The organism is Nitrospirillum guanabarense (assembly GCF_034653355.1).
In the GTDB taxonomy this organism is placed as follows: domain Bacteria; phylum Pseudomonadota; class Alphaproteobacteria; order Azospirillales; family Azospirillaceae; genus Nitrospirillum.
Genome location: NZ_JAYEER010000003.1, coordinates 285743 through 343413, shown reverse-complemented (window position 1 = coordinate 343413; position 57671 = coordinate 285743). Strand labels below are relative to the sequence as shown.

44 protein-coding genes and 1 pseudogene (2 of these 45 running past the window's edge) are annotated in these 57671 nt (G+C 67.9%); 24 read left to right on the top strand and 21 right to left on the bottom strand.

Translation table 11 applies throughout. The annotated features are described in order from the left end of the window. The 3 genes from tcuC to UAA55_RS10855 form a co-directional block, all read left to right on the top strand. Nucleotides 1-569 carry the 3' end of an MFS transporter gene (gene tcuC / locus UAA55_RS10865; RefSeq protein WP_322952734.1) on the top strand. It extends 733 nt beyond the left edge of the window, so 569 of the gene's 1302 nt are visible here — the last part of the coding sequence; its start codon lies off the left edge, out of view; the stop codon is at nt 567-569. A gap of 191 nt (nt 570-760) precedes the next feature. Then, the gene (locus UAA55_RS10860; protein WP_322952733.1) at nt 761-1540 is read left to right on the top strand and encodes a hypothetical protein; all 780 of its coding nucleotides are present in this window, start codon (nt 761-763) and stop codon (nt 1538-1540) included. A 682-nt stretch (nt 1541-2222) separates the two neighbouring features. After that, on the top strand, nt 2223-4934 hold the full coding sequence (locus UAA55_RS10855; protein ID WP_322952732.1) for a glycoside hydrolase family 38 N-terminal domain-containing protein: 2712 nt from the start codon (nt 2223-2225) through the stop codon (nt 4932-4934). Between the two features lie 27 nt (nt 4935-4961). Here UAA55_RS10855 and UAA55_RS10850 read toward each other — a convergent pair whose 3' ends face one another. From UAA55_RS10850 to UAA55_RS10835, 4 genes are all read right to left on the bottom strand, one after another. Then, the gene (locus UAA55_RS10850) at nt 4962-6353 is read right to left on the bottom strand and encodes a sensor histidine kinase (protein WP_322952730.1); all 1392 of its coding nucleotides are present in this window, start codon (nt 6351-6353) and stop codon (nt 4962-4964) included. Between the two features lie 26 nt (nt 6354-6379). Further along, complete coding sequence (locus UAA55_RS10845) at nt 6380-7054, bottom strand: response regulator transcription factor (RefSeq protein WP_322952729.1); 675 nt, start codon at nt 7052-7054, stop codon at nt 6380-6382. A gap of 106 nt (nt 7055-7160) precedes the next feature. Further along, entirely contained in the window at nt 7161-8657 is a 1497-nt protein-coding gene (locus tag UAA55_RS10840; protein ID WP_322952728.1) for a Do family serine endopeptidase, read from the bottom strand. A gap of 127 nt (nt 8658-8784) precedes the next feature. Beyond that, nucleotides 8785-9609, bottom strand: coding sequence for a DUF2076 domain-containing protein (locus UAA55_RS10835; RefSeq protein ID WP_322952726.1), 825 nt, complete (start codon nt 9607-9609; stop codon nt 8785-8787). A 226-nt stretch (nt 9610-9835) separates the two neighbouring features. On the opposite strand from UAA55_RS10835, the gene UAA55_RS10830 reads away from it, so the two are divergent. From UAA55_RS10830 to UAA55_RS10805, 6 genes are all read left to right on the top strand, one after another. After that, nucleotides 9836-10924: an RluA family pseudouridine synthase gene (locus UAA55_RS10830; protein WP_322952723.1), complete on the top strand. Its 1089-nt coding sequence runs from the start codon at nt 9836-9838 to the stop codon at nt 10922-10924. A gap of 500 nt (nt 10925-11424) precedes the next feature. Continuing rightward, nucleotides 11425-12465 carry a glycosyltransferase family 2 protein gene (locus UAA55_RS10825; protein ID WP_322952721.1) on the top strand — a complete coding sequence of 347 codons (1041 nt, stop codon included), beginning with the start codon at nt 11425-11427 and terminating at the stop codon, nt 12463-12465. A gap of 5 nt (nt 12466-12470) precedes the next feature. Continuing rightward, nucleotides 12471-14228 (top strand): hypothetical protein, encoded by a 1758-nt coding sequence (locus tag UAA55_RS10820; protein ID WP_322952719.1) that lies wholly within the window; start codon nt 12471-12473, stop codon nt 14226-14228. 34 nt (nt 14229-14262) lie between these two features. Then, nucleotides 14263-14781, top strand: coding sequence for a molybdopterin-guanine dinucleotide biosynthesis protein B (mobB, locus tag UAA55_RS10815; protein WP_322952718.1), 519 nt, complete (start codon nt 14263-14265; stop codon nt 14779-14781). A 14-nt stretch (nt 14782-14795) separates the two neighbouring features. Further along, nucleotides 14796-16031, top strand: a complete 1236-nt coding sequence (locus UAA55_RS10810; RefSeq protein WP_322952717.1) for a molybdopterin molybdotransferase MoeA — start codon at nt 14796-14798, stop codon at nt 16029-16031. 78 nt (nt 16032-16109) lie between these two features. Next, nucleotides 16110-17207, top strand: a complete 1098-nt coding sequence (locus tag UAA55_RS10805; protein WP_322952716.1) for an alpha/beta hydrolase — start codon at nt 16110-16112, stop codon at nt 17205-17207. 229 nt (nt 17208-17436) lie between these two features. On the opposite strand, the gene UAA55_RS10800 is transcribed toward UAA55_RS10805, so the two are convergent. The 8 genes from UAA55_RS10800 to UAA55_RS10765 form a co-directional block, all read right to left on the bottom strand. Then, nucleotides 17437-17775, bottom strand: coding sequence for a protealysin inhibitor emfourin (locus UAA55_RS10800; RefSeq protein ID WP_322952714.1), 339 nt, complete (start codon nt 17773-17775; stop codon nt 17437-17439). Nucleotides 17776-17789: 14 nt separating this feature from the next. Beyond that, nucleotides 17790-18833: a M4 family metallopeptidase gene (locus UAA55_RS10795; RefSeq protein WP_322952713.1), complete on the bottom strand. Its 1044-nt coding sequence runs from the start codon at nt 18831-18833 to the stop codon at nt 17790-17792. A 71-nt stretch (nt 18834-18904) separates the two neighbouring features. Further along, a complete protein-coding gene (gene mobA, locus UAA55_RS10790) occupies nt 18905-19570 on the bottom strand; it encodes a molybdenum cofactor guanylyltransferase MobA (protein WP_322952712.1) in 666 nt (221 codons plus the stop codon). A gap of 76 nt (nt 19571-19646) precedes the next feature. Continuing rightward, entirely contained in the window at nt 19647-20222 is a 576-nt protein-coding gene (locus UAA55_RS10785; RefSeq protein WP_322952710.1) for a YbhB/YbcL family Raf kinase inhibitor-like protein, read from the bottom strand. Nucleotides 20223-20224: 2 nt separating this feature from the next. After that, the gene (gene hexR, locus UAA55_RS10780) at nt 20225-21067 is read right to left on the bottom strand and encodes a transcriptional regulator HexR (RefSeq protein ID WP_322952709.1); all 843 of its coding nucleotides are present in this window, start codon (nt 21065-21067) and stop codon (nt 20225-20227) included. Between the two features lie 158 nt (nt 21068-21225). Beyond that, nucleotides 21226-22347: a HupE/UreJ family protein gene (locus UAA55_RS10775; protein WP_322952707.1), complete on the bottom strand. Its 1122-nt coding sequence runs from the start codon at nt 22345-22347 to the stop codon at nt 21226-21228. Then, on the bottom strand, nt 22344-23180 hold the full coding sequence (locus tag UAA55_RS10770; protein WP_322952705.1) for a DUF4198 domain-containing protein: 837 nt from the start codon (nt 23178-23180) through the stop codon (nt 22344-22346). The genes UAA55_RS10775 and UAA55_RS10770 overlap by 4 nt, the downstream gene beginning before the upstream one ends. Further along, nucleotides 23180-24370 (bottom strand): hypothetical protein, encoded by a 1191-nt coding sequence (locus tag UAA55_RS10765; RefSeq protein WP_322952703.1) that lies wholly within the window; start codon nt 24368-24370, stop codon nt 23180-23182. Before UAA55_RS10765 ends, UAA55_RS10770 begins: the two co-directional genes overlap by 1 nt. Before the next feature lie 281 nt (nt 24371-24651). Between UAA55_RS10765 and UAA55_RS10760 the strand changes: the two genes are divergently transcribed. From UAA55_RS10760 to UAA55_RS10735, 5 genes are all read left to right on the top strand, one after another. After that, entirely contained in the window at nt 24652-27204 is a 2553-nt protein-coding gene (locus UAA55_RS10760) for a hypothetical protein (RefSeq protein WP_322952700.1), read from the top strand. A 336-nt stretch (nt 27205-27540) separates the two neighbouring features. Continuing rightward, nucleotides 27541-29274, top strand: a complete 1734-nt coding sequence (locus tag UAA55_RS10750; protein WP_322952698.1) for a GMC family oxidoreductase — start codon at nt 27541-27543, stop codon at nt 29272-29274. Between the two features lie 19 nt (nt 29275-29293). Next, nucleotides 29294-32269 carry a hypothetical protein gene (locus tag UAA55_RS10745; protein ID WP_322952696.1) on the top strand — a complete coding sequence of 992 codons (2976 nt, stop codon included), beginning with the start codon at nt 29294-29296 and terminating at the stop codon, nt 32267-32269. 121 nt (nt 32270-32390) lie between these two features. Beyond that, the gene (locus UAA55_RS10740; protein WP_322952695.1) at nt 32391-33734 is read left to right on the top strand and encodes an NRAMP family divalent metal transporter; all 1344 of its coding nucleotides are present in this window, start codon (nt 32391-32393) and stop codon (nt 33732-33734) included. Between the two features lie 192 nt (nt 33735-33926). After that, a complete protein-coding gene (locus tag UAA55_RS10735) occupies nt 33927-35114 on the top strand; it encodes a hypothetical protein (RefSeq protein ID WP_322952693.1) in 1188 nt (395 codons plus the stop codon). A gap of 156 nt (nt 35115-35270) precedes the next feature. Here UAA55_RS10735 and UAA55_RS10730 read toward each other — a convergent pair. From UAA55_RS10730 to cysG, 5 genes and pseudogenes are all read right to left on the bottom strand, one after another. Further along, nucleotides 35271-35834, bottom strand: a pseudogene (locus UAA55_RS10730) (phosphoadenylyl-sulfate reductase); the annotation flags it as partial. A gap of 2 nt (nt 35835-35836) precedes the next feature. Further along, on the bottom strand, nt 35837-36349 hold the full coding sequence (locus UAA55_RS10725; protein WP_322952690.1) for a DUF934 domain-containing protein: 513 nt from the start codon (nt 36347-36349) through the stop codon (nt 35837-35839). Then, complete coding sequence (locus UAA55_RS10720; protein WP_416235180.1) at nt 36336-38087, bottom strand: nitrite/sulfite reductase; 1752 nt, start codon at nt 38085-38087, stop codon at nt 36336-36338. The genes UAA55_RS10725 and UAA55_RS10720 overlap by 14 nt, the downstream gene beginning before the upstream one ends. A 25-nt stretch (nt 38088-38112) precedes the next feature. Beyond that, a complete protein-coding gene (locus UAA55_RS10715; RefSeq protein ID WP_322952688.1) occupies nt 38113-38415 on the bottom strand; it encodes a DUF2849 domain-containing protein in 303 nt (100 codons plus the stop codon). A 13-nt stretch (nt 38416-38428) separates the two neighbouring features. Beyond that, on the bottom strand, nt 38429-39901 hold the full coding sequence (gene cysG, locus UAA55_RS10710) for a siroheme synthase CysG (RefSeq protein WP_322952686.1): 1473 nt from the start codon (nt 39899-39901) through the stop codon (nt 38429-38431). A gap of 523 nt (nt 39902-40424) precedes the next feature. Here cysG and UAA55_RS10705 point away from each other — a divergent pair. The 7 genes from UAA55_RS10705 (at nt 40425) to dnaE (ending at nt 50376) form a co-directional block, all read left to right on the top strand. Continuing rightward, the gene (locus UAA55_RS10705; RefSeq protein WP_322952684.1) at nt 40425-41432 is read left to right on the top strand and encodes a sulfate ABC transporter substrate-binding protein; all 1008 of its coding nucleotides are present in this window, start codon (nt 40425-40427) and stop codon (nt 41430-41432) included. A gap of 249 nt (nt 41433-41681) precedes the next feature. Continuing rightward, nucleotides 41682-42542 carry a DUF4386 domain-containing protein gene (locus UAA55_RS10700; RefSeq protein WP_322952682.1) on the top strand — a complete coding sequence of 287 codons (861 nt, stop codon included), beginning with the start codon at nt 41682-41684 and terminating at the stop codon, nt 42540-42542. A 204-nt stretch (nt 42543-42746) separates the two neighbouring features. Beyond that, nucleotides 42747-43280, top strand: a complete 534-nt coding sequence (locus UAA55_RS10695) for a DUF2059 domain-containing protein (protein ID WP_322952681.1) — start codon at nt 42747-42749, stop codon at nt 43278-43280. A gap of 124 nt (nt 43281-43404) precedes the next feature. Continuing rightward, complete coding sequence (locus UAA55_RS10690) at nt 43405-43923, top strand: DUF2059 domain-containing protein (protein WP_322952680.1); 519 nt, start codon at nt 43405-43407, stop codon at nt 43921-43923. A gap of 398 nt (nt 43924-44321) precedes the next feature. Next, nucleotides 44322-44885: an alkyl hydroperoxide reductase subunit C gene (ahpC, locus tag UAA55_RS10685; RefSeq protein WP_145608432.1), complete on the top strand. Its 564-nt coding sequence runs from the start codon at nt 44322-44324 to the stop codon at nt 44883-44885. 259 nt (nt 44886-45144) lie between these two features. Further along, a complete protein-coding gene (gene ahpF / locus UAA55_RS10680; RefSeq protein WP_322952679.1) occupies nt 45145-46707 on the top strand; it encodes an alkyl hydroperoxide reductase subunit F in 1563 nt (520 codons plus the stop codon). A gap of 174 nt (nt 46708-46881) precedes the next feature. Then, nucleotides 46882-50376, top strand: a complete 3495-nt coding sequence (gene dnaE / locus UAA55_RS10675) for a DNA polymerase III subunit alpha (RefSeq protein ID WP_322952677.1) — start codon at nt 46882-46884, stop codon at nt 50374-50376. A 67-nt stretch (nt 50377-50443) separates the two neighbouring features. On the opposite strand, the gene UAA55_RS10670 is transcribed toward dnaE, so the two are convergent. Then, nucleotides 50444-51025 (bottom strand): hypothetical protein, encoded by a 582-nt coding sequence (locus UAA55_RS10670; protein ID WP_322952675.1) that lies wholly within the window; start codon nt 51023-51025, stop codon nt 50444-50446. Nucleotides 51026-51403: 378 nt separating this feature from the next. On the opposite strand from UAA55_RS10670, the gene UAA55_RS10665 reads away from it, so the two are divergent. Continuing rightward, the gene (locus tag UAA55_RS10665) at nt 51404-52723 is read left to right on the top strand and encodes an acetyl-CoA hydrolase/transferase family protein (RefSeq protein WP_322952674.1); all 1320 of its coding nucleotides are present in this window, start codon (nt 51404-51406) and stop codon (nt 52721-52723) included. Nucleotides 52724-52726: 3 nt separating this feature from the next. Here the strand turns inward: UAA55_RS10665 and UAA55_RS10660 are convergent, their stop codons facing one another. Together UAA55_RS10660 and UAA55_RS10655 are read right to left on the bottom strand one after the other, a co-directional pair. Next, a complete protein-coding gene (locus UAA55_RS10660) occupies nt 52727-53257 on the bottom strand; it encodes a MarR family winged helix-turn-helix transcriptional regulator (protein WP_322952673.1) in 531 nt (176 codons plus the stop codon). Between the two features lie 204 nt (nt 53258-53461). Further along, nucleotides 53462-54409, bottom strand: a complete 948-nt coding sequence (locus UAA55_RS10655) for an MlaA family lipoprotein (RefSeq protein ID WP_322952671.1) — start codon at nt 54407-54409, stop codon at nt 53462-53464. 448 nt (nt 54410-54857) lie between these two features. On the opposite strand from UAA55_RS10655, the gene UAA55_RS10650 reads away from it, so the two are divergent. Then, nucleotides 54858-55559 carry an EF-hand domain-containing protein gene (locus tag UAA55_RS10650; RefSeq protein WP_322952669.1) on the top strand — a complete coding sequence of 234 codons (702 nt, stop codon included), beginning with the start codon at nt 54858-54860 and terminating at the stop codon, nt 55557-55559. 112 nt (nt 55560-55671) lie between these two features. Further along, the gene (locus UAA55_RS10645) at nt 55672-56178 is read left to right on the top strand and encodes a TIGR00645 family protein (protein ID WP_322952668.1); all 507 of its coding nucleotides are present in this window, start codon (nt 55672-55674) and stop codon (nt 56176-56178) included. 10 nt (nt 56179-56188) lie between these two features. Here the strand turns inward: UAA55_RS10645 and UAA55_RS10640 are convergent, their stop codons facing one another. Then, nucleotides 56189-57671, bottom strand: partial view of a tetratricopeptide repeat protein gene (locus UAA55_RS10640; protein WP_322952666.1) — the 3' portion only. It continues 428 nt past the right edge of the window; only the last 1483 of its 1911 coding nucleotides appear in the window; the start codon falls outside the window, past its right edge; the stop codon is at nt 56189-56191.

Sequence of the window (57671 nt, the reverse complement as noted above, 5' to 3'; positions counted from 1 at the left end):
TGCTGACCGGCGTGGGATTGGTGCTGATGACCACCGTGTCCTTCTACTTCATCACCGCCTACACCCCCACTTTCGGCCGTGACGCCCTGCATCTCAGCGATATGGACAGCCTGCTGGTGACCCTGGCCGTGGGCGCCAGCAACTTGGCTTGGCTGCCCCTGTCGGGGGCCCTGTCCGACCGGGTGGGGCGCCGGCCCATCCTGGTGGCCTGCACCGTGCTGGCGCTGGCTACCGCCTACCCGGCCCTGAGCTGGCTGGCCGACGCGCCCAGCTTCGGTCGCCTGCTGGGGGTGGAGCTGTGGCTGTCCTTCCTCTACGCCAGCTACAACGGCGCCATGGTGGTCTACCTGACCGAGATCGTGCCCGCCACCGTGCGCACGGCGGGCTTCTCCCTGGCCTACAGCCTGGCCACGGCCGCCGGCGGCTTCACCCCGTTCGTCAGCACCTACCTGGTTAAGCACGGCGGCAACGCCGCCATGCCCGGCCTGTGGCTGTCCGCGGCCGCCCTGTGCGGTCTGATCGCCGTGCCGGTGAGCGTGAGGTTCGCCAAGCGGCATGCGGAGGGGTGATGCCTGAGAATAAAAACGTTTCCGGATCTGTCCATGGTAGCCATTTTTTCGGCGAGGCACTTTTTGGAGGCAGACGGTAAGGTGATGGTTATGTATTTACAATTTTAAATTGATAATATGTTTGACTTTCTTGCAAAAGTAGAATTACACTTGGGCGCTAATTGCGTATTTAACGAAATGAGGTGGTCATCTTGTCGATTTTGGACTCTCTCTTTAATATAAAAACCCTTCTAACCATATCTGCGGGTGCTCTTATATCGATAAAATCTCTGAGAATATATTTCCAGAAAAAAGAAGGTGATATTAATGTTAATGGAGATAGAAACTCCATAAATATAAATAATTTTGAAGAAAAAGTAAAAAGAGAATACAATACCCTATGGAGTGTTTTCTCAATTATTTTACTTTTTTCCTATCCAATTTTTCCTATGTGGGCAAATAGTATTTTGTATGGCCTGGCATTTATTGCGATATTAATGGCGATATTGGGCTTTCCGTCGCTGATTCGACGCCAGGGGTTTGATGGAATTTGGGGGATGTTCTATATTATAGGCGCTGTTGTCGCTGGATGGATGGTCGTTCACGCAGTGCCGTATTTGGATTATAACGCGAATAGGTCGGCCGGCCTATATGGTTACGTTGGTGAAAGTCTGCCGGTTATGATCGCTCCTTTACAATATGGAGAGACTATTATTAATCGTGCTGATATTTATTCGGGGCGAATTCAAGAATTTATCATTTCTGTTGCGCCCATCATTGGATATTCTTTTCTTATTTTATCATCATGCTATCTTGGTTTTGGCCCCTTGGGGCGGAGGAGCTTTGATGGAGCTTTTAAATATTTTATGATCTATTCGACGATTTCCGTGATTGGCGCTTTGATGGCCTGCGACGTTATTAAATACATATTGCAAAGAGATTTCTCAATGATGTTGAGGATTGTGCAGTACATATTGTCTTTTCCTCGGTGATTGCTTTTTCTCTTGGCGCCATTTCCATCATTATTATTGGGATGATTGGCGTGCCAGCCACACGGTATGCCGGTCGCAGTCCGGGTCCTTCGCGCGCTACTCAGCGACATCGAAGCCGTGGGTGTCCGGCAGTGTGCGGCACTCTGCCGGATCCAGACTGGCGTGGTATAGCGGTTCGCTGGCGTTGGCCCATGGCCACGCCGTGTTGAGGGCCGCTGGTGAACATCAGGGCGGCGCCCGGCAGAGCGTGGCGCTAGAAGGTGGCGAACATGGCGCGCTGGTCGTCGAAATCCAGGTGGAAGAAGCTGTTCCAGGCCAGGTGCTGGCGTAGCGCCCAGATCCAGCGTAGGACCTGGCGGCGCCAGAGCGAGGAAGCGGTCCAGCCAAAGGCCTTCCATGTCAGGGCGGTGGAGCTTGGCGGCCCGGCGATCAGCCTCCCACACCAAGCCGTGGCGCCGGTGCAGGGTGATGATGCGGTCGGCGTCGCTCATGATCTCGTTCCGGGAAACGGGGTAGCGTTTATTGGGTACGTCGGCCGGGCAGGGTGCGGTTCGGTGCGGCGGCGCGGGATATCCTGAAGGTAGAGCTGCAATAAATTAACAGAATATCGACCCTGGGTTGTGATCTGCTGATCAGGATCAGGCGCCCCGGAGAGGGCGCCGTTTTGGCGGTGGAGGCCCCCATGTCGATTTCGCCCTACACCCTGTATCTCGACCAGTCCGCCCACCTGGATTGGGACTGGCTTTACACCTTCGAGCAGAACTTCTGGTACTACAAGTATGGGCAGGGGGTGAAAGCCATCCTGGACCAGGCCATCGCCAACGTGTCCGCCCCCACGGTCGATGACGTCACCTATTATTACACCATCTGCGAGATGGGGTATTTCAAGCGCTACATCGACGTTTCGCCGGACCAGGTCAGCGCCCTGCAGCAGGTGCTGGAGAGCGGCGACACCTTCCAGGTGCTGGGCGGGGGCATCACCTCGCCGGATTGCCTGGTCTGCGCGGGCGAAGCCTTCCTGCGCAACTACCTCGTGGGCCACGTGTGGCTGTCGCAGGCGCTGCCCTTCATCACGCCAAAGCCGCACTGCTGGATCCCGGACAATTTCGGCCAGGATCCGGAACTGCCCGTGCTGACCCAGGCGCTGGGTTTCACCGGTATCGGCTTCTCCCGCCTGCCGGGAAGCAACAGCACCTGCCCGGTGCCCGACCCGACCCAATCGCCCGCCGGCCAGGACTGGCCGGCCACCCATTTCGACTTCACCTGGCAGGCCTCGGACGGGTCGACCGCCATCACGCATTGGATGCCCGACAGTTACGCCTTCGGCAACCAATTGGGCAGTCCCGCTGAGGCCACCCAAATCTCGCTGTTCACCAACGCCTACCTGCCGACCCAGGACAGCGACCCGGTGCAGTACGGTGCCGCGGCCACCCCTTATCTCTACATCCCCATCGACAACGATTTCAGCATGCCGCTGACGGGGCTGCAGGCGGCCGTCACCCAGTGGAACGACAACAAGGTGTTCGGCGGTGGCGCCCAGGCGACCAACACGCAGGTGACGCTGGGGACCTTCGACACCTTCATCACCCAGCTGCGGCAGAACCAGGCCGACTATCCCCTGCCCCTGCTGGCGCCGTACAATGGCACACCGTACTGGACCGGCTATTACGCCAGCCGCATGGCGCTGAAGACGCTGCACAACCGGGCGCTGCGCGCGCTGGTGGCGGCCGAGGTGTTCGGGCTGCTGACCCGGCCCAACGACACCACCTACAACAATGCCCTGCCCACCGGTTTCTGGGATGATCTGGCGGAGGCCTGGATGGCCTTCCTGCCCAGCACGCATCATGACTATGTCTGCGGTACCGCCAACGATGCCGTTTACGCCACCGAGCAGTTGCCCCTGCTGCGCGGCGTGGCGGGCACGGCCGCCGGTCTGCGTGCCTCGGCCCTGAACGCCCTGGCCTCCATGATGGCGCCCAGCGAGGATAAATATCCCGTGCTGGTGGCCAATTCCCTGGGTTTCGCCCGCACGGGCCTGGTCGCCATATCCGACGTGGCCGTGCCCGGCCTGGACCAGGTCACCTTTGACGGCAAGCAGAGCGCGGCCCAGATCTCCTCGGAGGGGGAGATGCTGTTCATCGCCACGGTCGACAGCCTGGGCTATGACGCCAGCGGCAGCCTGTCCGCCGGCGTCTCCGGCGGGGCTGGGACGAAGGGCACGCCCCCCGTCAGCATCACCCCGGCCACCGGCGGCGGCGGTTACGTGCTGCAGAACGATTATCTGATCGCCACCATCTCGCCCGCCGCCAACTGGGGTGTGGAATCGCTGGTCGACCAGTCGACCAGCACCGACATCCTCACGGGCACCGGCAACGACATGACCTTCTATGTCGACCAGGGCGGGCTCTACCAGTTCGGCAACGAATATGTCGACGGGTCCTACTCCTTCCACCCCGATACGGGCGTCACCGCCACCACCACCGGCGCCTGCTTGGGTGCCGTGGTGCTGGAGACGGGGCCCGTGCGGGTCAGGCTGCGCACCGTCGTGGCGTACGCGGTGAATGGGACGACGGTTCGCTACACCCGCGACTATGAGCTGGTGGCGGGAGAGCCGTTCCTGCGCATGGTGACCACAGGCCAGGTGCCGTCCGGCTATTCCGTCATGGCCCGCTTCCCGTTGTCGTCGGCGGTGACCGGCCTGGTGCACGGCACGCCCTATCACTGGACCACGCAACAGCCCCTGCGCACCGGTGCCGGCCAGCCCTTCTGGGGGCCGCCCACCTTCCAGGCCACCCACAACTTCGTGCTGCCCCAGGACCAGGGCGGCGCCACCCTGGCGGCCCTCTACCATGGTGGCATTCCGGCCTGGGCCTATGACGCGGACGGCGCGCTGATCGGCTGCCTGATGCGCAACACGCCCACCAGCGGCGGCCACGGTGCCAGCGGGACGGATACCGGACCCCACACCCTGGCGTACGCCCTGCGTGTACCGGGAGGGCTGGGCACGCCGGACGGCGGCGCGCCCCTGCAGGAGGCGCTGTCCTACAACACGCCGCTGCGGGGCGCCTTGCTGCCCAGCCAGGCGGGCGTCACCAACGGCCTGCCCCAGCAGGACAGCATCGCCGCCGTCGCCAGCGGCACCGCCATCCTGACCGCCGCCAAACCCGGCAGCTTCGCCGCCAATTCGGACAGCGTCGTGCTGCGGCTCTATTCGCCGGCCAATCAGGCCCAGGATGTGACCGTCACGCTGGGTGCCGGCCTGGCGCCGTCGCAGGCGGTGGCGGTCACGGCGGCGGAGGGGCCATGGCCAGGGCCGGACCAGGGGGTGAGCCTCAGCGGGGGGACCGTCACCCTGACGATGACCAACGCCCTGGCCACCCTGCAGCTCACCTGAGGTCGCCGGTTTTCCGGGTGGGACACCTCACCCCACCGGCAGCAGCAACTGGGCCTTCAGCCCCGGGCCATTGTCCTCCAGCACCAGGGTGCCGCCGTGGCGCTGGGCCACCGCGTCCACCAGGCTCAGGCCCAGGCCGCTGCCCGGGCGGGCCTGGTCGCGGTCCAGGCGGAAGAAGCGCTCGCGCACCCGCTCGCGGTCCTCCGCCGGGATGCCGGGGCCGTTGTCGGCCACGGTCACCTTCACGCGGGATGGGCCGTCGGCGGCGACGGTCAGGCTGACATGGCCGCCCTCGGGCGTATATTTCAGGGCGTTGTCCAGCAGATTGGCCAGGGCCTGGCCCAGCAGCTGGCGGTTGCCCTGGACCGTGGCGGCCGGGCCGGTCGCCTCCACCGCCATGGTGAAGGTGATGCCCTGGTCCTCCGCCACCGCGTCGTACAGCTCACCGGTGCTGAGCGCCAGGGCGTCCAGCGGTACGGGGGCGATGGGCAGGTTGCCGCCCGACTCCACCTCGGCGATGGCCAGCAGGGCGCGGAAGGTGGCCAGCAGGTGGTCCACCTCCTCGATCGCGGCCTCCAGCACCTCGCGCGGGTTCTCCACCGTGTCGTGCATCAGGGCCAGTTCCAGGCGCGTGCGCAGGCGGGTGAGGGGCGTGCGCAGGTCGTGGGCGATGCCTTGGCTGACATGGCGGATGCCGGCCACCAGCGCCTCGATGCGGTCCAGCATGGCGTTCAGCGTCTGGGCCAGCTGGTCGAACTCGTCACCGCTGCCCGTCAGGGGCACGCGGCTGACCAGCATGCCCTCGCGGATGGCTTCCGCCGTGCGGGTCACGCCATCCAGGCGCCGCAGCCAGACGCGGCTCATGGCCAGGCCGCCCACCAGGCCCAGCACCAGGGCCAAGCCCATGCTCCAGCCGATGACGCGCTCCAGCCGCTCGCGCAGCACCCGCACCTCGCCCAGGTCGCGGCCCACCAGCACGCGATAGCCGCCGGGCAGGACCGCGATCAGGGCGCGCACGTCGCCCGGCCGCACCTGGCCGCTGCTGGGATCCTTCACCGGCAGGTTGGCCCAGCCGGCCTCATCCACGCCCTTGGGCCAGAACTGGTTGCCGGCCAGGGTGGCGCCCGAGCCCGCCGACAGGATGTAGATGGAGGAGGCGTTGCCCATGCCGCGCTCGTTCACCGCCTCCGCCAGGCTGGCCATGCCGCCGGTGCGGTAGCGGTCGGCCAGGGCCTGCATGTCCTCGCGGATGCCGGTGTCGGCCTGGCCCGCCAGGAATCCCGCCGTGGACCAGTAGATCAGCCACAGCACCAGCAGGACGGAGCCGATGAACAGCCCGAGATAAATCAGGGCGAAGCGGAAGGTGGTGGTGCGCAGCAGCCGGCCCAGATGGCGGTGCCGGTCGGACGGCAGATCCATGCCCGCCGCTTCCGCGGCCGGACGTTTCACGGACGTAAGCAATACCCGGCCCCCCGCACGGTCTGGATCAGGGGCTGGTCGAAGCCCTTGTCCACCTTCTGGCGCAGGCGCGCGATGTGCACGTCGATGACGTTGGTCTGCGGGTCGAAGTGATAGTCCCACACCTGCTCCAGCAGCATGGTGCGGGTCACTACGCTGCCGGCGTTGCGCATCAGGCATTCCAGCAGCTGGAACTCGCGCGGCAGCAGGTCGATGACCTTGCCGCCCCGCTTTACCGTGCGGGCCAGCAAATCCATCTCCAGGTCGCTCACCACCAGCTTGGTGGCCTGGGTCTGCGGAGCGGCCCGGCGGCGTCCCAGGCTTTCCAGCCGGGCCAGCAACTCGGAAAAGGCGTAGGGCTTGGTCAGGTAGTCGTCGCCCCCCGCGCGCAGGCCGGTCACCCTGTCCTCCACGCTGCCCAGGGCGCTCAGCACCAGCACGGGCGTGTCGTTGCCGGCGGCGCGCAGCAGGCTGACCAGGGACAGGCCGTCGCGGCCGGGCAGCATGCGGTCCACCACCAGGGCGTCATAATGCTCCGCCCCCGCCAGGTACAGCCCCTGGGTGCCGTCGGGCGCGTGGTCCACGGCGTGCCCCGCCTCCTTCAGGCCTTTCAGCATGTAGGCGGCGGCCTGGGCGTCGTCCTCGATGACTAGGATCTTCATGGGGCAACCTGGGTTGGGGAGGGCACCAGACAAAGGGCCGGGCGGTGGAGTTCCGCCCGGCCCCGTCAGGTCTTCAATCGCCGGAATTCACTATCCCGGAGAGGCATCAGCCCTTGGGCGTCACGGGCAGGGGCAGGAACATCTGCTGGTCACCGCGGCGGACCAGCAGCAGGACGGACTTGCGGCCGTCCTTCTTGGCCTTTTCCACCTGGCTGTTCACGTCCGCCGGCGCCTTCACGCTCTCGTTGTTCACGCTGGCGATGATGTCGCCGGGGCGCAGGCCCAGCTCGTCCTTGCCGGGATCGACGATGACGACGCCCTGGGCGTCGTTGTCCAGGCCCATGCGCTCGCGCGTGCGGTCGTCCAGCTTGCCCAGCTTCAGGCCGGCCACGGAGGCGTTGTCACCCTTGCCGTCCGGCGAGGTGGAGCCGCCGGGGCCGTTGTCCTTGTCGCCGCTGTTGGGCGCCTCGCCCAGCTTCACGGAGACGGTGACGGCCTTGCCGCCGCGCAGCACGCCCAGGTCCACGGTCTTGCCCGGGTCGATGCCGGCCACGTTGCGGGCCAGGTCGCGCTGGTTGTCGATGGACTTGCCGTTGATGCTCTGCACGACGTCGCCCTGCTTCAGGCCGCCCTTCTCCGCCGGGCTCTTGGGCGACACGGCGTTGATGATAGCGCCCTTCGGCTCCTTCAGGCCCAAGCTGTCGGCGATCTCCGGCGTCACGGCCTGCAGGGTCACGCCGAGATAGCCGCGCTGCACATGGCCGGTGGTCTTCAGCTTCTCGATCACCGGCTTGGCAACGTTGGACGGAATGGCGAAGCCGATGCCGACCGAGCCGCCGGTGGGCGAGAAGATGGCGGTGTTGATGCCGATGACCTCGCCATTGGCGTTGAAGGTCGGGCCGCCGGAATTGCCCTTGTTGATCGAGGCGTCGATCTGCAGGAAGTCATTCAGGTTGGCGGCGTCGATGTCACGGCCGCGGGCCGAGACGATGCCGGCGGTGACGGTGCCGCCCAGGCCGAAGGGGTTGCCCACGGCGATCACCCAGTCACCCGGGCGCATCTTGTCGCTGTCGCCGAAGGCCAGGGCCTGCAGCGGCTTCTTGGGCTCGACCTTCAGCAGCGCCAGGTCCGACCGCTCGTCCTGGCCCACGATCTTGGCCGGCACGTCGTCGGTCTGGTCCTGGAAGTGCACCTTCACCTCGTCCGCGCCCTCGATGACGTGGCGGTTGGTGACGATGTAGCCGCTGGGGTCGATGACGAAGCCCGAGCCCAGGGCCGATTCGATGCGAGGGCGGCCATTGCCGCCGCGGCCGCCGGGCAGCGCCTCGTCCGGCAGGCCGAAGTGGCGCATCATCTCCTGCAGTTCCTGCGGCACCTGCGGCGTCGTCACCTTGTGCGCGGCGGTGATGGTCACTACCGCCGGCGTCACCTTCTCCACCAGGTCGGCGAAGCTGGGCAGCGACGCCGGGCTGGCGGCGTGGGCGGTGATGGCGGCCGGCGGCGCCACCAGGGCGGTGCCGGTCATCAGGCCGATGGCCAGCGCGGTGACGGCCAGACGGGGAAAGCGCTTCTTGGCGGTGCGAACGGTGGGCAGGGAGGTCATGGTCTCAAGCTCGCTTTCACGAAGATATTTCTTGGTCTTTGGGCGTCCGGAACCCGCCCGGCAGGGGCCGGGTTCCGCGGGATCAGGTCAGGCAATTGCGGCCGGATTGCGGATTGGCCGGTGAAATTCAGGTGTCGATGGAGCCATCGTCGAAACCACCATCGTCGGCGGTATCGTAGCTGGCGTCCTGGTAGCCGCTGTTGTCGTCGCGATAGGCGTCGTCGCGGTAGTTGGCGTCCTGGCGGCCGCTGTCGTACCGGTCGCCGTTCTCGTTCACGCCATTCTCGTTCACGATGGTCTCGTTGACGGTGGTGTTGTTGATCACCGTCTCCTCCACCCGGTCGCCGCCATAACCGGCACCCCCAAAACCGGCGCCCCAGGGGGAACCACCGCCGAAGCCGCCGCCATGGCCGCCCCGGAACAGCGACTCCACCGCGTCGGCCGCCAGCACGCCGCCGGCCACGCCGGCCATGGTCTCGAACATGCCGCGCATGAAGCTGCGGGGCTGGGCGTAGGCGGGTGGCGCGCCGTAGGTGGGCTGGCCGTATGCCGGCTGCGGCGGGGCGTAGGCCTGGCCGTAGGGCGGCTGGGGCTGCTGCTGCGCCGGATAGGAGGACTGCCCCCAGGGGCCGGACGGCTGACTGGCGGGCTGCCCCTGGGGCTGCCCCAGGGGCTGGTTGAACGACTGGCCGCTGGACTGGCCGGTGAAGGGCGGCGGGCCGCCTTGCGACCGGCCGGCGGCGTTCTGCTGCAAATCGGCCAGGCGGCGCTGCGCGTCCACCAGGGCCTCCTGCTGGGCCAGCAGGGCCTGGGCCATGATGTAGGGCAGGGCGGGCTGGCGCGACAGCGCCTCGCCCACCAGGCGGTCCGATTCAGGGTCGCGGGGCATGCCGTCCAGTCGGGACACACGCGCCAGCAGGGCTGTCAAATCTTCGCGGTCCTTCGGGGTCATGATGGTTCCTCGACTGCTTTCCTTTGTTACCGTCTTTAACACGGTGGCCCAACTAACATGGGGCGATCATCGCCCGCCGCAACGAGGATGATCATGGTCGGGACAGACTTTCCAGCCCGTGGCAGCAGGATTAAGTTTTTTTCATGCGGCGGCGGGCCTAAAGCGATAGGAACGCGCGGTCCTTTTGACTTGTCGAGGGTGCCTCCTTGGGGCACGCCATCCACCCATGGCCATCATGCTTCCCCTGGCGCCACCCGCCTATACGCCTGACGAGATGCGCGCCCGCGTCCTGTACCAGGACGCCGACGTGCTGGTCGTGGACAAGCCCTACGGCCTGCCGGTGCATTACGGCACCAAGTCCACGGACCATCTGGAACGCTACCTGCCCTGGCTGGTGGCCGAGGGCGCGCCGGCGCCGCGCCTGGCCCACCGGCTGGACAAGGACACCACCGGCTGCCTGGTGCTGGGCCTGAACGAGACGGCGTCCACCCGCCTGGGCAAGCTGTTCCTGGCGGGCCGCGTGGGCAAGCGCTATTGGGCGGTGGTCAAGGGCCGTCCGCGGACGGCGGAAGGTCGCATCGAACTGCCGCTGGTCAAGCGCCAGGTGCCGGGATGCTCCCGCATGATGGTGGACCAGGAGGAGGGCAAGCACGCCCTGACCGAGTGGCGGGTCATGGCCAGCGGGCCCGATTCGGACGGCCAGATCCTGTCCTGGCTGGAGCTGACGCCGCGCACCGGACGCATGCACCAGCTGCGCGTCCATTGCGAGGCCATGGGCTGGCCCATGCTGGGCGATCCCATTTACGGCCGTGACTGGCGGGTGGAGGGGGGCGCGATCCGGCGCCGTCCACCCCGCTGCACCTGCACGCCCGCTGGGTGGCCCTGCCCTGGGGGGCCCCGTCGGAACCGCCGCTGGCGGCCACGGCCCCCTTGTCGCCGCATCTGGCCGCCACCTTCCAGCGCCTGGGTTTCATCGCCGAAAACAGCTGACCCGAGCGACGACGGGTTGTCACGCGGGCGGCGTATAAGGACTGTCGCCAGCCACGCCAGGCGCGCAAAAAGAGAAAAGGTCGGTGGCATGACACCACCGACCCAGGAGGCTTGGAAGGAATTCAAGACAGGACGGCAACAGACCGTCTTGGCTTGGGTAGATCCACTACGCGACCGGACAGGCCAGGACGCCGGTTCGGCCACCGCAGGTACGGGGAACGTCCGCCGGGCAGGGTGTCTAGAACCCCAGCCCGGGGTACTCGCCGGCGCCGTTCCCACCCTCTCGGTTGGGGCAGAAGGGGGCGGGAAGTCACTCGCGGTCTAGGACGAGTGGGCGCCGGTGCCACCAGCCAAGGAGACGGCGCCACGGGCGGGGGGTTGGGGCTCCCGTCCGGGGCTGTCGCCGTCTCCATCGGCTGGCGACGAGGGGACAGTGCCACGCCAAGCTGACCGCATCCTGACAAAGATGCCGGGCATAACGATTCCTGGATCCCGTCACATTTTTGCCCATCGGGGGTGGCATAAGCCACCGCTGTGATCATGGCTGCGGCGTTCCCGCCTTCCCACCCCCGTCCCGTTTCAACCCAGGCCGGCCGCCGCGATTCCGGCGCTCTGCCGCCTGTAGACGGGCCGTTAACCTTCCCGGGGTATGGTTGGGGGCGTTGGGAACGCTTTAAGACGCCCACCACTTGGGCTTTTGCGGGCCGTTTGGTCCTGTTTCTGTCCGGAACCCTTCCGCATCGCCGCGGATGATGCGATAGAGTTTCGTGAGGCGGACGCCGCTGCATGATCACGTTGTCAGAACCTGAGTCAGATACCGCTCCCATGTTGACCTCCCTCTCGGCCGCGTCCGGCTCCAAAGCGCAGCAGGCGGCGGCACCCGCGGGCAAGCGCCTGTCCATCGTCATCCCCATGCATAATGAGGAAGGCAACCTGGCCGCCCTGTTCCAGCGCCTGATCCCGGTGCTGGAGGGCATCGGCCTGCCGTTCGAGATCATCTGCGTGGATGACGGCTCACGCGACGGCACCTTCGCCGCCCTCACCGTCCACCAGGCCAGCGAGCCCCGGCTGAAGTGCCTGCGCCTGTCGCGGAATTTCGGGAAGGAGGCGGCCATGTCCGCCGGCCTGCGCCACGCCAGCGGCGACGCCGTGGTGCTGATGGATGGCGACCTGCAGCACCCGCCTGAGACCATCGCCATTTTCGTCGAGCAGTGGCGCCAGGGCATGCAGATGGTCTATGGCGTGCGCGCCAGCCGCCTGACCGACCCGTGGATGCGCCGCTTCCTGACCAAGGTCTACTACCGCCTGCTGGACAACATGTCCGAGGTGACGCTGCCGCGCGGCGCCGGCGACTTCCGCCTGCTGGACCGCAGCGTGGTCGACGCCCTGAACGCCATGCCCGAACGCAACCGCTTCATGAAGGGCCTGTTCAGCTGGGTGGGCTTCCGCCAGGTGGCCGTGCCGTTCGAGGTGGCGCAACGCCACGCCGGCGCCTCCACCTTCAATTTCTGGCGCCTGCTGCGCTTCGGCCTGGACGGCGTCGCCTCCTTCAGCAACGTGCCGCTGCGCGTCTGGTCCTGGCTGGGCATCGCCCTGTCGGTGCCGTCCTTTTTCTATGGCCTGGTCATCATCACCAAGACGCTGATGTTCGGCGTGGACACCCCCGGCTACGCCTCGCTCATGGTGGCCGTCCTGTTCCTGGGTGGCGTGCAGCTGATCGGCCTGGGCGTGCTGGGTGACTATCTCGGGCGGGTCTTCACCGAGGTGAAGGGCCGGCCCATGTATCTGGTTAACGAGAAGGTGGGCTTCGATGACGCGCCGGCCCCCGGTGGGGTGATCGCCAGCGGCGCCGGGGGGCATCCCTGACCTCCATGCCCCTCTTCCGTTCCCCTGACGCGCCGGCCGCCGCCCGTCCGCACACCGCCCCCGCGGCGCCGTCCGTTGGCGTCGGGGCCATCGGGGCCGGCCGCATGGTTCCGGCCGGTGCGCGGCTGGGCGCCCCCCTGTGGCGCCGGCTGTCGCCGTGGGATGTCGTCTTCTGGCTGGTCATGGCGGCGGCGGTCACGGCGGTGTCGTGCACCTTCCCCGATTTCGGCATCACCTTTGATGAGCCGCTGCATGTGGAATACGGGCAGCGGGCGCTGGAATGGTATGCCTCGCTGGGCAAGGACCGCGCGGTCCTCGAATTCCAGAACCTCTACCTTTACGGCGCCCTGTTCGACACGGTCGAGGCGCTGTTCGAAAACCTGCTGCCGCTGGACGTCTACGCCACCCGCCGCCTGATCGGCGGGCTGACGGGCTTGCTGGGGGTGCTGGCGGTGCGCCGCATCGCCAAGGATGTCGCGGGTGAGGAGACGGGGGCGCGCGCCGGGCTGATCTCCGGCCTGTGCCTGCTGCTGATCCCCGACTGGTGGGGCCATTCCTTCGCCAACCCCAAGGATGTGCCCTTCGCCGTCGCCGCCGCCTGGACGCTATCCTGGCTGGTGCGGGTGGGACGCAGCCTGGACACCGATCCCAAGGGGCCGTCGCTGGGGGCCGTCGCCATGCTGGGCCTGTGCTTCGGCATGGCGCTGGGCATCCGCGTGGGCGGCGTGCTGCTGGCCGGGCCCATCATGCTGACGCTGCTGGCCCATGTGGCCAAGGGGGTGCTGGCGGGCGACGGCGCGCGCCAGACCGGCGCCACCGCCTGGCACCTGGTGCGCCGGATGTGGATCGCCGTTCCCATCGCTTATGTCGTCATGGTGGCGGCCTGGCCCTGGGCCCAGGTGAACCCCCTGCGCCACCCCCTGGAAGCCTTGGCCGAGTTCTCCAAGTTCCCCATGGATTTCACCTTCACCTTCGCCGGGGTGCAGGTGCGCACCACCAACCTGCCCTGGTGGTACCTGCCCGTGGGCTTCGGCGTGAAGCTGCCGGAGGTGGAACTGCTGGGCTTGGCGGCGATCGCGGCCTTCGGCGCGATGGCCGCCCTGCGCCGGCCCTTCCCGGTGGGCGTGCGTCTGGAAGGCGTGGCGCTGACCACGGCCGTGCTGCTGCCGCCGGCCGCCGTGGTGGCGACGGACGCCGTGCTGTACGACGGCATCCGCCACATGCTGTTCCTGATGCCGCCCCTGGCCACGGCCGCCGGTCTGGGCCTGAACGGCCTGCTGACGCGCCTGCCGCTGCGCTGGCCGCGCAATTTGTGGCTGAACCCCTTCATGGCGGCGCTGCTGGTGGCCTGCGCGGCCGTGCAGGTCGGGTTCATGGCCCATCTGCACCCCTACGAGACCATCTGGTTCAACCGCTTCGTCGGCGGCGTGCGTGGCGCGGGCCCCAAGTTCGAGCTGGACTACTGGGGCAGCTCCCTGTCCGAGGCGGCCAAGCGCCTGACCGACACCATGGTGAAGCTGGAAGGCCCGCAGGCCTTGACCCAGCCCTACCGCATCCGCGTTTGCGGCCCGCCCACCTCGGTGTTCCACTACCTGCCGCCGGCCTGGAAGCCGACGCGCCGCAACACCGGCCCGGTGGATTTCTACCTTGCCTTCACCCGCTGGGCCTGCAAGGAAATCCCGGCGGGCCAGGACATCGTGCGCATCGAGCGCGATGGCGAGGTGCTGGCCTACGTGCGTGATTTGCGGGAGCCGCCGCAGTAAGGCGCGGCCTCCCGACCTGGGAGAGGATCGCCAGATGAAGCTGTTCGGCCTTGCGGGGTGGAGCGGTTCGGGCAAGACCACCTTGCTGGTCCAGCTGGTCCCGGAGTTGACGGGGCGCGGCTATGGCGTCTCCACCCTGAAGCACGCCCATCACGATTTCGATGTGGACCAGCCGGGCAAGGATAGCCACCGCCACCGCACCGCCGGCGCCACCGAGGTGCTGGTGGCCTCCGCCAACCGCTGGGCCCTGATGCATGAGCTGCGCGGGGCGCGTGAGCCGACCTTGGCCGACCTGGTGGCCAAGCTGTCGCCGGTGGACCTGGTGCTGGTCGAGGGCTTCAAGCGCGACCCCATACCCAAGCTGGAGATCTGGCGGGCGGAAAACGGCGAGGCGCCGCTGTTCCCCGACGATCCCGCCATCGTGGCGCTGGCGGCGGACGACCCGCTGCCGGTGGCGCTGCCGGCGCGGCTGCGGCGCTTCCCCCTGGGCGCCGTGGCGGACATCGCCACCTTCATCCTGGCCCATGTCGGCCTGCCGCCGCACGCCCCCTGAGAAACGGCCATCCCATGCCAGCCGCCGCCGACTGCTACCCCGACACCTTGCTCAGCGTTGACCAGGCGCGCGACCGCCTGCTGCGGACGCTCGTCCCTGTCGCGGCGGTGGAAACGGTGGCCCTGGATGCCGCCGACGGCCGCGTCCTGGCCCGGGACGTGGTGGCGGCGATCAGCCTGCCGCCCTTCGCCCAGGCCGCGATGGACGGCTATGCCCTGGACCACCGCGATGTCGCCGGGGCGGCGAGCCCCGTCCGTCTGCCCCTGTCGGGCCGGGTGGCGGCGGGCGCCGCGCCCGGCCCCCTGCTGCCCGGCACCGCCGTGCGCATCTTCACCGGCGCGCCGCTGCCGCAGGGGGCGGACACGGTGCTGATGCAGGAAGAGGCCGTCCTGGATGGCGACGTGCTGCTGGCCCCGTCCGGCCTCATCCCGGGCCGCCATTGCCGCGCGGTGGGGGAGGATATGGCGGCCGGCACTATGGCCCTGCCGGCCGGGCGGCGCCTGTCGCCGGCGGCGGTGGCGCTGGCCGCCGCCTTGGGGGAGCGGGCGCTGGCGGTGCGGACACCCCTGACCGTGGCCCTGCTGTCCACGGGCGATGAGGTGCGGCCCGCCGGTGAGCCCCTGGCCCCCGGCGCCATCCACGACGCCAACGGCCCCCTGCTGACGGCCCTGCTGCGCCGCCTGGGGTGCCGCGTGGTGCCGGCCGGCATCGTCGGCGATGACCGGGATGCCTTGACGACCGCCCTGTCCAGCCTCAAGGCCGACATGATCCTCAGCAGCGGCGGCGTTTCGGCCGGCGAGGAGGATCATGTGAAGGCGGCGGTGGCGGCCCTGGGCGGCATCGACTTCTGGCGCCTGGCCCTGAAGCCGGGCAAGCCGCTGGCCTTCGGCCGAGTGGGTGCCACGCCCTTCCTGGGACTGCCCGGCAACCCCTTCGCCGCCTTCGCCGCCTTCCTGGCGCTGGGGCGGCCCTTGGTGCAGCGCCTGTCGGGGGAGACCGTCGCCGACCCGCCCCGGGTCACCGTGCGCTGTGGTTTCAGCCACGGCCGGGCCCCGGGCAAGCGCGAGTATCTGCGCGTGCTGCTGCGGCAGGAGGGCGCCGAGACCGTGGCCCACCTGGCCGGTGCCGGCGGCAGCGCCGCCCTGTCCTCACTCGCCCTGGCCGACGCCGTGGCGGAGGTGGAGGAGGGGCGCGACAGCCTACGCCCCGGCGATGCGCTGACCGTCATTGCCCTGCATGGGCTGTTCTGACCGCGCCGCTTGAGTAAGCGCTATGGTATCGATGTCATTTCCCGTATCCTGGATCAAAACAAGGCCCAGGGAGGGAATATGACCAGGACGACGTCCATTTACGGTATCGCGCGCGCCGGCCTTATGGCGGCGCTGCTGTTCACCGCGGCCGCCCAGGCGGCCGAGACCCCGACGGCACCCGTGGGGGCGGACGGCGGCGTCACCCTGCCGCTGGCGCCGGGCAGCCTGGTCCTGCCCTTCTCCTCCTACGCCTCGCCGGAGGCGCGGACCTGGTTCAAGCACTATGCCGAGGTGCATGCGCCGCCCATCACCGACGTGCCGGCCAGCCGCGCCTTCTATGACCGCATGAACAGTGACCGGGCCGACCGGCTGCGGGCGCTCTACCCCGTCACCGTGACCGATCAGGCGATGGGCGGTGTGCCCACCCAGGTGGTGGCGCCGGCCAAGGGGCCGGTGGCGGTCGACCGGGTGCTGATCAACCTGCACGGCGGCGCCTTCCTTTGGGGGGCGGGGGCCGGCGGACTGGTGGAGGCGGTGCCGGTGGCGGCCCTGTCCCGGATCAAGGTGGTGACGGTGGACTACCGCCAGGGGCCGGAACACCGCTTCCCCACCGCCAGCGAGGATGTGGCCGCCGTCTACAAGGAACTGCTGAAAACCTACGAGCCGCAGAACATCGGCATCTACGGCTGTTCCGCCGGCGGCATCCTGACGGCGGAGGCGGTGGCCTGGTTCCAGACCCACGGCCTGCCCCGGCCAGGCGCCATCGGCATCTTCTGTGCCGGCCTGCTGGACGGCGGCGGCGATTCCCAGGCCTGGTCGGCCCTCTACGGCGGCCAGCTGCCCGGCCCCGGTCTGCGCCTGGTCGACCTGCCCTATTTCCAGGGCGCCGATGCCCAGGACCCGCTGGTGCTGCCCGGCGTGTCGCCGGAGGTCCTGGCCAAGTTCCCGCCCACCCTGCTGATCACCGGCACGCGCGATTTCATGATGAGCGACACGGTGCACAGCCAGGATCTGCTGGAACGGGCCGGCGTGCGGGCGGAACTGCACGTCTGGGACGGCATGGTCCATTCCTTCTTCTCCGACCCGGAATCGCCGGAGGCGCGTGCCGCCTACGACGTCATGGCCCGCTTCTTCACGCGTGAACTGGGCCGGCCGCAAGCCGCGGGAGTCAGGTGACCAGGGCCAGCAGGGCCAGCAGCAGGAACAGCGTCTTGCGCAGCATCGCGGGGGTGCCTTTCGTGCGGCTTGGCCTGCGTCGTGCACCCTATGGAAAAGTGGACTGGCCCTGTCCACCACCCTTGGTGATGGCGCCGAGCATGCCGGTGAATGGCGGCGGCGGCAACCTACCGCGTGCGCGCCACCCTGTTGGTTGCCTGTGACAATTCGGTGGCTCGGGGGGCGCTGGCTACGGCTTATGCCGCAGCACCCAACCCGCCAGTTCGTCCAGCGGCGCCGGGTGGCCGTCGCCGTCGCGGAAGCGTACGGTGGCGCTGCGGCCGGGCCAGGTCACGGTCAGCTGGGTTTCCAGGGCGTCGGGGTGGCCCGGGCCCGGGAAGGCGGCCGGCTGGTCCGCGATGTCGGCCGCCCGCACCAAGCGCAGCAGGGCCTGGCGCTCCCCTTCGTCCAGCCCCGCCACCTCAAGGCTGATCTTGGGCCGGCGCAGGGGGAAGGCGATGCCGCCTTGGCGCTGGCATTCCACGAGGACGGGCAATGGGGGCGCGACGGGCGGCGGGTCTGTGCTCATGGCGGCAGCATGGGTCAAAGGCCCACGGCCGTCCAGGCGTCGTCCACCGCCTTGGCGGCGGCGGTCCCGTGCTTTTGCGCCACCTCGCGCGTGGCGGCCGCCGCGTCCTTGAACTCCGACCACAGCTGCAGCCGGGTGGTCAGCGTCTCGTACCAGATCAGGCCCGCCACCTCCCACGCCTTGCCGCCGATGGCGGTGGCGGCCAGGTAGAAAGCGTGGTTGGGGATGCCGGAATTGATATGGACGCCGTAATTGTCGTCGGACCCGCTGTAATAGTCCTTCATGGTGGCCGGTTGCGGATCCTTGCCCAGGGTGGGGTCGTCATAGGCCGTGCCCGGCGCCTTCATCGATCGCAGGGCCGTGCGGTTGGTGCCGGCCTTGGGGATCAGCAGACCCTCGCCGATCAGCCAGTCGGCGGTGTCCGCCGTGTCCCCCGCCGCGTGTTGCTTGATCAGCGATCCGAAGACGTCGGAGAAGGATTCGTTCAGGGCGCCCGACTGGCTGGAATAGGTCAGGCCGGCGGTGAACTGGGTGACGCCGTGGGTCAGCTCATGCCCGATGACGTCCAGGCATTTGGTGAAGCGGTCGAAGATCTCGCCGTCCCCATCGCCATAGACCATCTGCTGGCCGTTCCAGAAGGCGTTATCGTAGTCTGTGCTGTAATGCACCGTGGAATCCAGGCGCATGCCCTTGTCGTCCACGGAGTTGCGCTTCATCACATCGAAATAGAAATCGTAGGTCGTGCCAGCGTAGTCATAGGCCTCGTTCACCGCCACGTCCTTGCCCGCCGCCTGGCCTTCCGACCGGACCAGCGTGCCCGGCAAGTCGCCGCCATGCTTGGCATCGTAGACGGTGCGTTGCTTGGTGCCCGTGCCCAATCCCGCGAAGGCGAACTGGTTCATGCTGGCGCGCATGCCGCGCAACTGACCCTGGTGATAGAGGTTGTGCAAGGCCCGCTTGCGCAGGATCGGGTCGCTGGCGTTGGTCGCCACATGCTCCATCATGTGCGGCGGGATGATGAAACAGACGTGTGGGGGGCAGCCGGCGTGCTGGCACATGGGGGCGGGCCTTTCAGCGCGGGATCAGGGCCTCCAGCGTGGCACCGCTCCCGGAAGGCCGGAATAGCCGCCTAGGACATATCTCCGCCTGGGACCTGGCCCGCCGGCGGTACTCCCTTGGTGAGAAATCCTTCCGCCACGTCCAGGTCGGCGGGCGTGTTGACGTTGAAGAAGGGGTCGATGGGCCGGACGGGGAAGTCCACCAGGGCCAACGGCTGGCGCGCCAGGAAGGCGCCGACCTTGCGCAGGTCCTCCTCCACCAGCGCCTGGCGCAGGCGGGCGGCCAGGCCCACGGGCCATAGCGCCACCACCGGGTGCCGCTGCCCCGCCGAGGTGGCGCAGGCCACCCTCTCCGGCGCCGTCGCCGCCGCCAGGCGCGCCGCCAGGTCCCGGGGCAGGAAGGGACAGTCGGCCGGCACGCTCAGCACATGGGTGTAGGCGCCATTCCGGGCGGCGTGATCCAGCCCGGCCAACACGCCGGCCAGCGGTCCGGGATGACCCGCCACGCTGTCGGCCAGAACGGGCAGGCCCTGGTCGCGATAGCGGGCGGGGTCGCCGTTGGCGTTCAGCACCACGGTCGCCACCTGCGGGCCCAGGCGGTCGCGCACATGGGCCAGCAAGGGGCGGCCGGCGAGAAGCAGCCGCGCCTTGTCCACGGGGTCGTCCTCGCTGCCGCCAAAGCGGCGTGCCAGACCACCGGCCAGGATCAGGCCCAGGATATGGGTTGTTTCGATCACGGAATATAAAGCGCGCGGAAGTCGTTGACGGCGGTGCGGGTGGGACCCGTCACCACCGGGTTGCCCGGGGCCTGGGTCATTTCGGAGGGCCCCCCGGCGCCGCCTCGAAGCGGGGGGACTTGGCCAGCAGGCGGCCCTTGTCCAGGGCGTGGGTCAGCACCAGCGATTCCAGGGCGCCGGCCGGCTGGTCCGGGTTCAGATCCAGCGTGTCCTTGTTCAGGGCGTAGATGGTGAAGACATAGCGGTGGGTCTGGCCCACCGGCGGGCAGGGGCCGCCATAGCCCTTGGGGCCGAAGTCGTTCAGCGCCTGCACCGCCCCCTTGGGCAGGGCCTTGCCGTCGGGCGCGCCGGCGCCGGCGGCCAGGCTGTGCACGCCCGCCGGGATGTTGAACACCATCCAGTGGCGGAAGCCCTTCTTGACGTCCGCGTCCATGATGATCAGCGCGAAGCTCTTGGCGGTTGGCGCCTCCCCACCCCAGCGCAAGGCGGGGGACAGGTTCCTGCCGCCACAGCCGCCGCGGTCCCAGGCTTGGGAGGCGGTCAGCGTGCCGTCGGCCGCCAAATCCGGGCTGCTCAGCCACATGCCGGCATGCACGTCCCCGGCGGCCAGGCTGGTGGCCAGGGTCGAGGCTATCGCCAGCCGGCGGATCATGCTCACACCCGTTCCGTCATGCGCCGCTCGCGCAAGGGGCGCTTCACCCGGGCCAGATTCTCGCCCAGCGCCGTGCCCTGGCGCAGGGCCACGGCCACCTGCAGCACGTCGATGACCGCCAGGTGCGACAGGCGCGAGGTGCGCGGGGTGTAGATGCTGGTGTCCTCATCCACGTCCACCAGCAGGGGCACGGTGGCGCGCTCCGCCAGGGGCGAGCCGCCGGACGTGATGGCCACCACCGGCGCGCCGCCGTCCAGCGCCAGGTCGACGGAGCGCAGCAGCTCCCGCGTGCGGCCGGTGTGGGAAATGGCGATGACGGCGCCGTCGGCGCCCAGGATGCTGGCCGCCATGGCTTGCACATGCACGTCGCTGTGGGCGATGACGGGCACGCCCAGGCGGAAGAACTTGTTCTGCGCGTCCTGCGCCACGATGCCGGAGGCGCCGAAGCCATAGACTTCGATACGCCGGGCGGCGGCCAGGATGTCCACGGCCCGGCTCAGGTTTTCCGTGTTCAGCTGGTTGCGCATGCGGGAAAAGGCGCTGATGGCCCGGCCGATGACCTTGGCCGCCACCTCCGCCACCGGGTCGTCGGGCATCAGGTCGGCGTCGACGAAGGGGGTGCCCGTGGCCAGGTCCTGCGCCAGGCGCAGCTTGAAATCCTGATAGCCGCTGCAGCCGATGGACCGGCAGAAGCGCACCACCGTGGGCTGGCTGACATCCGCCTCGCGCGCCACCTCCGCCACCGAGGCGGTGACGACGGCGTGCGGCCGCTTCAGGACGATTTCCGCGATCTTGCGTTCCGACGGGCGCAAACCGTCCATCATCCCGCGTATGCGACCCAGCATGAAGCTAACCCCCGACCTGCCGATGACTTGACGAAGGAAGCAGGCGCGCTGCCGCGGCGGCGTTCCTTCCCGTTTGTAGTGAAATTACCGGAAATGGCGCGGGCCTGTCACCTGTGCAGTAAAGCAGTATGGCGCCAGGGGCATGGGCGGGGCAGGGGCTAAGAGGTGACCTCAGCCCCCCACGGCGCGTTGCACCGTCCAGAACAGGCCGGTGGCGGCGATGAGGGAGGAGGCGGGGATGACCACGCGGCGCCGGTACCAGGGCTTGTCCCTGTGCCCCCTGAAGCGCACACGAGGGCCACGGCGGCATAGGCGGCGGCGATGATGGACAGCTGCGCCAGTTCTATCCCCACGTTGAAGCTGACCAGGGCGGGAATGACGTCGCGCCGGGCCAGGTGCAGGTCGGCCAGGGCGCCGGCGAAGCCCATGCCGTGCAGCAGGCCGAAGGCGAAGACCACCAGGGGCCGCCAGGGCGTCAGCCGCGCCGTCATGATGTTCTCCACCGCCACATAGGCGACCGACAGGGCGATCAGCGGCTCCACCACCCGCGAGGGCAGGCTGATGACGCCGTACATGGTCAGGCCCAGGGTAACGGAATGGGCCAGGGTGAAGGCCGTGACCTGCACCAGGATGGACCGCAAGCGCGTGGTCAGCAGGAAGATGCCCAGCACGAACAGGATGTGGTCCAGCCCCTCCGGCAGGATGTGCAGGAAGCCCAGTCGCAGGTACTGGGCCGCGAGTTCGGCCAGGGAGACCGGGGCGGCGTTGGCGGCCAGCGTGAAGGGCGCGCTGGCGGCGTCGCCCTCCAGCCACTGGGTCCGCGGCGCGCCGCCGGCGGCATCCGTGAAGACCACGCCGTAAGTGCTGTAGACCAGGCCGTAGCGCCAGGTGACCGCGCGCGTCCCGGGTGGCAGGGGGCCGCCGGCGCGCAGCACCACGAAGGCCGGCAGGGTGATGTCGTTGGGCATCTCCACCCGCTCGACCGCCACCGTGGCGGCGACGGGCGCGCCGTCCGCCGCCAAGTCCACCCGTGCGGCGATGGTATCGGCCAAGGGCGGCAGGATCGCCCGCACCCGCTCCGCCGTCAGGTCGCGGCTCAGCGGCCGGCCCGTGGCCGCCTCCAGCTTGTTCACCAGGGCGGTGGGGGCGGTGGTGATGGTGGCGGACCAAGCGTCGCCCGGCCCCACCGTCAGCTGCACCTGGGTGGTGCCGATCTCATGCGCCGGGGCTCGGCCCCCCAGGCACACCATCAGCAGCAGGGCCCAAAGCCAGCACCTCATGGCGGCGCGCCTGTGGCGCCGGCGGCGGGCCCGGGCCAGTCGAACGTCAGGGAGGCCCAGTGACTTTCCCAATCCCGGTGGTGCAGCCAATGGGCCAGCATGCCCGCCCGCGCCATGTGCACCGACCGGACCAGCCAGACGCCGGCTTGGGGCAGAGGAAAGGCGAAGGCGCCTTGGGCGTCGCTGCGCGTGGCCAGGCGCACGGCCGGCTGGCCACGCAGGTGCGCGGTGACGACCGCGCCGGCCACCGGTTGGCCCAGGAACAGCACATGGCCGCGCACCGGGTCGGCGCCGGCCACGGTGGGGTCGGCGTCGGGCACGATCTCATAGGTGAAGCCCTGGGGCCGGGTCACGGCGGGGTCGGGCCCGGCGCCGGCCAACAGGGACTTGGCGTAGCGGTAGAAACATTCGCGGCCGGGGAGGGCGCTTTCGCCCCGCCGCTGCCGCTCCGCCACGATCCCATCCAGGCCGTATTGGCGCAGATAGGCGGTGAAGCGCTCGGGCGGCAGCTCGATATAGCTGCCGCCGCCGGTATAGCCGATCAGGGCGGTGGCCCGGCCATCGGCGCGCAGGAAGCCGGCCGGGTCGATGTTGTCGGCACCGCCGACCACCTGTTCCTCCCCCGCCTGGCGCACGAAGAACCGGTCGATCAGGCTGGCGGTGCGGGGCACGGGGTCGCCGATGAAATTCTCCCCCACCCGCAGGCCCACGGCCACGGCGCTGCCGGGGCCGGGACGGAAGGCGGAGGGCTCGATCCAGAAATCATGCGCCAGGGCGCCGGCGGCCCAAAAGGCCGCCGCCAGCCCGGCCAGACAGGCGCGGGCAGCCGCCATCAGGCGTCGATCCGGCGCCACCACCAGCGCAGCAGGTGCCGGATCAGGCGACGGATGATCTCGACGATCCCCCAGCTGACCAGCAGCAGGACGATCACGCCCAGGATGACCCAAGGCAGAACGCTGTGGGCGTTGGACGGCGCCGGCGCCTGGTCCGGCCATTGCGGCGCCAGATAGGGCCACTCGCTGCTGAAGGGCTTGTCGTTCACCGTGGCGCGCGGGTAGGGCCCCTCGATGAAGGAGATCTCCTGCAGCAGGCAATCGCCGAAGGCGCAGGTCTGGGCCACCACGTCGTCGGTCAGCAGGCGGCCGTTGGGGTACCCGACAGGGAAGCGGTCAGTGTAGACCATGACGTCGGGCTGCAGGTCGTAGGGCCGCAACTGCAGGGTGAACTGCAGGAAGTCGGCCGCCGCAATCGCCCACCATTCCTTGGCGCTGTGCAGGTAGTTGTAGATGTTGTCCAGCTTGGCCTTGCGCGCCATCAGCGCCTTCAGCTGGTCCTTGGGCGGCATCGTGTTGATGAAGCCGAAGCGCGGCAGCTGGGTGCGGATGGACCGGCCGACATGGTCGATCTCCGTCCCGTTCTTGGCGGTGGTGCCCCACAGGATGAAGTCGTGCTGGTCGGCCGGGAACGCGCTCTTCGGGATGCGCATCACCATGGCGATGGCGTTCTTCTTGAAGAATTGCGGGAAGACGAAGGGGTCGTCGCGCACGCCGAAGTAGGTCTTGATCTTGTCGGTGTCCTTCAGGCCCGTGTAGGTGACGCTGTTCACCGTCACGTCGTCCTGCAGCTTCACCTTGATGGTGACGTCGGAATGGATCTGGTCGGGCACCAGCACCGTGCCGCCGTAGCGGGCGCGGATGGCGGGGTCCTGGAAGGACAGCGGCGTGGTGAGATCCATGTGAATCTCATAGTCATACGGCGCCAGGTTGTAGGGTTTTGGCGCCAGCAGGGCGCGGTTGACGTCGAAGATCAGGATCATGTCGTCCCCTTCCGGGTAGAAGAACAGATCCGTGATGTTGGCCGTCGGGTCGGTCAGGTTGGTCGGGTCGGCATGGTCCGACGCGCGCGCTGGTTGTGGAGTTGCCAGGCCTAAGCATGCAACCAGCGCGAGCCCTGCCAGCCGCGCCCTCGGCAGCGCTTTTCCCAGGATGTTCAGGCCCATGGTCCTGTTGAAGATGCGCCCCATCGTCTTCCTCCGTCTTCCCGCCAGTTCCGCGTGATGCGGGATATCCAATTGATTTAAAAAGGAAATTAGGCCCGTTCTGAAGCCGCGCCCCATCGGAAGGACTATTCCGTTTTGCAGGGTCGGCTTACACTTTAGGGGTGGAAGCCGCATATCAAATTCGAGATAAACGGCGCAACAATAGGAACTATATTTCCTCTAGGTTGTATCTTTGGCTTGAGACTAGTTCGCTCAGGATATAATGTCCAGACCAACGAACAACTTTTCAGGGCGCGAGGTGGGGTATGGCGCGGATCGGTCTTGGGGTCGTAACGACCCTGGTGGCGGCGGTGCTGCTGCTGTCTGGCTGCGGTGACAAGCAGGTGAAGGATGAGGCGATGCGGGCCGGCCGGGCCGCCGACACCTTCCCGGCCGCCGACGAGGACTATTTCAAGGACATGGACGGCGGCGTTCAGCTGAGCCTGAAAGAGATCAGGGGCCGCAACAATTGGGTCGTGTGGACCGGCGGCAACGACCGCTTCTGGGACCTCATCACCAACAGTGCCTTCGGCAACTTCGACCTGCTGAAGACCATCTCCAGTTATAAAGGTGATGAAAATCATAAAGGCCTTGCCTACGGCCGCCACAACCGGTTCGAGCAACTGGGCCTGATGAACGAGCCGTGCTTCGTGGAACCCAAGGAGGGCTCTAAGGACCAGTTCGGCCTGTGGCTGGATCAGCGGGTGAAGGACGATCCCAACTGCCCCGACGACCCTTTCGCCAATGAGAAGAAGTACCCCGGCGTCAAGATCGGCGCGCGCGGCGTGACCGTGCCGGTGGGCTCTTACTACGGCTATCCCACGGGCATCGTCGGCCTGCGCCTGTTCCCCAATCCCGACTTCGACGAAAAGGCGAAGAAGCATTGGGACGCGGAGAAATATTACACCGACCCGGACTACTACAACGACAAGAACCTGGTGCGTCCCTATCGCGTGGGCATGGCCTGCGGCTTCTGCCATGTGGGCCCCAGCCCGACCCACCCGCCAGCCGACCCGGAAAACCCGAAGTGGGAGAACATGAGCGCCGTGGTCGGCGCCCAGTATTTCTGGATCGACCGCATCTTCGGCTGGAACTACGGCAAGCCGGGCTCGCCGGAGCGCAAGGCGAGCGAGCAGAACTACCTGATCCAGCTGGTGCACACCTCGCGCCCCGGCGCGCTGGACACCTCGCTGGTTTCCACCGACTACATCAACAACCCCCGCACCATGAACGCCGTCTACGAGCTGCAGGCCCGCATGGATATCGCCGCGAAGCGAGGGGGGGTGGAGACGCTGAGCGGGGGCGAGCTGAACAACGAATTCCTGCCGGGCACCTTTGATAGCGCGACCAAACAGGTGACGACCCCGCATGTGCTGAAGGACGGTTCCGACAGCGTCGGGGTGCAGGGGGCGCTGAACCGCGTCTTCATCAACATCGGCTTGTTCAGCGAGGAATGGCTGCGCCACTTCAACCCGCTGTTCGGCGGCGTGCCCAACACGGCCATCCAGATCGAGGTGGGCCGCAAGAACTCCAGCTATTGGCAGGCGACGGAGCATCAGACCGCCGACTTGGCCGCGTACTTCCTGAACAAGGATATCCAGAAGGGCCACAAGCTGGCCGACGCGCCGGGCGGCCAGAAGTACATGACCGCCGCCGGGCCCGCCACACAGCTGGACCGGGGCAAGGAGGTGTTCGCCGAGACCTGCGCCGGCTGCCATTCCAGCAAGCAGCCGCAGCCACCCAAGGAGATCGACTTCAAGACCTGCAACGGCCCGAACTACCTGGCTTGCTGGAACCAGTACTGGGCTTGGGTGAAATCGGACGAGTTCAAGGCGCAGATGAAGGAGATGGTGAAGGACAAGGATTTCCTGACGGACAACTACCTCTCCACCGACATGCGCATTCCGGTGACCCTGCTGCAGACCAACGCCTGTAGCCCGCTGGCCACCAACGCCATCGCCGGCAACATCTGGGACAACTTCTCCTCCACCTCCTACAAGCAGCTGCCGTCCGTCGGCACCATCAAGATCCACGATCCCTTCACGGGTGAGGAGAAGGACTACGTCATGCCGGCCGGCGGCCGCGGCTACACCCGCGTGCCCTCGCTGGTGGCCCTGTGGTCGACGGCGCCCTACCTGGTGAACAACACGGTGGGCTGGCCCGGCGGGTCACCCTATGCGCACCCGCCGCAGCCGATGCCGCCGCACGACCAAAAGCCTCATGACCCGACTTATGACCCGTTGAATCCGTCGGTCGAGGAGCGCGTGAAGACCTTCGAGGCCTCGATCAGGCAGATGCTGTGGCCCGAGACGCGTCCGCACGACAAGCTGCTGGGTGACAAGGGGGTGTTCCTCATCGACCGCACCAGTGTCGGCAGCTATCTGAAGGTGCCCGGCGGCTACCTGCCCGGCTTCCTGAAGCCGCTGCTCAGCCCGCTGCACCGCTGGCTGCCCAGCGTCTTCGGCGACGGCGACCTGATGGTGGGGCCCATCCCCAAGGACACGCCGGTCAACCTCATCTCCAACACCGAGCTGTACAAGGACGACGCCACCCTGGCGGAGAACCTGCCCCGCTATGTCCAGCTGCTGCAGCTGCTGAAAAAAGCGACCCACGACTTGTCGCAGCTGCCCAAGAACGCGACGGACGAGGAGGCGCGCAAAGTGTTCGCCAACCTGCGGAAGCCGCTGCTGGACTTCAGCAAGTGCCCGGATTTCGAGGTCAACCGCGGCCACTACTTCGGGACCAGCTTCACGTCCGAGACGACGGCGCTCAGCGACGACGACAAGGAAGCGCTGATCGAGTTCCTGAAGACCTTCTGACCACCCCGCCCCTCAAAACCCGTCCGGCCGCGCGCTCCGCGGCCGGCGGTTGGGGGCGGCATTCCCACGGGCCAGGCATGGGGGACAGGCTATGGCAGATGTAAACGACGCATCCGTTCAATCCGCTCAATATGATTTCATCGTCGTCGGTTCCGGCGCCGGTGGCGGCACGGTGGCGGCCCGCCTGGCGGAGGCGGGGTATACCGTCCTGGTGCTGGAGGCGGGGGGGACCCGCGCAAATCCCATGGGGGCGATCCCTATTATCCGAACGAGAACCGTTTGCCGGACGATTACGACGTCCCGGTACTCCACGCTTTCGCCTCGGAAAACACGGGCATGCGCTGGGACTTCTTCGTACGCCACTACAGCGATCAGGCGGTGCAGACGTCCGACCCCAAGTATAGGTCGGTGTATCCACCGCCTGACGGGCGGCTGGTCGACGGCGTCCTTTATCCCCGCGCCGGCACCCTGGGCGGCTGCACGGCACATAACGCCCAGATCGTCGTCTATCCCAACAACGAGGACTGGCAGTTCATCGCCGACCTGACGGGCGATATCAGCTGGAAGCCGGAGGCCATGCGCCGGCTGTTCCGCAAGCTGGAGAACTGCCACTATCGCTGGTTCTACCGCCTGCTGTACTGGCTGAGCCTGGGCTTGATCAATCCGTCGGGCCACGGCTTCCGCGGCTGGCTGCACACCCAGAAGGCCATCCCGCTGCAGGCGCTGGGCGACAAGCCCCTGATCCAGGGGCTGCTGGATTGCGCCAAGGCCGTGCTGCTGCGCGATCCCAATCCCGACCAGGGCTTCGAATGGCTGCTGGAGGGGGAGGGCGATCCCAACGACAAGCGGCTGGTGGACGCGGACGCATTCGGCCTGCGCTACGTCCCCTTGTCCAACCGCAACCATGCCCGCACCGGCACGCGCGAGCGCCTGCTGGAGGTGGCGGAGAAGCATCCCGACCGCCTGCACATCGAACTGGACGCGCTGGTCACCCGCGTCCTGTTCGACGAGTCCACGCCGCCGGAAGGGCCGCTGGGTGGTGGTGAGCCGCGTGCCATCGGCGTGGAATACGAGAAGGGGGAGAAACTGTATTCCGCCTCCTTCGCCCAGGGTACGGGCGGGGAAAAACGCGCCGTCTACGCCAAGCATGAGGTCATCCTGTCCGGCGGCGCCTTCAACACGCCGCAACTGCTGATGCTGTCGGGCATCGGCCCCAGGGAAACACTGGAGAAATTCAACATCCCGGTGCGGGTCGACAGCCCCGGCGTGGGCCGCAACCTGCAGGACCGCTACGAGGTCGGCGTCGTCAACGAGATGACCACGGACTGGGAGGTGCTGAAGGGCGCCAAGTTCGCCGCCGGCGATCCCCAGTACCAGCAATGGAAGGAGAAGCGCGAGGGCGTCTACACCACCAACGGCGCCGTGCTGGCCGTCACCAAGCGCTCGGCACCCGAACGGCCCATGCCGGACCTGTTCTGCTTCGGCCTGCTGGGTGAATTCCGCGGCTACTACCCCGGCTATTCCAGCCTGTTCCCGGAGCATCTGAACATGCTGACCTGGGCGGTGCTGAAGGCCCACACGCTGAACCGCGGCGGCGAGGTGACCCTGCGGTCGGCCGACCCGCGCGACACCCCCTACATCAACTTCCATTACTTCGAGGAAGGCACGGACAAGTCGGGCGAGGACCTGGACAGCGTGGTGGAGGGCATCCGCTTCGTGCGCGCCATCACCAAGCAGCTGTACGACCAGGGCATCGCCAAGCAGGAATTGCTGCCCGGCCCCGCCGTCCAGACGGATGAGGAGCTGAAATACTTCGTGCGCACCCATGCCTGGGGGCACCACGCCTCCTGCACCTGCGCCATCGGCAGCGCCACGGGGGGTGGCGTGCTGTCCAGCGACTTCCGCGTCCATGGGGTCAAGGGCTTGCGGGTGGTGGACGCCTCCGTTTTCCCGCGCATCCCCGGCTACTTCATCGTCAGCGCCGTCTACATGATCGGCGAGAAGGCGGCCGAGGTGATCATCGAGCAGACCCGTTGCCAGCAGAACCGCCGCCATCAGGCGCGGGCGTGAGAATCAGGGGGCTAGACCAATGACCAATCCGCTTAGCACCATCGAGGTTCTGCGGGCCGAGGCCAAGAGCATCCATGGTGACCATGTGCTCGACGGGGTGCAGGACGAGGACCTGACCCTGGCGCTCAACACCCTGGAATCCACCGCCCTCTGCCTGTCGGGCGGCGGCATCCGCAGCGCCACCTTCGGCCTGGGCATCATCCAGGCGCTGGCCGCCCGGCCGCGGCCCTGCAAGGACTTCCGCCTGCCGCCGCCGGACAAGGCGCTGTTGGGCCAGTTCAACTATCTCTCCACCGTCTCGGGCGGCGGCTATATCGGCAGCTGGCTGTCGGCCTGGCTGTCGCGCCAGCCCTATGCCGAGGTGCTGCCGCAGCTGAACACCCGCGGCCATGAGGTCAGCGCCGTCGAGCCCACGGCCATCGGCGACCTGCGCCGCGACAGCAACTATCTGACGCCCAAGGTGGGCCTGGTCTCGGCCGACACCTGGGCGGCGGCGGCGATGATCCTGCGCAACCTGCTGTTGAACTGGGTGCTGCTGATCCCGCTGTTCCTGTTGAGCCTGGTGGTGGTGAAGCTGGCCGCCGTGGGCGTGGCCTGGCTGTCGCATCCCTTCGGCGACCAGAAGTACGGCCTGGCCCTGATCATCCTGGCCGTCATCTCCCTGGTCCTGGTGCTCATAGGACTAAGGTTCACGCTGCGCGCCATGAGGCTCAGCGGCACGGCCAGTCCAACACAGGGACAATTCCTCAAGGGCAATCTGCTGCCCATGTTCCTGGGCGGCGTCGCCTGGACCGGGGCCCTGGACACCACCATCGGCTATCAGCTGCTGATCGTCACGCCGCTGGCCGACTTGCTGGTCTTCGGCGGCATCCTCGGCTTCGTCGTCTACGGGGCGGCCCAGCTCATCACCCTGCTCACGACGGGGGAGCTGTTCACCGCGCTGCTGGACCTCAAGCGCTGGGCGCGGCTGAAGCACCGCACCACTTGGGGCTGGCTGGTTGCGGGCATCGCCTATGGCGCCTTCCTGGGCTTCGGCGCCCATATCATCGGCTCCGGCGGTGATCCGGCCGTGCGCCTGCTGCTGCTGCTGCTGTTCGCGCCGCCGTGGCTGCTGGTGTCGCAACTGATGGCCGAGACCTGCTATGTGGCGCTGACCAGCAACACCCCCCGCTCGGATGAGCAGCGTGAGTGGTTCGCGCGGTCGGCCGGCTGGTACCTGGCGACCTGCATCGCCTGGATCGCCGGCGTGGCCCTGGCGCTCCTGGGGTCGTGGACGGCCGGGCAGGTGGAACTGGGCACGCAGGCCCTGTTCGACTGGCTGGTGGCCGGCGGCGGCGCCACGGCCGCGGTCGGCTGGCTGACGGGCGGCAGCGGCCGCACCTCGGCCCAGCCGTCCAACCAGGCCCCCAACCGCAGCCCCGTCGCCATCGCCTACAACGTGGCGGCCAGCCTGTCGGCGCCCCTGTTCTTCGCCCTGTTGCTGGTGCTGGGGTCGGCCGTCATCGACCTGGTGGTGCTGCGCGACTCCCTGTTCGCCTACCTGATCTCCTACGGCAATTACCTCATCCTGCCGGACAGCGCCGGGTCGGTGCTGTTCCAGAGCGGCATGGTGGAGGCGCAGGAGCGCAGCATGGTGGTGCCGCTGCTGGTGATCGCGGGGGTGATCCTGGGCATCATCGCCTTCTTCGCGTCCAAGTACATCAACATCAACCGCTTCTCTCTGCACGGCCTGTACCGCAACCGCCTGGTCCGGGCCTTCCTGGGGGCATCGCACATCGGTCGCAAGCCGGACCGCTTCACCGGTTTCGACATGGACGACAACCCGACCATGCAGTCGCTGTGGCCGGCGAAGCGTGAGGACCGGACGGGCGACAATTGGCGGCCCTTCCATGTCCTGAACACGACCCTGAACGTCATCTCCACCCGTAATCTGGCATGGCAGCAGCGCAAGGGCATGTCCTTCACCATCACGCCGCTGCACAGCGGGGCGGCGTCGCTGTGCCCCCTGCTGGACCAGCCGGGCGGCACCCTGGTGGCCTATCGCGGCGCCTTCCGGCCGTCCTCGAAATACGGTGGCTCGTCGCACAGCGGCCGCCGGTTCCGCCTGTGGCCGTTCGCGCGCCAGCCGAAATGCCCACCCCGTCCGGAGGATGATCCCACCAATCCGGGCATCTCGCTGGGCACGGCCATGGCCATTTCCGGCGCCGCGGTGGACCCCAACGCCGGCTATCACTCCTCGCCCACCGTGTCCCTGCTGCTGACCCTGCTGAACATGCGGCTGGGCTGGTGGCTGGGCAATCCGGCGCCGGTGGGGGAGAAGTCCTGGTACCGCAACGGCCCGCCGACGGCGGCGGCACCCCTGGTGAAGGACGCCTTCGGCCTGACGACGGACGACCAGCCTTATGTCGCCCTGTCGGACGGCGGCCATTTCGAGGATCTGGGCCTTTATGAGATGGTCCGCCGCCGCTGCCGCTATATCGTGGTCAGCGACGCTGGCGAGGACCCCACCTTCACCTACTCCGATCTGGGCATGGCTGTGCGCAAGATCGGCATCGATTTCGGTATCCCCATCCGCTTCCACGAACTGCAGAAGATGCAGCCGCGGCCGGCGCCGGGGGTGACGCTGACCGATGTGCCCTATCACGCCATGGGCGTCATCGACTACGCCATGGCCGACGGGCCGGCGGCCAAGCCGGGCATCATCCTGTACGTCAAGGCCAGCTTCCATAACTGCGATGAAGGGGCGGGGGTGAAGGCCTACGCCAACGCCCACCCCACCTTCCCGCACGAATCCACCACCGACCAGTGGTTCTCCGAAAGCCAGTTCGAGAGCTACCGGTCGCTGGGCTTCCAGATCATGGACAGCATCCTGGCGGAGGCCCAGGGCTGCGCCACCGATCTCGCCACCCTGAAGCAGATCCTGGACCGCCTGGCGGAACAGGCGCTGAAAGAGGAGTGTGAGGAGTGTGACCCGCCAGTCCTGCAAGGCGCCTGACCGGCCTAGCCTGGAAGCGGGACGGAACAAGGCATCCCGACTGCATCTTTAAGAGGCCGGGCGGGCGCGCACACGGATTGTGCGGCCCGCCCGCTTTCGAAGGACAGCGGGGAGGCCAGCCTTGGACACCTTGGAGCCGGGATCGGCGCCATCCGGAACGACGCGCGTACCTGGGGGGTCATCGGCGGACGGCGGCGACGGCGGGCCGAAAAAGCCCCGTACCATCTGGCAATGCCTGGGGCCCGGCCTGGTCACCGGCGCTTCCGACGACGATCCCAGCGGCATCGCGACATATTCCCAGGCGGGGGCGCAGTTCGGCTACGGCCTGGCCTGGACCCTGGTTCTGACCTACCCGCTGATGGCCGCGATCCAGGAGATCAGCGCCCGCATCGGCCGGGTCACGGGCCATGGCATCGCCGGCAACCTGCGCCGCCACTATCCGCCGCTGACCATCAACGCCATCGTCTTCCTGCTGGTGGCGGCCAATATCATCAACATCGGGGCCGACCTGGGGGCCATGGCGGCGTCGCTGGGCCTGCTGATCGGCGGGCCGCAATGGCTGTACGTCCTGCTGTTCGGCGGCGCTTCGGCCGGCTTGCAAATTCTGGTGCCCTACTGCCGCTACGTCTCCATCCTGAAATGGCTGACGCTGTCGCTGTTCGCCTATGTCGCCACCGTGCTGGCGGTGCCCATCCCCTGGGCCGAACTGGGCCATGCGGTTATCCACCCGCCCGTCTCGCTGAAGTCGGAGTATCTGGTGGCGGTCGTCGCCGTCTTCGGCACCACCATCAGCCCCTACCTGTTCTTCTGGCAGGCGGACCAGGAGGTGGAGGAGGAAAAGGGCGACCCCGAGGCCCAGCCCCTGAAAAAGGCGCCGGAACAGGCGCGGGAGGAACTGCGGCGTATCCGCCTGGACACCTACATCGGCATGCTGCTGTCCAATGGCGTGGCGCTGTTCATCATCATCACCACCGCCGCCACCCTGCATGTCCATGGCGTCACCGACATCCAGACCTCAAGCCAGGCGGCGGAGGCGTTGCGCCCCATCGCCGGCACCTTCGCCTTCGCCATCTTCGCCCTGGGCATCATCGGCACCGGCCTCCTGGCCCTGCCGGTGCTGGCGGGGTCGGCAGCCTATGCGCTGGGCGAGGCACGCCGCTGGCCGGTGGGCCTGGCACGGCCCTGGAACAAGGCCAAGGCCTTCTACGGCGCCATTCTGCTGGCCATGGCCGTGGGCTCGGTCATGAACGTCATCGACATGGACCCGGTGAAGGCCTTGTTCTGGAGCGCCGTGGTCAACGGCTTGGTGGCGGTGCCGGTCATCGTCATGATGATGCGCATGGCCACGCGGCGCCAGATCATGGGCGACTTCGTCCTGCCGCGGGCCTTGCGCGTCCTGGGTTGGGCCTGCATGGCCGCCATGGCGGTGGTGGACACCGCCATGGTGGTGACCTGGGTGATGTGAGGCCCTTATCCGTGTGCCAGTTTCGGCCCGGCGATGCCGGCCACCGGGCATGGGCGGGTGGCTGGGCCGGTATCGTCCGCCGGCCGGAAAAGCACGGCCGCCGCCGCCGGGTTGCTAGCACCTTAAAAAAGAGAAAGACTTCCTAGCCGTATATCTCTTTAATTGAGATAGTTCATGCGGGGAGGGGCGGCCATGACCGACGAAACCAACACTCTGGAAAGCGCCGGCGCGCCGGCCGTGGGGATGGGCGCGGCGGACGCGCGCGACCACCAGCGCTGGGACGAGTGGCAGGACGATGTCCGCATCATGCTGAGCTTCGCCGCCGGTCGGGGCCTGGCGCTGGAGCGGACGGTGATCGACACGGCGGTGCGCGTCACCGCCACCCCGCCGGAGCGGCTGAGCCTGGAGGACAAGCAGGCGCTGTGGGTCGCCTACCAGGCGCTGTCGGTGGTGATCGCCCCCGCCACCAGCGCCAGCTTGCGCCATATCCGCGAGTTCCGGCGCGAATTGGGCCTGGCGGGCTGGTGGCGCTCCCTGACCCGGGCGGGGCTGGTGCAAAGGACCATACGCAGCGGCGTCGTGTGGCTGGTGGGCGTGGCGCTGGTCACGGCCATCGTGCAGATCCACGCCGCCAACGGCACCAACCTGCTGGCCCAGACCGGTGTGCGCCAGCTGCTGTTCATCGAAGGGGCGGCGGCGCAGCGCCCGATGGGGGAGGGGACCGCGGACGCCAACGCCAGCCCGGGAGCCTCCGCCCTGACGGCGGCTCAGGAGCCGCTGGTCCAACTGCGGCGGCAGGCGGCGGCGAAGCTGCTCGCCCCCTGGATCTGCCACCCGCTTTCCCGTGTCGTGACCCTCAGCTTCGATGCCCATGGTTATTGCCAGCGGCGGGACGCGGGGGCGCCGGCCGCGCCCTCGGGAGAGGATGCCGACACGGTCCTGCTGCATACGGTGGAATTGGCGTGGAGCGCCGGCACGGCGCTGACGCTGTACGTCCTGCCGGCGATTTTCGGGCTGTTGGGTGCCTGCGCCTATATCGCGCGGGTGCTGACGGAGGCGGTGATCAACGCCTCCTTCATGCCGCAACTGGGCTTCCGTATGGTGCTGCGCCGGGCGCTGGGCCTGACGCTGGGGTTGTCCACCGGGCTGTTCTACAAGAGCGTGGTCGCCACCATCGAACCCACGGCCTCCGCCCAGATTTCCCTGCTGGGGGCGGCCTTCCTGGCGGGCTACAGCGTGGAGGCGGTGTTCGCCATGTTCGATGCCGCGGTGGACAAGCTGCGCGAGGTGTTCAAGCCGCGCGACGCCGCCTCGCGCCCCGCCGCCCCCCTTGGGCCCGCCGCCGGCCCGCAGGCCGTGCCGAAGGAGGCCCAGGGCTGAGACGGGATCAGTTGGAAGGGGCCGCCACGGCGGACAGCGGCAGATGGATGCCACATTCCGTCTTGCCCATGCCGGCCCAGCGGCCGGGCACGGCAGATCATCGCCCGGGGCGACGCGGTCGGTGCAGGGCATGCAGCCGATGGAGAGATAGCCGTCGGCTTCCAGCGGGTGGCGCGGCAGGTCATGGCGGTCCAGATAGGCCACCAGATCGTCCCGGTCCCAGTCGGCCAGCGGGTTGACCTTCAGCCGGCCTTCGGCCGCCTCGATGGTCACCAGGTCGGCGCGGGTGCTGGCCTGGAAGCGCTTGCGCCCCGTGATCCAGGCGCTGAAGCCCTCCAGCGCGCGGTTCAGCGGTTCCACCTTGCGGAAGCGGCAGCAGGCGTCCGGGTTGGTGCGCCACAGCAGGCCGTCGGCGTCGCGCGCCGCCACGTCCTCGGGCAGCGGCTTGATCTCCCGGGCGTCGGTCAGGCCCAGCCGCGCCACCAGCTCACGGCGGTAGCGCAGGGTCTCGCCGAACAGCTTGCCGGTGTTCAGGAAGAGGATCGGCGTGGCCGGATCGATCTCCGCCACCATGTGCAGCAGCACGGCGGATTCCGCGCCGAAGGAGGAGACCAGGGCGATCTCGCCCTTCAGTTCCCGCGTCAGCAGCGGTTCCAGCAGCGCCGGGCCCGTCAGGCCGGCGTAGGTCCGGGCCAGATTGGCCGCCCGGTCGCCTGTCACGGTCACGCTGCATGCTCCGTCTTCTTGTGGCGCGACAGCCGCGCCATGGACAGGGGGCCCGCCACCGACACCTGGTAGGCGGTGCTGATCTCGGTCAGGGCGTGGGCCCACAGGGCTGGGTCACGGCCTTCCGGAATCTCCACCTGGGTCACGCCGCAGCGGACCAGGGCCAGATACTGGTCGGGCAGGGTGTGGCCCACCGCGCGAATGACGCCGCGGTAGCCCAGGTGCTCGCGCAGCTCGCGGGCGATGGTGAAGCCACGGCCGTCGCGGAACTTGGGGAAGTCCAGCGCCACCAGGGCGAAGTCCGCCAGGTGGTCGGCGATGTCCCTCGGGTGCTGGCTGCTGGCGAGCCAGATGCCCAGGCCGCCGTTGCGGCCCACCAGGGTGTCGCGGTCCTTGTGGAAGCGGGCCAGGCTGACGATGACGGGCACGTCCGCCGCCGGCAGGGCGTCGTCATCGCCCAGGCGCACCCAGGCGTCGTCGACCAGCTTTCCGGTTTCAATGAGCGGCATAGACCTTGTCCTTGAACGGGGTGTGACCGATGCGGGCCAGGGTGTCGAGGAAGCGTTCCCCGTCCTGGCGCCGGTCCAGATAGACGCCGACCACGGCATCGATGGCGTCGAGCGTCTCATCGGCCGACAGGGCCGGGCCCATGATGTCGCCGATGGCGCCCACCTCGGCGGCCGAGCCGCCCAGCGTCAGCTGGTAGGCCTCGACCCCCTTCTTGTCGACGCCCAGGATTCCGATGTGGCCGACATGGTGATGGCCGCAGGCGTTGATGCAGCCGCTGATCTTGATTTTCAGCTCGCCGATGTCGTGCTGGCGGTCCAGGTCGGCGAAGCGCTCGGAAATGCGCTGGGCCAGGGGGATGGAGCGGGCGTTGGCCAGGGCGCAGTAATCCAGGCCCGGGCAGGCGATGATGTCGGTGATCAGGCCGGAATTGGCCTCGCCGAAGCCGATGTCGGCCAGCGCCTTCCACAAGGCCGGCAGGTCGTCCTGGCGCACATGGGCCAGCACCAGGTTCTGCTCATGCGTCACCCGGATTTCGCCGAAGCTGTAGCGGTCGGCCAGGTCGGCGATGACATCCATCTGCTCCGCCGAGACGTCGCCTGGAATGCCGCCCGCCGGCTTCAGGGTGATGGTGGCGATGGCGTAGCCCGGCTGGCGGTGGGCGGCGACATTGGTGCGGACCCAGCGGTTGAAGGCATGGTCCTCCAGCCGTGCCCGGGCCAGGACGCCGGAGATGGGCTCCAGCACCTCATAGGGCTGGCTGGCGAAACGGGCGCGGATGCCGTCCAGGATGGCCGGCTCCAGCCGGTACTGGGCCACTGGCATGCGGGCGAACTCGGCCTCCACCTCGTCACGGAAGGTGTCGATACCCAATTCATGCACCAGGATCTTGATGCGCGCCTTGTAGATGTTGTCGCGCCGGCCATAGGCGTTGTAGACGCGCAAGACCGCCTCCAGATAGGCGATCAGCTCATCCTCGGGCAGGAAGTCGCGCAGCTTCTTGGCGATGAAGGGCGTGCGGCCCAGGCCGCCGCCGACATAGACCTCAAAGCCGACGGCACCCTCGGCGTCGCGCTTGGCGATCAGGCCCACGTCGTGGATGCAGATGGCGGCGCGGTCGGCGCTGCTGCCGGTGATGGCGATCTTGAACTTGCGCGGCAGGAACGAGAATTCGGGATGCAGGGTCGACCACTGGCGTAGGATCTCAGCATAGTGGCGGGGGTCCACCACCTCATCGCTGGCGACACCGGCGAACTGGTCCGAGGTCACGTTGCGGATGCAGTTGCCGCTGGTCTGGATGGCGTGCATGTCCACCTCGGCCAGCAGGTCCAGGATGGCCGGCACATCCACCAGCTTGATCCAGTTGAACTGCAGGTTCTGGCGGGTGGTGAAGTGGCCGAAGCCCTTGTCGTACTGGCGGGCGATGACGCCGAACTGGCGCACCTGGCGGCTGGTCAGGATGCCGTAGGGCACGGCGATGCGCAGCATGTACGCGTGCAGCTGCAGGTACAGGCCGTTCATCAGGCGCAGCGGCTTGAACTCGTCCTCCGTCAGCTCCCCGGCCAGGCGGCGGGCCACCTGGCGGCGGAATTGCTCCACCCGCTCCTTCAGGAAATCGCGGTCCACCTGGTCGTAGTGGTAGATGCCGGCGTGGCTGGACAGGCCGTTGGCGGGTGGGGCGATCTGACGGGCGGCGGCGGAGGGGCTCATGACGGCAAGCTCTGTGTAATCTTCATTCATGCGGGAATGTTTCAAGCGCCGACCCTCAGGCCGCCGAGGGGATGGCGTCGATGCTGGGGCCGGCGGCGCGGATCCATTCCCGTGTCTTCAGGGGGCGGGGGCCGCTGGCCTCCACCGCCACGTCCACGGCGTAGGGCTCCACCACCTCCTGCCGGGCGGCGGAGGCGCGGGCGAGGGCCAGGGCCGCCTCCGCGGCGGGCGCGTCGCCCTGCACCTGGGCGTCGGCCACCCGGGTCGACCAGCCGCCGGCCTCGGTCAGCCAGACGACGGCGCCGTCCTGCAGGCGGTTGGCGGTGACGACCTTCGGGGCGTCGGTAACGCGGGCCATGGGACTATCCTCTTCAGACGGCGGCTTTCAGCCCGCGTTCCGGGGTCGTGTCGCCGAGGCGGCCCGGGGCGGAGCTGACGGTGGTGAAAATATCGGCGGCGATTTTTGAGGGGTCGGCCAGGGTCACGACCTCCCCCACCAGGATCAGGGCGGGGCCGGCCAGGCCGGCGGCCAGCGCGCCCAGGTCGGCCAGTCGGCCCACGGCCAGGGTCTGGTCCGGGCGCGTGCCGTTCTGCACCACGGCGACCGGGGTGCCGGGCGCCTTGCCGGCGGCGATCAGGCGCTCGGCCACCAGGCCGGCCTTGCTGAGGCCCATATAGACGGCCACCGTGTGGTCCAGGCGAGCCAGGGCCGTCCAGTCGATGGCGGGCTCGGCCGAACCGCCCTCGGCGGCGGCGCCATGCGCGGTGACCAGGGTGATGCCCTGGGCCAGGCCGCGATGGGTCAGGGGGATGCCGGTGGCGGCGGCGCAGCCCACGGCGGCGGTGATGCCGGGCACCAGGTCCACCGCCACGCCGGCGGCGCGCAGCACGGCCATCTCCTCACCGCCCCGGCCGAAGACGAAGGGGTCGCCGCCCTTCAGCCGGACGACACGGTGGCCGGCCCGGGCCTCGCGCACCAGCAGGGCGTTGATCTCATCCTGGCTGACGGTGTGGCAGGATTTGGACTTGCCGACATAGACGCGGCGGGCGTCGCGGCGGACGTAGTCCAGGATGCGGTCATCCACCAGCTTGTCGTGCACCACCACGTCGGCGTTCTGCAGCACGCGCAAGGCCCGCAGGGTCAGCAGATCCGGGTCGCCGGGGCCGGCACCCACCAGGGCGACGGAGCCGCCCTCCGTGGTGTCGTCGCCGGCGTTCAGCGTCTTCACCAGCTGTTCACGCGCGCCGGCCTCGTCCCCGGCCAGGAAGCGCTGGGCGATGGGGCCGTCGATCACCCGTTCCCAAAAGCGGCGGCGCGTGGTCTCGTCGGATTTCACAGCGCGGACGGCGGCGCGAAAGCCGTCGAGGAAGGTGGCCAGCCGCCCCAGGCCGGGCTCCAGCGCCGCCTCGACGCGGGCGCGCAGGCGGCGGGCCAGGACGGGGGAGGTGCCGCCGGTGGAGATGGCCACCGTTATGGGGCCCCGGTCGACGATGGCCGGCATGATGAAGGTGGACAGCCGTGGCCGGTCCGGCACATTGACCAGCAGGCCGCGGGCGCGGGCCAGGTCGGCCACCTCTGCCGCCTCGTCCCCATCCTCGCCGGCCGCGAACACCAGGGTGACACCGTCCAAGTCGCTGGCGGTGAAGGGGCGGCGGCGCACCTCGGCGGCCAGGGCCGCCAGGTCGGGATGCACCTCGCTCGCCACCACCACCAGCCGGGCGCCCCGGCCGTCAACGCCGTGCCCCGCCACCAGCCGCGCCTTGCGCAGGGCCAATTCCCCCCCACCGACGATCAGCGCCGTCTGGCCGGTCAGCGTCAGGAACAAGGGGAAGGCGGCGGGCATTATACAAAATAGTCCTGTGGAAGCGTCGGCGTTCCCTCATAATGTGTTCGTAAACGGCATGTTTGTCGAGGTTCAAGCATCTCGGCATGGGGATAGCCCGTGCCCGCGCGGGGGCCGGCCCCTTGGCGGCCAAGGTTATGGAAAACCATTTCCCTTCAATGACCTGTGACAAAAACGCGTGAAAGCGCGGGGGCTTTGGCGCAGGGGAAGGGCGGCAGGCCGCAACACTGCCATGCGCCGACATGGTGTGATCTGTTTTCGATTCCACATCGGGAGTTTGGTTAATTCGCGCGAATCCAGGAAAAGCCTTGGCTTGGCGGGGCCATGGCGCGCCAGGGGATCAGTGCGCCTCATAATAACATCAATTATCTGTTATTAATGTTTCGGTTGACACAGATTGCGGTGTCGTTTGTCATGGGCGTCAACAGCGCGGATGGGGGTGCGGTGTCCTGCCACAGGGGATACGCCCTCCCCGCCAGGTCGGCCACCAGGCCGGGGCTCGCACTACCTAGGGGGAATCCGAATGCATCGCAGAACACTGTTGACCGCCATGGCGGGTGCCGCCGGCGTGGCCCTGCTGGGGTCGGTGCGTGCGCGCTCCGCCTCGCAGCTGCTGAACGTGTCCTACGACCCGACGCGCGAATTCTACAAGGAATACGCCGACCTGTTCACCAAGGAATGGGCCAAGGCCTCCGGAGGCGACCAGGTCAGCATCAACACCTCGCACGGCGGGTCGGGCAAGCAGGCCCGCGCCGTCATCGACGGGCTGGAGGCCGACGTGGTCACGCTGGCGCTGGCCTACGATATCGACGCCATCGTCGAGAACGGCGGCCTGATCGACAAGGATTGGCAGAAGCGCCTGCCCTTCAATTCCACCCCCTACACCAGCACCATCGTGTTCCTGGTGCGCAAGGGCAACCCCAAGGGCATCAAGGACTGGCCGGATCTGCTGAAGCCGGGGGTGGAGGTCATCACCCCCAATCCCAAGACGTCGGGCGGCGCCCGCTGGAACTACCTGGCGGCCTGGGGCTACGCCCGCGCCAAGGGCGGCGACGCGGCGGCCCGCGACTTCATCAAGGCGCTGTTCAAAAAGGTGCCGGTGCTGGACACGGGCGCGCGCGGCGCCACCACCACCTTCGTGCAGCGCGGCCTGGGCGATGTGCTGTTGGCCTGGGAGAACGAGGCCTACCTGGCCATCCAGGAACTGGGCCCCGGCCAGTTCGAGCTGGTGACACCGTCCGTCTCCGTCCTGGCGGAACCGCCGGTGGCCGTGGTGGACAAGGTGGTGGACCGCCACGGCACCCGTCGCGTGGCGGAGGCCTATCTGCAGACGCTGTACACCCAGCCGGCGCAGATCCTGGCGACCAAGCACTTCTACCGTCCGCGCGACCCGGTGGTGTTGCAGGAGGTGGTGAACAAGTTCGCCAAGGTGGACCTGTTCGACATCACCACCTTCGGCGGTTGGCACGACGCCCACAAGACCCACTTCGCCGACGGCGGCACCTTCGACCAGCTGTACCAGCCGGGCTGAGCCGCCGCGCCATCGCGGCACCGATCAGCGACGCCGCCGTCCGGGATGCCGGGCGGCGGCGTTTGGCATTACAGATCGTGTGCGAATCCAGGCGTATTCGCGCCGAATGACGCGGCGCTTTACTGGGTCGTGAGCGTCGCCGGGGAATTCCAAGCTCATTGGCCTTGGATCGATCATGCTTGCTGGGGCCTGACAACCAGTCCTTCAACGCACCGAAGACAGGCTCACGTATTGGCGGATTTCCGCATCATGGATAGCATATTCGCGATGCGCAGCTATTCACGCGTGACCGTCCATGAACCGCAATCGCTAACAACCCAGCGCGCGGGTCGATCTTCCTCGCGGCTCTGTGATGACATTGGGGGGCTACCGGTGGGCAATCAATTTGGAATTAAGGCGCCACGGGCTTGGGCGCGCTTTGCCGGAATATGCTGGCTTGCGACCATCGGCGCCGGCTATTTCGCCGAAGGCGTCGTGCGTAAGAATTTGATCGAGTTCGGTGATGCAGTGGCGACACTGCACAATATATTTGCCCACGAGGCGATGTATCGCCTTGCCGTCGCGGCCGAGTTTGGTGGAACGGCGACCTATCTTGTGCTCACGGCGATCCTTTACCTCCTGCTGGCGCCGGTGAACCGGGTCGTGTCGCTGATGGCGGCCGTGTTCAGTGTTGCCGGCTGCACGATCTGGTTCCTCAACCTCATCAACAATTCAGCGCCTTTGATCCTGCTTGGCGGCGCTCATCCGCCGGTGGGCGCGGATCTCGCGACGACGCAAGCGCTGGCGTTCGCCCTCATCCGGTTGGGAAACGAGATTCTCCTGGCCGGAATGCTTTGCTTTGGCGTGCATTGCCTCCTTCTCGGCGGTCTGATCGTGCGCTCTTCATTTTTTCCCAAATGGATCGGCCTCGTCCTCGCGGTGGGTGGCGTCGGCTACCTTGTGAGCGGATTCGCGCATGTCGCGGCGCCGGACATCGCATCTGCCATTGGGAAGTACGGCTACATGCCGGGCCAGGCCGGGGAATTGCTGATGGGTGTTTTCCTCACCCTGCTTGGTGTCAATGCGTCGAAGTGGAACGAGGCGGCCTCCCGAAATGGAAGCTCCAGCTGAAGCGGACGGGGAATTGGCATGGCCGCATATTTGAGCGGGCAAGTGGTCGTCCGCGGAGATGGTTGGCGCCGCCGGGCGTCCGCAAGTCGTGGCGCGCCAGTTGGCCGATAGATGTAGACGGCCGCCTCCATCTTTCGGATCCGCCGCCCCTGGCGCTAAGCTCGCCACCACAACGCCCGGGAGGCGGCAAGGGGAGGGACGGGAGTGCGCGAGGGACTTTTCGCCGGCGTGGCCGGACTGTGCCAGGCCATCGTCGTGGGGGCCGTCATAATGGCGGCGGCGCCCGTCGTGGCCCAGACGGCGTCGCCCACACCCAAGGCGCTGGAACTGGCCCGTGCGCTGGCGGACAGGATGGACGCCGACGACCTGATGCAGCAGGTCCTGGGCGCGACGGTGCAGCCGCTGACCTTCAACCTCAAGGCGGCCAACCCGGGACGCGAGGCCGATGTCGACGCCTTGTTCGAGCACACGCTGCTGCCGGATTTCCGCAAGGCCATGGGGCCCGTCCTTGAGGGCTACGCCCAGGCCTACGCCGCGCGCTTCACCGAGGCGGAGCTGGCCGCCATCCTGGCCTTCTACGACTCTCCCGCGGGCGCCAAGCTGCTGAAGGAGATGCCGGGCTTGCGGCAGCGCGGCCGGGCCCGGGCGCAGGCCGTCCTACCCCAGGCCCTGGGGCCCGTGCTGGGTGGCTTCATCACCGCCTGCAAGGGCAAGGGACTGACCATTCCCCAGGGATGAGCGCTGTCGCCCTACCAATGTGATCGCCGCCGCGACATTCAGCCATAAGTGGCGGTTCGCTGTCGCGCCCGACCGGGTGACGGGTTACGCTGGCGGCGCCGAATTCGGCCTTACTGGAAGGGGAATGCGCTTGTTGAAGGGAATTGCCGCCGGCTTGATCGGCGCGTGGGTCATGATCGCCGTTCCGGCCTTCGCCCAGAATGCCGGAACACCGTCGCCCAAGGCGCTGGAGCTGGCGCACAGGCTGATCGAGAAGACGCACGCGGGCGATGTGATGCAGCAGATACTGCCCATGGCCATCGATCCCCTGGTGCAGAAACTGAAGATCGCCAATCCCGGCCGGGAGGCGGAGGTGCAGGGCCTGGTCGACAAGCGCCTGCTGCCGGATTTCAAAAAGGCCGTGGCCCCCATGACCGACGCCATCGCTGTGACCTATGCGGAGCTGTTCACCGAGACGGAGCTGGAGCAGGTGCTGGCGTTCTACGACACGCCGGCGGGGGCCAAGCTGATCACCCAGATGCCGCTGGTGATGCAGCAGACCATGGCCAAGTCCAAGGCCATGCTGCCCCAGGTGATGGGCAAGGTGATCAGCGACTTCATCACCACCTGCAAGGGCGAGGGGCTGGCCATCCCCCAGGGCTGAGAAGGGTGGCGCCGCGCCGCGGCTGCTTTTAAGATGGAACCCGGCCATCCCCCGTCGGTTGGTCCGGGTCCCGCAGCCGGCGCCCGTAGCCGGCGCGAAGCCGGGCAGGTTCGGGCCATATCCGGGCCATTCCCCTGTTCCGCCTCCCCTCCGGGGCCGAATCGGGTGGTCCCGCCTGTCGCGGATGCCAAAGGCAGGGGCCCCATCGCTAACCGCGACGCTGGCATGCTGCGACTGCAAACGGCTCTCAATTTTTATAATTGGAATTATTCTAAGATGCCGGTATGGTCCTGTTCGTCGGTAGGGCGAACGCCGCAGGGTCCCGGATGGGGGTCGCGGCCGGGGCGCCCCGCCGAAACCAACCGTGATTCATTAATTCAACAGCCAAGGAATTAACGATGTCCCTCATCAATACCGAAGTGAAGCCCTTCAAGGCGACCGCTTACCACAACGGCAAGTTCGTGCCCGTGACCGAAGCCGACCTGAAGGGCAAGTGGTCCGTGGTGGTGTTCTACCCGGCCGACTTCACCTTCGTGTGCCCGACCGAGCTGGGCGACCTGGCTGACAACTACGCCGAGTTCCAGAAGCTGGGCGTGGAGATCTACGGCGTGTCGACCGACACCCACTTCACCCACAAGGCCTGGCACGACACCTCCGACACCATCGCCAAGGTGCAGTACCCGTTGGTCGGCGACCCGACCGCCACCCTGGCCCGCAACTTCGACGTCCTGATCGAGGAAGAGGGCCTGGCCCTGCGCGGCACCTTCGTGATCAATCCCGAAGGCCAGATCAAGCTGTGCGAGATCCACGACAACGGCATCGGCCGTGACGCGTCGGAGCTGCTGCGCAAGGTGAAGGCCGCCCAGTACGTGGCCAGCCACCCCGGCGAAGTGTGCCCGGCCAAGTGGACCGAGGGTGCCGAGACCCTGAAGCCGTCGCTGGATCTGGTCGGTAAGATCTGATCCCGCGTCGTCTGATGCTGGACCGGGACGGCGACGTCCCGGTCCCTGTCCGGGGGCCCTCGGGTCCCTGGACACCTCCCGGCCCCGCGCCCTCGGAGGCTGAGGTCCGGGCCGCGACGCCATCGGTGGCGCGCCCGCTTGAACAGTCCGCCTGTGACATTACGTTTCAAAATGCGCATCTGGCCGCCTTCCCTGGCGCCGGTGACCACCCCCTCTTTGCCCGCCCTTTCCCCCAATCTCCGCCAGAAAGCCCGCCCCGATGTTGGACGCCAATCTCAAGACCCAATTGAAGGCCTATCTGGAACGGGTGAAGCAGCCGATCGAGATTGTTGCTTACCCGGACGATAGCGCCACCTCCCGCCAGATGATGGAGCTGCTGGCCGACATCGCCGAAGCCTCCGCCTTGGTGAACATCAATGAGAACGTGGATGGCGCCGGCCGCCGCCCGTCTTTCACCGTCAACCGCCCGGCCGGTGACATCGGCATCCGCTTCAGCGGCCTGCCCATGGGCCACGAGTTCACCTCGCTGGTGCTGGCGCTGCTGCAGGCCGGCGGCTATCCGCCCAAGGTCAGCGACGAGGTCATCGCGCAGATCAAGGCCATCGAGGGCGACTACCATTTCGAGACCTTCATCTCGCTGACCTGCCACAACTGCCCGGACGTGGTCCAGGCCCTGAACCTGATGGCGGTGCTGAACCCCCGCATCCGCCATGAGATGATCGATGGCGGCGTCTTCCAGGATGAGGTGACCCGGCGCCAGATCATGGGCGTGCCGGCCGTCTTCCTGAACGGCGAGCCCTTCGGCCAGGGCCGCATGGAGCTGGAGGAGATCCTGGCGAAGCTGGACACCAGCTCCGTCGCCCGCGAGGCCGCCAAGATCGACGCCAAGGAGCCGTTCGACGTGCTGGTGGTGGGCGGCGGCCCCGCTGGCGCCGCGGCCGCCATCTACGCCGCCCGCAAGGGCATCCGCACCGGCATCGTGGCGGAGCGCTTCGGCGGCCAGGTGATGGACACGCTGGGCATCGAGAACTTCATCTCCGTCACCGCGACGGAAGGCCCCAAGCTGGTGCGCAGCCTGGAAGAGCATGTCCGCACCTATGAGGTGGACATCATGAACCAGCAGCGCGCCAAGGCCTTGGCCACGGTCGACGGCCTGCACGAGGTGACGCTGGAAAGCGGTGCCAAGCTGAAGGCCAAGTCCCTGATCCTGGCCACCGGCGCCCGCTGGCGCGAAATGAAGGTGCCGGGCGAGGAGCAGTACAAGACCAAGGGTGTCGCCTTCTGCCCGCACTGCGACGGCCCCCTGTTCAAGGGCAAGCGCGTGGCGGTGATCGGCGGCGGCAACTCCGGCGTCGAGGCGGCCATCGACCTGGCCGGCATCGTCTCCCATGTCACGCTGCTGGAATTCGACAGCCAGCTGCGCGCCGACGCGGTGCTGATCACCAAGCTGAAGAGCCTGGCCAACGTCACCATCCTGACCCAGGCCCAGACCACCGAGGTCACGGGCGACGGCAGCAAGGTGAACGGCCTGGTTTACAAGGACCGCGCCACGGGTGAGACCCATCGCCTGGCGCTGGAGGGCATCTTCGTGCAGATCGGCTTGCTGCCCAATACCGATTGGCTGCGCGGCACGGTCGAGCTGACCCAGCGTGGCGAGGTGATCGTGGGTCACCATGGTGAAACCTCCGTCCCCGGCATCTTCGCCGCCGGCGACGTCACCACGGTGCCCTATAAGCAGATCATCATCGCCATGGGCGAGGGGGCCAAGGCCTCGCTGGGCGCCTTCGACCACCTGATCCGGTCGTCGGTCCAGGCCGCCTGAGTCGCACGAGCGTAGAGTACAGCGCCCACCTGGGGGGTGGTGCCGGGCAATACCGGCGCCCCTCCAGGTGGGCGTTTTCATTGGGGGAATCGGTGCCGCTGACAGGATAGGTGACGGGGGCATCGCCGCGTCCCTAAACTGGTCGCCTAACCCTTCATCCGGACCCATTCCCCCATGTCCCATCCCGGCTTCATCCACCTGCGCACCCATTCCGCCTACTCGCTGTCCGAGGGGGCGATCAAGGTGAAGGAGCTGGTGAAGCTGTGCACCAAGAACGCCATGCCGGCGGTGGCGGTGACAGATACCGGCAACCTGTTCGGTAGCCTGGAATTCGCCATGGCGGCGTCGGACGCGGGCGTGCAGCCCATCGTCGGCTGCCAGATGTGGATCGGCCGCTGGGGTCCCGTCGCCACCACGCGCGGGCCGCAGCGCCCCGGCACCTTCGGCGCCGACCAGCTGGTGCTGCTGGCCCAGAACGCCACGGGCTACGCCAACCTGATGGAACTGATCAGCAAGGCGTACATGGAGACGGAGCCGGGGCTGGAGCCCCAGGTGTCCATGGCGGCGCTGGATGGGCACAGCGATGGCCTGATCGCGCTGACCGGCGGCATCCACGGCGGGGTGGGGCGCCTGCTGCTGGAAGGCCAGGCGCCGGCCGCGACCGAGCTGCTGCTGGAACTGAAGCGCCTGTTCCCGGGGCGCCTCTATGTCGAGCTGATGCGGCATGACAAGGACACGGCCATCGGCCGCGCGGAACAGCGCATCGAGGGCGCGCTGGTCGATCTGGCCTACGCGCACGACCTGCCCCTGGTCGCCACCAACGACTGCTACTTCGCCACCGCCGACATGTACGAGGCGCACGACGCCCTGCTGTGCATCGCCGACGGCGCCTTCATCATGCAGGACGACCGCCGCCGCCTGACGCCGGACCACTACTTCAAGAGTGCCCAGGAGATGCGGGCGCTGTTCGCCGACCTGCCGGAGGCGGTGGACAACACGGTGGTGGTCGCCCAGCGCTGCGCCTACATGCCGCGCAAGATCAACCCCATCCTGCCCAACTTCCCCACCGAGGAAGGCCGGACGGAGGCGGAGGAACTGCGCGCCCAGGCCCACGACGGCCTGACCTTCCGCCTGAACCGTTATGTCTTCACGCCCGAGATGGGGGAGGAGGAGAAGGCGGACACGGAGAAGCGCTACCGCGAGCGCCTGGATTACGAGCTGTCCGTCATCGAGCGGATGAAGTTCCCCGGCTACTTCCTCATCGTGTCGGACTTCATCAAGTGGGCCAAGGACAACGGCATCCCCGTGGGGCCGGGCCGTGGCTCGGGCGCCGGCTCGCTGGTCGCCTGGTCGCTGCTGATCACCGACCTGGACCCCATCCGTTTCGGCCTGCTGTTCGAGCGTTTCCTGAACCCTGAACGCGTGTCCATGCCCGACTTCGACGTGGACTTCTGCCAGGACCGCCGCGACGAGGTCATCCGCTATGTCCAGGCCAAGTACGGCCACGACCGTGTGGCCCAGATCATCACCTTCGGTAAGCTGCAGGCCCGCGCCGTGCTGCGCGACGTGGGGCGCGTGCTGCAGATGCCCTACGGCCAGGTCGACCGCATCTGCAAGATGGTGCCCAACAACCCGGCCAACCCCGTCACCCTGCAGGAGGCGCTGGACGGCGAGCCGTTGTTGCAGGAGATGCGCCGCCAAGATGAGACGGTGGACCGCCTGATCGGCGTGGCGCTGAAGCTGGAAGGCCTGTACCGCCACGCCTCCACCCACGCCGCCGGCGTGGTGATCGGCGACCGCCCGCTGGACCAGCTGGTGCCTCTGTACCGCGATCCCCGGTCGGACATGCCGGTCACCCAGTTCAACATGAAGTATGTGGAACTGGCCGGCCTGGTGAAGTTCGACTTCCTGGGCCTGAAGACCCTGACCGTGCTGCAGAAGGCGGTGGAGCTGATCCGGCCGCGCAATCCCGACCTGGATCTGCTGAACCTCGACCTCTACGACGAGAAGACCTACAGGCTGCTGGGCCGGGCCGAGGCGTCGGGCGTGTTCCAGCTGGAAAGTTCGGGCATGCGCGACGTGCTGCGGCGCATGAAGCCCAACCGCATCGAGGACATCATCGCGCTGGTCTCGCTGTACCGGCCGGGCCCGATGGACAACATTCCCAAGTACATCAAGGTCAAGGACGGGCAGGAGGAGCCCGACTACATGCATCCCTCGCTGGAACCCATCCTGAAGGAGACCTTCGGGATCATGGTGTACCAGGAGCAGGTGATGCAGATCGCCCAGGTGCTGGCGGGCTACAGCCTGGGCGGCGCCGACCTGCTGCGCCGCGCCATGGGCAAGAAGATCAAGGAGGAGATGGAGAAGGAACGCTCCAAATTCATCGAGGGCGCCACGGCGCGCGGGGTGGATTCGGAACAGGCGGGCCTGATCTTCGACCAGGTGAACAAGTTCGCCGGCTACGGTTTCAACAAGTCGCACGCTGCCGCCTACGCCCTGGTCGCCTACCAGACGGCCTATCTCAAGGCCAATTACCCGGTGGAGTTCATGGCGGCGTCCATGACGCTGGACTTGGGTAACACCGACAAGCTGAACCAGTTCCGGCAGGAACTGGACCGGCTGAAGATCAAGCTGCTGCCGCCGGACATCAACCATTCGGGCGACATCTTCCGCGTGGAAATCCTGCCCAACGGCGACCGGGCCGTGCGCTACGCCCTGGCGGCGGTCAAAGGCGTGGGCGGCCCGGCCATGGCCGCGGTGGTGGCGGAGCGCGATGCCAACGGCCCCTACCGCGACCTGTTCGATTTCGCCCGTCGCCTGGACAATAAGGTCATCAACAAGCGCCAGCTGGAAAACCTGGCCGCGGCCGGCGCCTTCGACAGCCTGGTGCCCAACCGCCAGCAGGTTCATTCCGCCATCGAAATCATGTTGCGCTACGCCCAGGCCGAGGCGGCCGAGCGCGAGAGCGGCATGAACAGCTTGTTCGGCGCGTCGGCGCCGCTGAAGGCGCCGGAGCTGCCGCGCGTGGTGGATTGGGAACCGCTGGAAAAGCTGCGGCACGAGTTCGAGGCCATCGGCTTCTACCTGTCGGCCCATCCGCTGGACGCCTTCGCCGCGCCCTTGGCCAAGCTGAAGGTGGTGCGGTTCGCCGACCTGCCGGGCATCGTGGCGCGCGGCGGCGGCTCCACCCGCTTCCGCATGGCGGGCATCGTCGTCGCCCGGCAGGAGCGGACGGCCAAGAGCGGCAACCGCTTCGCCTTCATTGGCATGTCCGACGCCTCCGGCGTCTATGAGGTGACGCTTTTCTCCGAGGCGCTGGCCCCGGCGCGGGAGCATCTGGAGCCGGGCAAGGCCGTGCTGATGACGGTGGACGTGCAGCAGAACGGGGAGGAACTGCGCCTGACCGGCAGCGGCGTGCAACTGCTGGAGGACGAGGTCGCCAAGGTCGCGTCCGGCCTGCGGGTCACGCTGAAGGACCAGGCGCCGGTGGAAGGCCTGCAGACGGTGCTGAAGCGCCTGCCCGCCGGCCGGGGCAAGATCCACCTGATGGTGGAGATCGACCGCCTGGAGGTGGAACTGGTCCTGCCCCAGGCCTACCAGATCAGCAGCGCCAGCCGGTCCGCCCTGCGCTCCATCCCCGGCGTCCTCGACGTCCAGGATATATGATTCCACAGATGAAAAGGGCGGCCCCGGAATGGGAGCCGCCCTTTCACGCGCCAGGCATGGGCCAAGCTTAATTCATGGCGCCCTGCATGGCGCCAGCGTCACGCTGGCTGTCGGTCACGCCGGGCAGGGCGCACATGGTGCTGACCTCGACCCAGCCGCCCTGGCCCTTGTCGCTGACGGGGGCGTCACCCTCGCCGGCACGCATGGCGGACTTGATGACCCACTGCCCACCCTGGTTCTCGACCCAGGTGTCGATGCCCTCCACCCGGCCCTTGCCCTGCGGCATGCCGTAGACCACCGGGGCGGTCCACACGCGCGGCTCCGTGCCTTCCAGGCAGGTGGGCTTGGGCACGGTGTCGCCCGGCTTCATGGCGGTGTTCACCTTGCCGGTGCCGGTCGAGATCATGCCCTTGGGCCGCACGATGTAGGTGTGGCTCTCGGTGCTGTAGGACTGGGAAGAGGTCGTGGTGGTGGTCGCCGGGCCGATCATGCCCTCGTCACCCATGGGGGCGGGCGGCGGGGAATTGGCTTCAGGCGGGGAAATCGTGTCGTTCGGGGTGTTGGCCGGGGTGTCGGCGGTCTGGGCCATAGCTGTGCCGCCGATCAGACCGGTGGCCAACAGCGTGGCCGCAAGCAACTGCATCCGCATGTCCATCTCCTTCGTCTTCGATCAGCCGGACCCGCTTGGGGCGCGCCGCGTCGCCTGACAACCCCAAAGACGAGGGGAAGGTTCCCGCAATGCACAAGGCGGCGGAAGGGCGGCGCCATCAACCGGGATCAGGGTCCGGTCTCGGTGAAACTTAATGGTTCGATAGGCGGGCGGGGATAATACTCAAGTTTGCCCTGCGGTTACTTGTGCCGCCGGATTGTGTCGGCGATTGGGCCGAATTTGGATGGTGATGGGGCTTGTTTGTTGCAGCGGGCGCCTCGCCGGGGCGCGGGATGCCGCAAGCACGTGGATATTTGTGGGTCGGACGGTGGCCTTCATGCCAGGATGCGTCAAAGGACCCCGATGGGAGGGACGGGAATGCAGCCAAATGCCCAGGCCTACGCCGCACGCCGCATGTCCGCGGCGGCGGCGGCACGCCTGATCCCCTCCGGCGCGCGCATCGTCATGGGGTTGGGCGTGTCCCAGCCGCCGGCCCTGTTGCGCGCCCTGGCCCAGCGGGCCGAGGCGGGGGAGGTGGGCGACCTTTCGCTCTACTACCTGCTGGCGTTCGCCAGCGCGGCCCCCCTCCTGCGGTCGGACCTGCGCCATCGCGTCCGGCCGGTCAGCCTGTTCCACGGCGGCCTGGAGCGCGCGCTGGACAAGGAGGCGGGGTTGCACGGCTTGCCGGTGGTGGATTTCATTCCCACCGCTTTCAGCCAGGCGCCGCACGTCCTCAGCCGGCAGGTGGATGCGGACGTGCTGCTGACCACGGTGGCGCCCATGGATTCGGACGGCTGCTTCAGCCTGGGCACCAACACCGATTACGCCCTGGCCGTGTCGGAAAGCGCCCGCCAGGTGATCCTGGAGGTGAATCCGGCCATGCCGCGCGCCCTGGGAAACTGCCGCGTCCCGCTTGATCGCGTGACCGCCCTGGTGGAAAACCCGGTGCCCCTGCTGGAGGTTCCGCCCGCCAAGATTCGGGACAACGACAGGACCATAGGCCGGCTGATCGCGGACCTGGTGGAAGACGGCGCCTGCCTGCAGATGGGCATCGGCGCGCTGCCCGACGCCGTGTGCGCGGCCCTGCATGACCGGCGGCACATGGGCATCCACACCGAATTGATGACCCCCGGCCTGGCCGAACTGATGCGCCGGGGGGCGGTGGACAACAGTCGCAAGACCATCCACACCGGGCGGACGGTCTTCACCTTCGCCATGGGGGATCGGGCGCTGTACGACTTCCTTGACGGCAACCCCGCCTGCGAGGCGCAGCCCGTGGACTATGTGAACAATCCGGCGGTGATCGCCCGGAACGACGCCATGGTCTCCGTCAACGCCACGCTGGAGGTCGACCTGCAGGGCGCCTGCAATTCGGAATGCCTCGCCGGCTGGCAGTACAGCGCCGCGGGCGGACAACTGGACTTTGTACGCGGCGCCTCGGCCTCCAAGGGCGGCAAGTCCATCATCGCCTGCCATTCCACCGCCGCTGGCGGCACCGCCTCGCGCATCGTTCCCCGCCTGACCGGGCCGGTGACGACGCCGCGCAACGATGTCCAGTACGTCGCCACCGAATTCGGGGTGGTCAATCTGCGCGGCCTGACGCTGGCCGAGCGCGCTCAGGCGTTGATCGGCATCGCCCATCCCGACTTCCGGGAAGGGCTGGAGCGGGCGGCGCACGCCGCCGCCCGTGGCTGCTGAGGCTCAGTCCACCGCGATCTCTTCCGGCGCGGGATCGTAGGCGTTGACGTGGGGGATGCGGGCCAGCAGGCGGCCCAGCAGGTTGATCAGGGTGTCCACCTCGCGCGGGCTGAGGTCGGCCAGCAGCCGCCGTTCGCGCTCCAGCGCCATGACCAGGATGCGGTCGTGCAGGTCGCGGCCGGCCACGGTCAAGGCGGCCTCTCGCCCCCGCGGCTCCGCCGGGCGGAACTGGATCAGGCCGCGATCCTCCATCAGGGCGTAGCTGCGGCTGACGGCGGCCTTGTCCATGCCGATGATCTGGCAGATGCGGGCGGCGGTGCACCACGGCTCCGCCACCAGGTGGACGATGATGCGCCACTCCACCACCCCGATTCCGAAGTGCTTGAAGTACAGGCGCGAGGCGCCGCTGGACAGCTTGTTGGCGATGGAGTTCAGGAAGGCCGGGACATAGCGGTCCATATCCAGCTTGGGACCCATGTCCAGGGTCAGGTCGCTGACCGGCAGCGCCACCGGCTGCGGGCGGGGAAGGGGCATGGTGGGTCCTGTTCCTCATGCGTGACCCCGTCTTCGGGGGGTCTTGTTCCCACTAATGCCTGGGACGGGGACGCCTGCGCGCCATCCCAAGCTTGTGATCACAAAGATCTTGGCACCAAGGGCCCAAATGCACAAGGCTTGGCGCGCGAGGCGAACCGCGCACCAAGCCTTGAGAGTTAGCGTGTCTTAGACCGAATGGCAGGCTTACTTGCTGTCGTAGTCCGGGATGGACGGGAACTGGTCCGGATCCACCTTGCCGTTGCGGATGTAGTTGTTCTGCCGCTGACGGTACAGCGAGCGCATGGTGGCGTAATAGTCCACGCTGTTGCGCTTCATGTCGTCCAGCACGTCCAGGTACTGGGCGCGCAGATCGACGGCGTAGACGCCGGCGCGGGTGTAGCTGGCCCAATCGTCGTGGGTGTTGCTGAGGTAACGCGACACGGGGTCGCCATAGGCCTCGACACCGAAGCCCACGGCGTCACGCAGGGTGGAGGGGCCCAGGACGGGCAGCACCAGGTAGAAGCCTTCAGGCACGCCCCAGACCGCCAGCGTCTGGTCGAAGCTCTCATACTCGTAAGCCAGGCCGTGGTCGCCCGCCACGTCGATCAGGCCACCCAGCCCGATGGTGGAATTGATGAGGAAGCGCTCAGTGGCGACGCCGGCACCCTCCCAGTCGCCCTGCAACAGCTTGTTGGCCAGGGTCAAGGGGGAACGCAGGTTCCACAGCACGTTGCGGATGCCCGTCTGGGCGAAGTCCGGCATCACCGTGCGGTAGACCTTGGCGGCCGGGCGCAGCAGCACCGTGTCCACGCCCTCGTTGAACCAGAAGATGGCGCGATTCACGCCCTCCAGCGGGTCGTTGGCGTCCTCTTCCTGCGAGGCGGCGATGGCCGCGCGCGCCTCCGCCGTCTTGGCCTCGGCCACCTCGGTGCGGGCGCCGTCACCGTCGGGCGCCGGGGTGTCGGACGTCGGGGCGTCGGGCATCGCCGCCGCCTGCGGCGGCTGCGGCAGGGTCTCCTGGGCATGGGCGCCGGCGGGCAACAGCACGGGCAGGGCCAGCATGCCCAGCAGGGCGGTGGCCGTCAGGCCAAGGCGCCGGTGGGACCGGGCGGGAACGATGGCGGAAGCGATGGGGGAACCGGGACGCAGCATCGGATGGATGCCTCCAGCAACGGGATCGGAACGGCCGGAACCGGCCGGAGGGGCGGGACGCCGTCTGGGCGGGGCATGTGGACCCCGCTCATACGGATGGGACGGCGCGACCCTGTCTCGCCGCCACCGGCTTAACCATAACGGGGCGCCCGCCCGGCAAAAATGGGAAAATCGGGCCCCCTGTTGCCGCATGCGCATGGCGGCTTTGCCATTTAGGGGGCGTTGTAAAAGCCTTGTTTACCAACGGGGCAGGCCAAATCATGCTGCGGGCGGGCCAGGGTTGGGACGGTCCTGCCGCCGGAACCCCGACAGTTTGCGGGGCTCCGCGCGTGCAAGGGCCGGTCACCCGCGCCGATGCGGGGCCACCATCCCGGGCCGGCGGGGTGGACCACCGGCATCCGAGGCCGTTTCAGAACAGCGCGTTCCGCGCAACATGAAGGAACACCCAATGCATCGCCAACCAGCATTTCGCCGCACCCTGATCCGCCCGGCCCTGCTGGGTGTCCTGGCGCTGACGGCGGCGTGCTCCAGCCACAGGACCTTCTACACCGTCACCACACCCCTGGGGCAGACGCTGGGCCGCACCACGTCGGAGGATGCGGCCAAGGTGGCGTTGCGCGTCTGGTTCAACCGTGTGGACACCAACCAGGACGGCAAGCTGTCCCGCGACGAGTTCCAGGCCGAGGCCGACGCCGTCTTCGCCCATTACGACCTGAACGGCGACGGCGCCCTGAACGTGACCGAGCTGGAAAAGGTGCGTCAGGCGGATCGCATGGCCCTGATGGGGCATGGTGGTCCCGAAGGCGGTCCCCACGGCGGTCCCGAGGGCATCCCGCCTGACGGCCCTCCCGGCGGCGGCCACGGGCCCGGCGGGATGGGTGGCGGCCGGGGCGGGGTCGACCCCATCATGGCGGCCGACACCAACCTGGACTTCCGCGTGACGCGCGATGAGTTCCGCGCCTACGCCCGCGCCCTGTTCGAGGTCATCGACGCCAACCACGACGGCCAGCTGACCATCGAGGAGATCGAGAAGGTCGACCTCAGCACCCAGGAACCGGGCGGCGGTGGCCGGGGTGGGGGCATGGGCGGTGGCGGCCGGCATGGCGGCGGTCGCGGCGGCATGGGGGGTGGCGGTCCCGGCGGGATGTAAATCCCGCGCCAGTCGACGAACGCGGTCGAAATCAGCCGCCGGAATCGGTTAATGTCGTCGCCGATCAGGCATTTGGCCGCCCGCCCGGCGACCGCCCTTCGGAAGGACGCCCATGGACCGGTGGATCGAAAGCGTGCTGTTCGCCAGCCGCTGGCTGCTCGCCCCCCTTTACCTCGGCCTGGTGGTCGCCCTGCTGCTGCCTCTGGCGGGATTCGTCCATGAGCTGTGGGAACTGGTCAACCACCTGGCCAGCGCCACCTCGCATGAGATCATCCTGGGCCTGCTGTCGCTCATCGACCTGTCGCTGATCGCCAACCTGGTGCTGATGGTGATCTTCGCCGGCTATGAGAACTTCGTCTCCAAGATCAGCGTGGCCAGCCACCACGACCGCCTGGAATGGATGGGCGAGGTTGATTTCGGCGGGCTGAAGCTGCGGCTCATCGCCTCCATCGTCGCCATCTCCGGCATCCAGCTGCTGCGCGCGTTCATGAGCGTCAGCGACTACAGCGACCGAGACCTGATGTGGTCCACCGTGATCCACGTGGTGTTCGTCGCGTCCGGCGTGTTGCTGGCCCTGATGGATTACCTGACGGAAAAGGCCCACAAGCTGGGGCACTAACGCGGGTTCCTCAGGCGCCGGTAGCGTGTAGGCGCGCCTCGAGGGCAGCCACCACCCGGCGGATGACGGGCGCCCAGTCGCCCTGGTGTTCCTGGCGGAACAGGCGGGTGGCCCGGTACCAAGGCGTGTCCTGGCTTTCCAGGCGCCAGCGCCAATCGGGGGCGTAGGGCAGCAGCAACCAGACAGGCCGGCCCAGGGCGCCCGCCAGGTGCGCCACCGCCGTGTCGACCGTGATCACCAGATCCAGTCCGGCCAGTAGTGCTGCGGTGTCGGTGAAGCCGTTCAGCGCCACGTTGGTCACGCCCAGGGCCGACAACACCTCCTCATCCCCGCGGCGCCGGTCGGTCTGCACCGGCCATAGCGCCACGCCGAGGGCGGCCAAGGGGCCTGCCAGGTCGGCCAGGGGCACGCTGCGCAGCCGGTCGGCCCGGTGCTTGGGGTTGCCGGACCAGGCGAGGCCGATATTAAGGACATCCGGGACCAGCTGGTCCCGCCAGGCGCGGGCGTGGTCGGCGTCCGCCTTCAGATAAGGGCCCGGGACCGCCAGCCCGGCGGCGTCGCGCACACCCAGCGCCGCCGGCAGGCTCATCAAGGGCACATGCAGGTCGAACGCCGGCAGGGGGCGCCCCCGCGCCACCACTTCCACGTCCGCCAAGTCACCGTGCGCCAGGCTGGCGCGCAGCAGGGCCAGCAGGGGCGGCTGCACTTCCAGCACGACGCGGCCATCGCGGGGCAGGCGGCTGAGGAAGCGCACGAATTGCAGGGTGTCGCCCAGGCCCTGTTCGGCGTGCACCAGCAGGGTGCGGCTGGTGAGATCCTCCCCCCGCCATTCGGGCACGGCGAAGCCCCGGTCGGCCAGGTCTTCGACCCCGCCGCGCCAGCGCCAGGCGTAGGCCGGCCAGCCCCGCGCGTCGTCGCCGGCCAGCAGCCAGGCCAGCGCCTGATTGAAGCGCACCACGCCGTTGTCGGGGGCCAAGGCGGCCGCCTGGCCGTGGACGGCCAGCGCCTCCGAGACCTGGCCTTGCTCCGCCAGGGCCTGGCCCAGGTTGGACAGGCAGGTCGCGTCACCGGGAGTCAGGGCCACGGCACGGCGATAGCTGTCCACCGCGGCCGCCCCCTGTCCCGCCAGTTGCAGGGCGGTGCCCAGGTTGACGTGGACGTTGGCGGCGTCGGGGGCCAGCTGGGTGGCGCGGCGGTGCAGGGCCAGCGCCTGGTCCAGCTGGCCGTCGGCCTGCAGGGCCAGGCCCAGGTTGGTCAGGGCGTCCGGCCAGTCGGGCGCCAGGTGCAGGGCGCGGGCGTAGGCGGCCATGGCCTCCGCCGCGCGGCCCCGGTCGGCCAGGACGTTACCCAGACCCAGGAAGGCCGGGGCGTTGTCGGCGTCGCGGCGGATGGCGTCGGCGTAGGCGGACAGGGCGGCGGCCTTGTCGCCCTCCGCCTCCAGCGCCATGCCCAGGGTGACGCGGATGTCGGCGTTGCCGGGATCCAGCGCGGCG

Coding starts and splice junctions, on each gene's coding strand:
- UAA55_RS10855 (WP_322952732.1), top strand. CDS start 2,223: ATGTCGATTTCGCCCTACACCCTGTATCTCGACCAGTCCGCCCACCTG.
- UAA55_RS10850 (WP_322952730.1), bottom strand. CDS start 6,353: ATGGATCTGCCGTCCGACCGGCACCGCCATCTGGGCCGGCTGCTGCGC.
- UAA55_RS10845 (WP_322952729.1), bottom strand. CDS start 7,054: ATGAAGATCCTAGTCATCGAGGACGACGCCCAGGCCGCCGCCTACATG.
- UAA55_RS10840 (WP_322952728.1), bottom strand. CDS start 8,657: ATGACCTCCCTGCCCACCGTTCGCACCGCCAAGAAGCGCTTTCCCCGT.
- UAA55_RS10835 (WP_322952726.1), bottom strand. CDS start 9,609: ATGACCCCGAAGGACCGCGAAGATTTGACAGCCCTGCTGGCGCGTGTG.
- UAA55_RS10830 (WP_322952723.1), top strand. CDS start 9,836: ATGGCCATCATGCTTCCCCTGGCGCCACCCGCCTATACGCCTGACGAG.
- UAA55_RS10825 (WP_322952721.1), top strand. CDS start 11,425: ATGTTGACCTCCCTCTCGGCCGCGTCCGGCTCCAAAGCGCAGCAGGCG.
- UAA55_RS10820 (WP_322952719.1), top strand. CDS start 12,471: ATGCCCCTCTTCCGTTCCCCTGACGCGCCGGCCGCCGCCCGTCCGCAC.
- mobB (WP_322952718.1), top strand. CDS start 14,263: ATGAAGCTGTTCGGCCTTGCGGGGTGGAGCGGTTCGGGCAAGACCACC.
- UAA55_RS10810 (WP_322952717.1), top strand. CDS start 14,796: ATGCCAGCCGCCGCCGACTGCTACCCCGACACCTTGCTCAGCGTTGAC.
- UAA55_RS10805 (WP_322952716.1), top strand. CDS start 16,110: ATGACCAGGACGACGTCCATTTACGGTATCGCGCGCGCCGGCCTTATG.
- UAA55_RS10800 (WP_322952714.1), bottom strand. CDS start 17,775: ATGAGCACAGACCCGCCGCCCGTCGCGCCCCCATTGCCCGTCCTCGTG.
- UAA55_RS10795 (WP_322952713.1), bottom strand. CDS start 18,833: ATGTGCCAGCACGCCGGCTGCCCCCCACACGTCTGTTTCATCATCCCG.
- UAA55_RS10785 (WP_322952710.1), bottom strand. CDS start 20,222: ATGATCCGCCGGCTGGCGATAGCCTCGACCCTGGCCACCAGCCTGGCC.
- hexR (WP_322952709.1), bottom strand. CDS start 21,067: ATGCTGGGTCGCATACGCGGGATGATGGACGGTTTGCGCCCGTCGGAA.
- UAA55_RS10775 (WP_322952707.1), bottom strand. CDS start 22,347: ATGAGGTGCTGGCTTTGGGCCCTGCTGCTGATGGTGTGCCTGGGGGGC.
- UAA55_RS10770 (WP_322952705.1), bottom strand. CDS start 23,180: ATGGCGGCTGCCCGCGCCTGTCTGGCCGGGCTGGCGGCGGCCTTTTGG.
- UAA55_RS10765 (WP_322952703.1), bottom strand. CDS start 24,370: ATGGGGCGCATCTTCAACAGGACCATGGGCCTGAACATCCTGGGAAAA.
- UAA55_RS10760 (WP_322952700.1), top strand. CDS start 24,652: ATGGCGCGGATCGGTCTTGGGGTCGTAACGACCCTGGTGGCGGCGGTG.
- UAA55_RS10750 (WP_322952698.1), top strand. CDS start 27,541: ATGCGCTGGGACTTCTTCGTACGCCACTACAGCGATCAGGCGGTGCAG.
- UAA55_RS10745 (WP_322952696.1), top strand. CDS start 29,294: ATGACCAATCCGCTTAGCACCATCGAGGTTCTGCGGGCCGAGGCCAAG.
- UAA55_RS10735 (WP_322952693.1), top strand. CDS start 33,927: ATGACCGACGAAACCAACACTCTGGAAAGCGCCGGCGCGCCGGCCGTG.
- UAA55_RS10725 (WP_322952690.1), bottom strand. CDS start 36,349: ATGCCGCTCATTGAAACCGGAAAGCTGGTCGACGACGCCTGGGTGCGC.
- UAA55_RS10720 (WP_416235180.1), bottom strand. CDS start 38,087: ATGAATGAAGATTACACAGAGCTTGCCGTCATGAGCCCCTCCGCCGCC.
- UAA55_RS10715 (WP_322952688.1), bottom strand. CDS start 38,415: ATGGCCCGCGTTACCGACGCCCCGAAGGTCGTCACCGCCAACCGCCTG.
- cysG (WP_322952686.1), bottom strand. CDS start 39,901: ATGCCCGCCGCCTTCCCCTTGTTCCTGACGCTGACCGGCCAGACGGCG.
- UAA55_RS10705 (WP_322952684.1), top strand. CDS start 40,425: ATGCATCGCAGAACACTGTTGACCGCCATGGCGGGTGCCGCCGGCGTG.
- UAA55_RS10700 (WP_322952682.1), top strand. CDS start 41,682: ATGGATAGCATATTCGCGATGCGCAGCTATTCACGCGTGACCGTCCAT.
- UAA55_RS10690 (WP_322952680.1), top strand. CDS start 43,405: ATGCGCTTGTTGAAGGGAATTGCCGCCGGCTTGATCGGCGCGTGGGTC.
- ahpC (WP_145608432.1), top strand. CDS start 44,322: ATGTCCCTCATCAATACCGAAGTGAAGCCCTTCAAGGCGACCGCTTAC.
- ahpF (WP_322952679.1), top strand. CDS start 45,145: ATGTTGGACGCCAATCTCAAGACCCAATTGAAGGCCTATCTGGAACGG.
- dnaE (WP_322952677.1), top strand. CDS start 46,882: ATGTCCCATCCCGGCTTCATCCACCTGCGCACCCATTCCGCCTACTCG.
- UAA55_RS10670 (WP_322952675.1), bottom strand. CDS start 51,025: ATGCGGATGCAGTTGCTTGCGGCCACGCTGTTGGCCACCGGTCTGATC.
- UAA55_RS10665 (WP_322952674.1), top strand. CDS start 51,404: ATGCAGCCAAATGCCCAGGCCTACGCCGCACGCCGCATGTCCGCGGCG.
- UAA55_RS10660 (WP_322952673.1), bottom strand. CDS start 53,257: ATGCCCCTTCCCCGCCCGCAGCCGGTGGCGCTGCCGGTCAGCGACCTG.
- UAA55_RS10655 (WP_322952671.1), bottom strand. CDS start 54,409: ATGCTGCGTCCCGGTTCCCCCATCGCTTCCGCCATCGTTCCCGCCCGG.
- UAA55_RS10650 (WP_322952669.1), top strand. CDS start 54,858: ATGCATCGCCAACCAGCATTTCGCCGCACCCTGATCCGCCCGGCCCTG.
- UAA55_RS10645 (WP_322952668.1), top strand. CDS start 55,672: ATGGACCGGTGGATCGAAAGCGTGCTGTTCGCCAGCCGCTGGCTGCTC.